Here is a 57,671-nt window from a genome sequence, read left to right on the forward strand (position 1 = left end):
CTTTCCCTCACTCCTTCTCAAAGAAAGCTGTCGCGCACGGCAGCTTTCTTTGATCTTGTTAAGCAACCGCGCGCCGGATCGGGGAAGAGGGGGGATCCACCATCGCCCCGCCCACAGACGCGCACCACGCCGTTGCAAAATAAAAGAAAGCTGCCGCACGGCAGCTTTCTTCCTTCTTACATCCAATGTTCGCCCCAGTCTTGAATGGACTCGATAACCGGCTGGAGATGCCGCCCCTTGTCCGTCAGTTCATATTCGATACGAACCGGCATTTCGGGATAAACGGTCCGTTTTACAATTTCGCTGATTTCCAGTTCCTTCATCCGGTCGGTCAGCATTTTATCGCTCATTTCCGGAATTTGTTCTTTAATCTCTTTGAAACGTTTCGGTCCGCCAAGCAATACCCGGATAATCAAGCCCGTCCACTTCTTGCCAAGCAGTTCAATGGCAGCTTCATATTTTGGGCACATTTTGGAGTAATCCATCACAGTCACCCCGCTTTTATTAACTCTATTTTAACATACGTACTGAAAAAATGTAAGTGATAACGAAATGTCGCCGAAATCGCAACTTTCAGCGGCACTCACTCGTCTCAGGGTGAGACTGGCTTTCGGTTGCAAGCAAAAAACGATCTGACTTCTCAAAAAAACACTTCCGTGTCTTGAAAAAGGTTGGATATAATGGAACAATGAAAGAACAGCCGATTTGAATGGTTGTGCAGACAAGGCCAATTTTTCTCACGGAAGATAGTGAGGTGCAACATGACTGACGATTGGGGTTTTTTTGAGCGCCGTACCGATACCGAGCATATGCGGATTCTCGTGAACAGTGCCTGGAAACAAGAAGGAGCGCCCAAGTTCGGCGATTTGCTGTCGGTGACGATTAACTTGTACCCCATCAAGGATTATAAATCGTCCAAACAAACGGTCATCCGTCAACTGGAACAGATCGAGAACGAGCTGGAGCAGATCATTACCGCAGGTGCGAAAGCGGTTTATGTAGGACGGATCAATACGCCGAGACGTCTTGAATATTATTACTATATTTCATCCGATCATACATTGGAAGGGCTGGACGCGCTGCTTAATAAGCACCGCCTGTACCGTATGCAGCAATACCGAAAGGAAGATTCCGATTGGAGCTTTTACCGGTATTTGCTGCCGAGTGCGCTGGAGGAGCTTTTTATTCATAATGCGCAGATGGTTTACGCTCTGCTTCACCGGGGGGACGATATTAAGCAGCCGCGCAATGTATATCATTGGCTGCTCTTTAAAGGCTCGGAAGAGCGCAAACGGATGCGCGGCCGGTTGGAAGGAATGGGCTACCGGATCGAAGACGGCAAGAGCGGCGAACCGGAGCCCGGTTTTCCCTATCCGCTCGTTATAAGCCGTTTTGAAGATGTGAGGCTTGAAACCGTCAACGGAAGGGTGGACGAACTGTACCAGCTGCTGAATGGAAACGGCGGCAAATACGACGGCTGGGGTTCGGTGATGAAAATGAAGTTCCAGTACCGCTTCAAAAGCAGCTTGAAACGATGGTTCGATACAATAGCAGCTACTTTCAAAACGAAAGATTCATGCTAGCAGCATGGTGAATAACGCGCTACAGCTTAATGACGACAATGCCGGCAAGCAGGCAAAAAAAGGCGGCCCACTGCAGCCTCGTCAGGCGCTCCCGGTAGACGATGATGGAACCGGCTGCGACGACGAGGCTGTTTGTCGCGAAGATAGGGGCCGTCAGATTGGCTTTTCCCATCTCCAAGGCGACAGAATAAATCTGCAGACCGCCGTAGGAAAACAGCCCCACGAGCAGCCCCAGTAACAGCCCGGTACGGAACCGGTCCGCTGGCGCATCCAGAGTGAGCCGGGTAGCAGGTACTGCTTGCGCGTCCCGAGTGAAGCGGGCAGCCGGTACAGCTTGTTCGTCCCGAGTGAAGCGGGTTTCCGATACCGCTTGCGCGTCCCCAACTGGCCGGAGCTCTGATTCCGATCGGGCTGCTGCGGTTTGTGCCGCAGCTTCCTCCTGAGCCGCCGCGCCTAATACCGGATTGGCCGCAGCTCCTGACGTGCGTTCCGCCGCTTCAGGCCGTGCCGATTGAGCCGGCTTGTCCTGCGGCCAAAGCTTGTTTCCGTTTTCCCGCCAAACGGCAACCGCAAACCAGAAGAAGGAGAGGACGTAGCCGATCATCAGCACCGGAGCCCCGGGCATATCGAGCTCCTGGGTGACTTTGAGGCCGCCGTTGCGGAATGTGAACAGAATCACAGCCGCGCCCGCGTATAAAAACCACTTTTTCTCCTTAATGGTCAGCTTCTCTTTGCGCCGGACCGAAATCAGTACGACTGCCGCCAGCAGCAGCAATATTCCCGTCCCTTCGGCCGGGCTGATCGTCTCGCCGTAAAATACGGTGGAAACCGCGATAATAAGCACGATGTTCAAGTTTGTTACCGGGGAAGTGAGACTGGCGGGGCCATAGCGAAGCGCCTGCATAAAGGCGGCGTTGCCCCACAACGATCCGGCTCCGATAATAAGTCCGGCGACCCAGTAACGCCAATCGGCCGCCAGAGGCAGCGATCCGTCCGCAACGGTTTGAATGACGAAGCCGAGCGAGCCGCTGCAATAAAGTCCCAGCAGCATGGCGTCCACGGAACTGCCGCGCATTTGGGACACTTTCATGAACCAGCCCCCAAAGCCGAAGATGAGGGCGCTGGCCGCGGTGATGAACAGCCACATCCGGAGCAGCTCCTTCCCTTATTCATCATTCTGCTCCGTTAAATATTCATGAAGCTTTAGCCTGAATCATCTGTCATTTGTTACACAACGGTAATAATCCTGTGATGCTCCCTTTACATTCAGGGGTTAAGATATAGCCAAGACCCCCTTTTAATATATCCCTTGGGACCTCCTTTTTGCGGGAGGTCCACTTTTTTTATCCCGCATCGTGCGCTACAGCGGCACGACGACAGGCTCCTTGCGGCGGTAAAAGACCCAGTCTTTGAAGCCGATTTCCTTCAGTCTGGCGCGGACTTCCTCCCAGTCGTCACCTACGCGGTGCGGCACATGCGAATCCGATCCGAACGACACTTTGACGCCGTAGAATAGGGCGCGTTCGAGAATGGCGTCGGATGGGTACCAGCCGCCGACCGTTTTCGTTTTGCCCGATGTATTGATTTCAATCGCAACGTTGCTTTCCGCAATAATTTTCAGCGTGCCGTCGATTTGCTCCGCGGCGGGGATGTCCGAGAATTCGGGAAAATAACCCTTCATCGCATCGATGTGTCCCAGCACTTGGAACATGCCGCTTTCCGCCGACTGGCGGATGAGATCGTAGTAGATCGTTTTTTGCTCAACCTTCTCCGTATCGGAGAGCCCCTTCCAGCGGTTCCGGTTAAAGATGCTTTTTCCGCCCGAAAGATGAACCGATCCGATAATATAGTCGAACGGAACGTTCTCATAGGCTTGACGATAAGCGTCGATGTGCTCGGGGAAAAAATCCGACTCCATGCCGAGCAAAACCTCGATCTTGCCCGCATATTTTTGTTTCAGCCGCAGCACTTCCTCCACATAGCCGGCAAAAGCGCTGCGCGCCATCGCGATGCCGGGTTGGGGGTGATCCTCCGGGCTGCCGAAATAAGGGGAATGGTCGGCAATGCCGATGACCTGCAGGCCCGCTTTAATCGCTGCCTGAATATAATCTTCAATGGTTCCATCGGCATGGCCGCAGCGAAAATGGTGGGTATGTAAATCGAATTTCATGTTTTTGTACCTCCGAGGTTGAAAGAATTTGGTGATAGGGGTCGCTGCGCGGCTGACTTGATCTCCCGATCGCTGTTGTCCCCGGAATTTTATTAACGCTATATAAGTTGAGTTAAACTTTTGCACTTGAGCAGTTCGCTTCAATAGCAGATCATTCTTCCGATCGCTGTTGCAGCCAAATTCTTTGATTTTCTCAATCCCAATGGGGTAAGAATTCGGCTGCAAAGGCGACCACTCCGTTTCTCCAGAACGATTCTGCTCTTTCCGCTATCCCTGTCCGTTTCTTTGATTTAACTTCTATAAGCGATAAAAATCCGGTGACAAAGCGTATGCTTAGTCACAAGTCAGCCGCTCCGCTCGCTATCACCACTTTGTCGGCCGTAAGACGGCAACTTTTCATTCGCTTTACTTGTGAAAAGAAGGAAGGGGAGCGGAGCTCGTCTTGCTTGCAGCTGACTCGCCCGCTCGATTACCTTCCGCTTGTGTGACTTCGCTTACGTGCCGCCCCTTACTCGCTGCCGATAAACTGAGTCTCGGGCATCCCTTTGAGATCGCTCAAGAACTGCTGCATGGCCGAGTTGAGGTAGCGGCCGGATTTGTAGACGATGCCGACCGGATGGCTCGTTTCCAGCTCTGTAATTTTGATCATATGCAGCGTGCCGAGCCTTAGTTCATTAAAAATGGATAGCTTGGACACGACCGCCGCGCCGAGATTGAGCTCGACCATCCGCTTCACCTCTTCGCTGCTGGACAGCTCCATGACGATATTGGGCTCGATGCCGTTGCTGCGGCATACGCTTTCCAGAAACCGCCTGCCGAGCGTATCCGGTGACAGCATAATTAGGGGCAAATCCCTTAGCAGCTCAACCGTCGGGCGCTCATGGCCGATAAGCGGGTGTCCCGGAGGGACGACGAGCTCAAAGGTGTCGTAGTAGAGCACCGAAGATTCCAAATTCGGATTGCGTTCCGACAAATACGTAATGCCCAGATCGACGGTACCGTTTTCCACGCTTGTCATCACGAGGGATGAGGGCATGGAATGAATCGTCGTTTTGATCAGCGGGAACTGATTCTGAAAGTAGGACAGCACCCGCGGTAAAATCTGTATCGCGATGGAACTTGTCGTTCCCAATATAATATGCCCTTGAGGGATCTCGTTCAAGTCGGAAAGCTTTTGTTTTAATTCTTCCACGATGCCGAGAATGCGTTCCGCATGCTCCAGGAACACTTGCCCTCGGTCCGTCAGCGTAACGGGCTGGTTGCGGTCGACAAGAACCGTTTTGAATTCATCTTCAAGGCTCTTGATCTGTGCCGAGACGGCAGGCTGGGTCAAATTTAGCAGCTCGCCCGCTTTGCGGAAGCTCATCGTTTTGGAGATCGTCTGAAGCGTTTCAAGCTGGCTGATATTCATGGAACCCCTCCTTCGTTGATAGAAGAAATTTATCAACCGTATAAATGAGTATAAAGAAAAACAACCTTCCGGTAAAGCGAACGCATTAACAAATTCTTGAAAAGGATTGAGCGACCGCGCGTCGAAAAAGTTGAAATAAAAGCCGTCATTTAAAGAAGCGGGCTATCGGCAAATGATTCGCTTCGCTCTGAATAACGGCGGCGAGTTAAGGGGGGCGTTGACTACTGGATGCAAAAGGGATTCGCGGCTGGGTCATGTACGACTTTGCAAATTCGGCTTTTGCCACGACGATGATGGCGGCCGTCATGCCGATCTATTATAAAACGGTGGCGGGCAGCGGGCTTGCGGGAAACACGGCCGAAAACTATTGGGGGTTCACGCAGAGCATCGCAATGCTGCTGGTGGCGGTTATGTCGCCGCTGGCGGGAGCGATTGCCGACGCTTCCGGATCCAAGCTGAAATTTTTAGGTTTTTTCACCGTTCTTGGCGCTGCGGCCAGCGCGCTGATGGCGCTTGTCGGCAATGGCGATTGGCTGCTTGCCTCCGTCTTGGTCGTGCTCGGGACAATCGGGTTTACGACGGGCGGAACGTTCTACGACGCGCTGCTTGCCGACGGCGTACCGGAGGAGAGACGTCATCTCGTCAGCGCTCAAGGCTATGCGATGGGATACATCGGAGGCGGCCTGCTGCTTGCAATTAACATCGCGATGATTGAAGGATGGTCCTTTCTCGGTTTTCAGGACAAAACGTCCGCCACGCAGGCGGCATTCGTGACGGTTGGAGTTTGGTGGCTCCTGTTTTCGCTGCCGATTTTGCGGTGGGTGAAGGAGCAGCCGGTGCCGCATGTTAGCCGCACTCGGACCGTCGCCGTTCGCGAAGGTTTGGCCAGGCTTGTGCGGACCGTTCGCAGTTTGAAGGCTTATCCGGAACTGCTGAAGTATATGGCCGCATTCTGGTTTTTTAACGACGGAATCAGCACCGTCATCGTGATGGCGACGATATACGGCAGCGGCATCGGAATCGGTCAGACGGACCTCATATTGGCGCTGCTGATTACGCAGTTTATCGGGTTCCCGAGCACGCTGCTATTCGGCCGGCTCGCGGTGCGCTTCGGGGCGCGCAGAATGCTGCAGTTTTCCTTGACGCTGTATGTCATCATCGTCATACTGGGCTTCCTGATGACAACGGCGCTTCACTTTTATGCGCTTGCGTTTCTCGTTGGATTGGTGCAGGGTGGAAGCCAGGCGGTGGCGCGCTCGCTGTACGCCGGTCTTCTGCCGCCTGCCCGTACGGCGGAGTTCTTCGGATTTCTCGCGTTGTCGAGCAAGTTTTCTTCCATACTCGGGCCGCTCGTCTTCTCGGTCGTAGGGACGATTACCGGTTCCAGCCGCTGGTCGATCCTGTCATTGATCGCTTTCTTCGTGATCGGCATCATTATTCTGGCTACGGTCGATTTCGCCAAGGGAAGCCGCGAAGCTGCCGGAACAACCTCATAGCATTCGACAGCGCCGGCGGGACGTTTACCCCTTCCGGCGCTTCGATTTGTTTCGTTACCCCCGCCGGAAAATCTCCGGCCCGTTCATGGCGGACAGCTTGCCGCAATTAAATGTTGCGCTCGGGCAAAAAACATGCGTATAATCTAAAATATAAACAAGGGGCAAAATAATTAATAAAACTCAATTTTTTTGTCCTGGACAAAACATTCGGCGGAAGGAAGGATCGAGGGATGCGTAAAAAGTCCGGAATTCGAAATTTGTTGACCCGTTTGCCGATTGCTGCGGCATTATTGCTGCTCGCCGCAGCGGTCAGCGCCTGCGGAAGCAATACGGCCGGTGAGGGCGGCGCCGCAAACGGAGCGAAAGTAAGCGCAGTAGCAACAACCGGAATGATTGCCGATATTGTGCGTGAAGTCGGCGGCGAATACGTGGAGACGGTCGGAATTATGAAAGCGGGGGTCGATCCCCACTTGTACAAAGCGTCCGAAGGCGATATCGGCAAGCTGGACCGGGCGGACATTATTTTTTATAACGGTTTGCACCTGGAAGGGAAAATGCAGGAGATATTGGAGAAGATGGCCCGGGATAAACCGACGGTGGCCGTTTCCCGGGATATTAAGGAAAATGAACTGCGCGCAGGCGATCCTGCGGCCGGCACGCAGCACGATCCCCACATCTGGTTTAACGTGAAGCATTGGATGTCGGCGACGGAGGTGGTGGCAGGCGAACTGTCGAAGCTCGACCCGGAACATGCCGAGGCTTACAATGCGAATGCCGATGCCTATTTACAGCAGCTTCGGGAGCTGGACGATTATGTGCGGAAGACGATCGCTTCGATCCCCGAATCGCAGCGGGTGCTCGTTACGGCTCATGACGCTTTCGGTTACTTCGGCGATGCCTACGGAATTAAAGTGATGGGGCTTCAAGGGATCAGCACCGCTTCGGAGGCGGGTTCCAAAGATGTGACCGAGCTGCGCGACTACCTTGTCGCAAACAAAATTAAAGCGGTATTTATCGAATCCAGCGTGCCGCGCAAGGCGATCGATGCCGTCATTGAGGGCGCGCGGGAGATGGGGCATGAAATTGTAATCGGCGGTCAGCTGTATTCGGATGCGATGGGCGAGGAAGGAACCGAGGAAGGAACTTATATCGGGATGGTCCGATATAATGTCGATACGATTGCGGGTGCATTAAAATAAACGAGGAGGGAAAAAAATGAGCTTTTCACCGCTTGTTGTTCGGGATTTGTCAGCCGCCTATCAGAAGAAGCCGGTGCTGCGCCACGTTTCGTTCGAGGCGCCGGAAGGAAAGCTGATCGGCATCGTCGGACCGAACGGGGCCGGGAAGTCGACGCTGATTAAGGCGTCGCTCGGACTCATTCCACGGCTGACGGGCGAGGTGCTCGTTTACGGCAAGCCGTATAAAGAGCAGCTGCACCGGGTCGGTTATGTCCCGCAGCGCGAATCGGTCGACTGGGATTTTCCGACGAACGCGATTGATGTTGTGACGATGGGAATGTACGGCCGGCTTGGATGGTTCAAGCGTCCGGGCGCGCAGGAGAAGCGGACGGCGATGGAATGTCTGGATAAGGTCGGGATGGCGGACTACGCCGGCCGCCAGATCAGCCAGCTGTCGGGAGGCCAGCAGCAGCGCGTTTTTCTTGCCAGGGCGCTCGCCCAGAACGCGGAGCTCTATTTCATGGATGAGCCGTTCGTCGGCGTCGACGCCGCGACCGAAAAAGCGATTATTACGCTGCTTACCGACTTGAAGAAGCAAGGGAAAACGGTGCTCGTCGTCCATCACGATTTGTCCACCGTAACCGAGTATTTCGACTGGGTTATGCTGCTCAATGTTGAGCTGACGGCTTTCGGTCCGACCGAAGACGTATTTACGAAATCCAACCTGCTGCGCACGTACGGCGGCCGACTGGCCTTATTGGAACGAGAAGAACAGTTCCCGCTCATTTACGGTGAGGGGTGAGCAAAGCGATGACGGATTTCTTTCGTATTTTTACAGATCCGAACGTGCAGTGGATTTTGCTTGGATGCATGCTGCTTGGGCTAAGCAGCGGGGTGATCGGCAGCTTTGCGTATTTGCGGAAGCAGTCGCTGATGGGCGATGCGCTTGCCCATGCCGCGCTGCCGGGCGTCTGTCTCGCCTTTCTGATCACCGGCTCGAAATCGATCGCAGCGTTTATGATCGGAGCCGCCGTCGCCGGCGTTCTCGCCACCGTATCGATCGGGGTGATGACCCGGTATTCACGGATTAAGCAGGATTCGGCGATTGCGGCGGTCCTGTCCGTCTTTTTCGGATTCGGCATTATGCTGCTCACGGAAATCCAGCACAGCGGGGCGGGCAATCAAAGCGGTCTTGATAAATTCCTGTTCGGTCAGGCGGCCGCTATGGTCCTGTCCGACGTCTACGCCATGATCGTCATTTCAGTCGTGCTGATCGGAATGTGCACGCTGTTTTTCAAAGAATTCAAGCTGCTCAGCTTCGACCCCGGATTTGCGCGCGGTCTCGGTCTTCCGGTTAAATGGCTGGACCAGCTGATGATGCTGCTTATCGTAGCCGCCGTAGTGGTCGGCATTCAGGCCGTAGGCGTCGTGCTGATGGCGGCGCTGCTCATTACGCCCGCCGTCACCGCCCGCTATTGGACGGAAAAGCTTGGCGTCATGGTTGTCTTGTCGGGCGTCTTCGGCGCGGTTTCCGGGTTTCTCGGCACCGTGCTCAGCGCTCTGGGCGCCAATCTGCCGACCGGACCGTTAACCGTACTTTGCGCCACCGTTCTGTTCGGCGTCAGCGTGCTTGCCGCTCCCCGCAGGGGAATCGTTCCGAAGCTGCTCATTCGCGCTTCCGCCAGAAGAAGGCTGCTGGACGGGAAGCGAATGCGGGAAGGGAAGGAGAGGGCGATATGAACACCTTTTACATTATTTTAACGGGAATGCTCGTCGCGGGAGCGTGCAGTATGATCGGCTGCTTCCTGGTGCTGCGCAAAATGGCCATGATCGGGGACGCGATCAGCCATGCGGTGCTTCCCGGTATTGTTATCGCCTTCCTGGCAAGCGGATCGAGGGATTCGATCGTCATGATGCTCGGAGCGTCCGTACTCGGTCTGCTGACCGTCTTTCTGATTCAGCTGTTCAAACAGTCCGGCGTTCAAACGGAAGCGTCCATCGGCGTCGTATTTACCGCATTGTTCGCGGTCGGCATTTTGCTGATCAGTATGTACGCCTCCAATATCGATTTGGATCTCGACTGCGTCCTCTACGGGGAAATCGCGTATGTGCCTTGGAACACGGTTACGATTGCGGGCTTCGATATCGGTCCGAAAGCGTTATGGCTGGTCGGTTCGATGTTTGTCATCAATCTGATTACGATCGGAATGCTGTTCAAGCAATTCAAAATTTGTTCGTTTGATCCCGCGCTTGCCGCCGCGGTCGGCATTCCGGTCGCCTTCTTTCATTACTTGCTGATGAGCCTCGTCTCGCTGACGACCGTTGCCTCGTTCGAGAGCGTCGGCGCCATTCTCGTCGTCGGCATGCTTGTCGTTCCACCCCTTACCGCTTACCTGTTGACCGAAAGGCTGTCGGCCATGATTGCGATCAGCGTCATTGCCGGCATGCTGAGCGCGGTCAGCGGCTACTATATTGCGAAGCTGCTTGACGCCTCCATCGCGGCGAGCATGATTACGGCAGCGGGGGGACTGCTGCTGCTGGCGTTTCTGTTCTCGCCGCGGCACGGTGTGATCGGGAAGAAGCTGAGGCAAAAAAGAGCGCTGACGCATACGGCGGCGGAGCATGGATAATGTTCGTTGAAAAAGAGCAATAGCGGCGGATTAGGACTCGAAAATAAAGTCTTAATCCGCCGCTTTTGCGGCTGTTTTGGATAATCTAAAACAAAAACTGAATCAAAAACATATAGACAAGAGTTCCGCTTGCAATTGACAAAAACATATTTCGCTTCCACATATGGAGCAAAGCAACTAGAACAATAGAAATCAGTTCGGGTACTCCATGGTTACCGGATAAAAATCTGACATCTTTGATACTATAAACAACAAGTAACCCTAGTGCCGCGGAGGGCAATACTTTGCCGAGATACCGCACATAAGCTGGTGTGGGTCGGCCTGACGGAAAAACAATAAATGGAATAAATCTTTGAAAGAAAATCTAAGTTGACAATGCCGAAGTTTAAACAGGACCGAACAACCCGATATCAAATTCAAAGCCTGCATCCGCAAAGGACGCAGGCTTTTGTTTTTGTTCACAGCCAGTCTTTTTTCTTAAACAGGTACAACATCCCGGAGCCGAGCAGCAGCATGAACGCGTTCAAGATATAAAAGCCTTGAGCGCTGTGCAGGCCGGGAATGATATCGAAGTTCATCCCGTAAATGCCGGTGATAAGCGTCAGCGGCATGAAGATCGTTGTCAGCGCGGTGAAGATGCGCATGATTTCGTTCGCGCGGTTGGAAAGGCTCGACTGGTACGCCTCGCGCAAGTTCGCCATCAGATCGCGGTACGTGTCGAACGTCTCGGTAATTTTCACGGCGTTTTCATAGATGTCGCTGAAATATTTTTGCAATTGGTCGTCGATGAGCGGCAGAGTCTTCTTGTTGAGCGTGGCGATGACGTCGCGCTGCGGGCCGAGCACTTTTTTCAGCCACAAAATTTCGCTTCGCAGACCGATAATTTCGTTCAGATGCGATTTTTTCGTATGCATCAAAATGTCTTCTTCCAGCCGCTCAATCCTCACTTCGATCCGGTCGCCGACCAGAAAGTAATTGTCCACGACAAGGTCGACCAGGTGGTACAGAAACCGGTCCGGCCGGTTCACTTCCTGCTCCCAGAGGACGGGCTTCAAGCTGCGCAACTCGTTTATTTTCTGCTTGGTCACTGTAATAATAAAGTGGCGTCCGAGAAAGATGTTCAGCGCACGCAGAAAAATTTCCTCGTCGTCGAAGCGGATGCTGTTAATAACGATAAAATAATGGCCTTCATAAACTTCGATCTTCGGACGCTGCTCCTCCTCGCTCAGGCAGTCCTCCACAGCCAGGTCGTGCATGTGAAAGAGCGGCTGCAGCAGCGCAAGATCGTCGATGTCGGCGTCGATCCAGTAGAAGCCGTTAAGCGGCGGGACAAGCGTTTCATTAATATCCTCGACAGGCGTAAAGACGCCGTTCTTTACCATGCGAATTTTCATATACTCTCTCCTCCCTTTCTTGCCGTCATGATGCCTTTAAGACAGCATGATGAACACGCCGGAGCCGCTGCCGGTTCCGGATAGAGGAAGAGTCTCCCGTGAAACTTACAGGAGTCAACGTCCGCGGAAGGCAGTCTCCGACTTATTGTCTGTTGATTGAGCGCATTGCATTCGATCGTTGCCATCGGGCTTCGGTAAGTCGCCTTCCATGAGCGTTAACACTCCCTTATCGTCAAATGTCGGAATAATCCTCGTCTAGTATACTCCTTGCGCCGCAGGTGATACAAGCGGAAAAAGCTTGAGAAGAGGGGCTGTTCGAATACGTGAACGATCAAGTGATCGAGATTATGGCGGTCGCTAAAATTGTGGCGGGAGATGGATGCCGGTGCTTGGAGATGTATGTAGACGCGGCAATCGTATACCGGGTCATCTGTACGGTATTCGAAAAGCAGTTTGCGGCGCTTGAAAACAGGGCGGGCAGGCATAAAAAAATTTTTTTTAATGTGATTCAACATCATTTAAGGTGGTTAACTAGTAATCAGACCCCCCTATAATATATATGGTTTGGGACCTCCGATTGTCGGAGGTCCGCTTTTTTTTGTGCGCGGCGGCGCATCAATTGCCGGTATCCGTGCCTGCGCTCTAGCATAAAGCGAAAATGATTTGAAAATTCGGGATGATGCACGGCGAGAGGAACGGATAGCAGTACCCGATTACAAAGCCGAAAAAGTTCGTTACCGGAAACATGAGGAAGACGTCGGTAAAGGTGAATACGAGCGACCACCTGTTATAACAGTAGCGGGGCAGGATGCGTTCATCCGGCTCTCGTTGAACTCCGGCCCCTATTCCAGCTCCCGCACCCGTTTGGGCGAACAGCATCGCCTGCTGCAGCGATTGGGGGCGCTGCGTTATGAACGTTTGCAGCAGGAACGGGTTGCTTTTGAGCAGATTGTATAAAAAGATCATCTCATAGGGCGGACTGCCGACCGGGCGCGGATACTGGCCGAGAATGCCGGCCAAGGCGGTTGGAGAAAGCTGTGAAGGCAATCCGGGCTGACCCGGCGGCAGCGGAGCTGGAAATCCCGGCGATACGGGCGGCTGAGGGAACGGGAAACCGGGCGTAACCGGTGGCTGCGGCGAAGGGAAGCCGGGCGTGAACGGCGGGAAGCCAGGCTGAAGCGCCCGCTCCGCAGGCGGGACGGACTCCATCTGCGCTTGGTTTTCAATGGTCATTGAACGTGCATCCTTCCTGTTCGGAATCGTTTTGATTTTTCATCGTATGCGGTATTCGCCTATGCGTGCACGTTGCAATAACGTTATTGCAATTTCCTCTTGGACGGAAGGTATAATTAGGGCTATATTGGAAGAATAGAGTGCCACCCTATCGATAGAGAGGAAAAAAGCTATGATTCAGTCCGTATTGGCGACGCTGTTCCAAGTGATCGTTCCGCTTTCCATTCCGGTTACCGCAGGGGCGCTGCTCAAAAAATTCCGGAACCTGGATACGAAGCCGCTCCTGACGTTATACCTTTATTTTTTGAGCCCTGCGATCATTTTGGAAACGTTGACGACAGCAGAGCTCTCGTCCGCAGACATCTACAAGACGATTGCGTTCTGCCTGGTGAATTTAATTGCGCTGTGGGCGGTTGCTGCTGCGCTGGGGCGGCTGCTCCGGCTCCCCGGACCCGAGACTGCGGGCTTGACGCTTGTTTCTACGCTGACGAACAGCGTCAATTACGGACTTCCGCTCGTTCTGCTTGCTTTCGGCCAGTTGGGGCTGGATAAAGCGTCGATTTATGTCATTGCGCAAATGATTATTGTCAATACCGTTGGCGTTTATTTTGCCGCACGCTCGCAATTTTCCGTGCGCAATGCGGTCAAGTCGGTCTTTTCGCTGCCCTCCATCTATGCCGCAATATTGGCGGCAGGGCTGCGCCTGACGGACATTTCGCTGCCAAGCGGCATTGCGCAGGGCGTCTCGATGGTAGCGGGCGCATATGCGCCGGTCGTGCTGGCGATATTGGGAGCCCAGATGGTCAGCGTGAACAATGCCGAGCTGGAACGCCACGTACAGAGAGGATTCTGGACGGGCCTTGCGATCCGGCTGCTGCTGTCGCCGCTTATTTCGTGCCTTATCCTGTTCATTCTGCATATCGACGGCATTTTATATTCGGTGCTGTTTATCCTCGCTTCGATGCCGGTCGCCGTCAATGCGGTCGTGCTGGCCGAGCGTTTCAACGCTTCGCCGAAGCTGCTGTCCAAATGCATATTATGGACGACGCTCGCTTCATTCGCCATTCTCCCCATTCTGATCGCGCTGATGAGTTAGAGCATCCAAGGGAACGGGATTGGAGGAATTAGGCGCTTGACGCGCCCGGCATTATGTTTTAAAGTAGAGGCATCAGTTTTTTATTGACCACTTTTAACTAATTGAATACTAACTTTCTTATCAAGAGCAGGCGGAGGGACTAGCCCGATGAAGCCCGGCAACCGGCGTAATAGCACGGTGCTAATTCTTGCGGAAACGACAACGTTTCTGGGAGATGAGAGAGGCGTTTGTGTTCTGTCCATACGACCCTTTCTCGAGCTGCGGGAAGGGGTTTTTTTATATGCGCCGCCGCCCGGCCTCGTCGACCACGCCCGAACAATTGCACCGATCATAATCTGAAACCAAAGGAGTGAATGACCAATGCCGATTAAAGTACCCGATAACTTGCCGGCCAAAGAAATTTTATCGAATGAAAACATTTTCGTCATGGACGAAAGCATCGCTTATCATCAGGATATCCGCCCGCTCCGGATTGTCATTCTCAACCTGATGCCGACGAAGGAGACGACCGAAACCCAGCTGCTCCGGCTGATCGGCAACACGGCGCTGCAGGTGGAAGTTGTGCTGATGCATCCGCAAACGCACATTTCCAAAAACACGTCGGCCGAACATTTGGAATCGTTTTACAAGACGTTTAATGAAATCGCCCATCTGTACTTCGACGGGATGATTATTACCGGCGCGCCGGTGGAGCAGATGCCGTTTGAGCAGGTCACGTATTGGGAAGAGCTGAAAGAGATTATGGACTGGAGCCGCCGCCACGTGACGTCGACCTTCCATATATGTTGGGCGTCGCAGGCAGGGCTTTACCATCATTACGGCGTTGAGAAATACGATCTTCCGAGAAAAATGTTCGGCGTGTTTCCGCATACGATCGAGAAGCAGAATGTTAATCTGCTGCGCGGATTTGACGAAATGTTTTTCGTGCCCCAATCCCGCCATACGGAAGTGCGGCGCGAGGATATCGAGAAGCACTCGGACCTGGACATTTTGTCCGAATCGCCGATTGCCGGAGTTTATCTCGTCGCCTCGAAGGATGGCAGGCAGATCTTCGTGACGGGCCATTCGGAATACGATCCTCATACGCTTAAATACGAGTACGACCGCGATGTGGCGAAGGGGCTTGACGTTGCCTTGCCGACCAACTATTATCCGAATAACGATCCGAGCCGCCAGCCGCGTTCGACGTGGCGCGCGCATGCGAACCTGCTGTTTTCCAACTGGCTGAACTATTATGTGTACCAGCAGACGCCGTTTGAACTCGGCGCCGGGATCTAGAACGTCCGGGGGAAAGCCCGGGAGCGCTACCTACAACTTTGGGCGGCTGCTGTGCCGCTCATTTGTCTGTATAGCGTTCATTTGTCGCGCGCTGCTGCCGCTTCCGTTATGATAGAGGAAAGCGATTAAACGTACGATGTACCGATCAAGACACTGACAGCCATGTTTGCTTGTCCAGACGATAATAAAGGAGCTAACTGTTCATGAAAATTGAAAGTCAATTGGCGCAAATCGGTTCCATTAAAGAACCCGTTACGGGGGCGGTCAGCTTCCCGATTCATCACGCGACCGCGTTCCGCCATCCGAAGCTGGGCGAAAGCACGGGCTTCGATTACGCCCGTACGAAAAGCCCGACCCGGGCCGTGCTGGAAGAAGCGGCCGCGCAATTGGAATCCGGCGACGCCGGCTTTGCCTGTAGCTCGGGCATGGCGGCGCTGCAAACGATATTCGCCCTGTTCAGCCAAGGCGACCACCTGATCGTCTCGCTCGATCTGTATGGGGGTACATATCGGCTGCTGGAGCGCATTATGTCCCGTTTCGGCGTGAGCGCTTCGTATGTCGATACGAATGATCTCGATGCAGTGGGACAGCTGCTTCAGCCCAATACGAAAGCGGTTCTGATTGAGACGCCGACGAATCCTTTGATGATGGTGACCGATATCGAGCGCGTGGCGGCGTGGGCGAAGGGGCACGGACTGCTTACAATCGTGGACAATACGCTGCTGACGCCGTTTTTCCAGCGGCCGCTTGAGCTGGGAGCGGACATCATTATTCACAGCGCGACAAAATATCTCGGCGGCCATAACGATGTGCTTGCCGGCCTGATCGTGACGAAGGGTAAGGAGCTGTCGGAGCAGATGGCCATCCTGCACAATTCGATCGGGGCGGTGCTGGGGCCGCAGGATTCATGGCTGCTGATGCGCGGCATGAAGACGCTGGCGCTGCGGATGGAGCGCCACCAGTACAATGCGACGAAGATGGCGGAATATTTGCAGGAGCATCCGGCTGTCGAAGAGGTGTTCTATCCGGCGCTTCCGCATCATCCCGGCCATGAGATTCAAAACCGGCAGTCATCCGGTAATACCGGCATTTTCTCCTTCCGTCTGAAGGATCCCCGCTATGTGGGACCGGTTCTGCAGCATGTGAAGCTGATCGCGTTCGCGGAAAGCCTCGGCGGCGTAGAGTCGCTGATGACGTATCCGGCGGTGCAGACGCACGCCGACATCCCCGAGGAAATCCGCAAAGCGGTCGGCGTCGATGACCGGCTGCTGCGCTTCTCCGTCGGGATCGAGCATATCGACGATCTGATCGCGGATTTGGGACAGGCGCTGGAAGCGGCCAAGCTTGAAATCGGGGAGGTGTAACCGCCATGGCGCAAAATAACAACCAGGAGCGGGGCTTTGCGACGAAGCTGCTGCATTTCGGAGCGGAGATCGACGAGCATACGGGCGCGTCGAGCGTACCGGTTTATCAGGCGTCGACGTTCCATCATCATGATATTTTCAATCCGCCGGAATACGACTACAGCCGTTCCGGCAATCCGACGCGGCAGGCGCTGGAAGACGCGATCACTCTGCTGGAAGGCGGTAAGCGCGGCTTTGCGTTCGCTTCCGGCATGGCGGCGATTTCGACGGCGTTTCTGCTGCTGTCGGCGGGCGATCACGTCATCGTTACCGAGGATGTGTACGGCGGCACATACCGTCTGCTCACGACGATTTTGACCCGGCTCGGCATTGAATCGACATTCGTCGACATGACCGACCTGGATGCGGTCAAGGCGGCGCTTAAGAGCAATACGAAGGCGGTTTATATGGAGACCCCTTCCAACCCGACGCTGAAAATTACCGACATCGGCGCTGTTTGCTCGTGGGCGAAAGAGAAGGGACTGCTGACGCTGCTGGATAATACATTCATGACGCCTTATCATCAGCGGCCGATTGAGCATGGCGTCGACGTCGTGCTGCACAGCGCGACGAAATTTCTCGGCGGCCACAGCGACGTGCTGGCCGGACTGGCCGTCACGGCCGACGAGAGCCTCGGCCGCAGGCTGAAACAGCTGCAGAACGGACTCGGCAGCGTGCTGGCGCCGCAGGAATCGTGGCTGCTCATGCGCGGCATGAAGACGCTGCAGGCGCGGATGGAAGCAAGCGAGCGCAGCGCCCGCCGTATGGCGGAGTGGCTGGCCTCCCACCCCGAGGTGGAGCGCGTTTACTACCCGGGGCTTCCCGATCACCCGGGCCGGGATATTCATGAGCGCCAGTCGCTCGGCTACGGCGCCGTCGTCTCGTTCGACGTCGGCAGCGGAGAGCGCGCGAAGGCGCTGATGAGCCGCATTCAACTTCCGCTGGTCGCGGTCAGCCTCGGCGCGGTTGAGAGCATTCTCTCTTACCCGGCGATGATGTCGCACGCGGCGATGCCGCGCGAAGTGCGCTATGAGCGCGGCATTTCCGACGGGCTTGTCCGTTACTCCGTCGGACTGGAAAATATTGAAGATCTGCTGGACGATTTGGATTCCGCCCTGCGCGGGTAACCGCGTATCGCGCTTAATGGAAAAGCTTCCCAACCCGCTTGTTTTAGCGGGGCGGGAGGCTTTTTGCGGTTTCGGTGGTCAACCGCATGTTCTTTAGCGCACTGAAGGCAGGGTGACGCAAAGCCCTTATTCATGGTAGGATAGAGTAATTGATAGGTTCGGAGAACAAGGAGGCAGGCAAAACATGCAAACAGTAGACCGAGTATTGGACAAAGCGCTGCGTGGAGAGCGAATCGGGCTGGAGGACGGCATTACGCTGCTTGAATCCGATGAGATTGAAAAAATGGGTCGTGTCGCCAACGAGCTGATGCTTCGGCGCCATCCCGAGCCAATTGTGACTTTCAACATCGGACGCAATATTAACTATACCAACGTATGTGACGTATACTGCAGATTTTGCGCCTTTTACCGCCCGCCGGGCTCCAAGGAAGGTTATGTGCTCCCGGATGAGACGATTTTGCAAAAAATTCAGGAGACGGTGGACGTCGGCGGAGACGAAATTTTGATGCAGGGCGGGGTTAATCCCGATCTGCCTTTCGGTTATTACCTCGATTTACTGCGCAAAATTAAAGCCCATTTTCCGGGCATTACGATGCATTCCTTCTCGCCGGCCGAGATTCAGAAGATGAAGGAGCTGTCCGGCCTGCCGCTGGAGGAAGTGCTGCGCCAGCTTCACGAAGCGGGTCTCGATTCCCTTCCGGGCGGCGGCGGCGAAATTCTCGACGACCGCACGCGCCGCAAAATCAGCCGCTTGAAGGGCTCCTGGACGGACTGGATGGATACGATGAAGGCCGCCCACAAGAACGGAATGAACACGACGGCGACAATGGTGTACGGCTTCGGTGAATCGATGGAGGAGCGGGCGCTGCACATGATCCGCGTGCGCGACGCGCAGGATGAATGCAAGGCGAACGGCTATCCATCGCCGGGTTTCCTCGCGTTTATTTCATGGCCGTTCCAGCCCGATAATACCAATCTGAAGCGGGAGAAGTCCAAGCCGGAAGAATATTTGAAGATGGTTGCCATTAACCGGATCATGCTGGACAATATCCCGAACCTGCAGGCGTCCTGGGTGACGATGGGGGCGGAAATCGGCAAGCTGGCGCTCTCTTACGGCGTCAACGATTTCGGCAGCACGATGCTGGAGGAGAACGTCGTGTCGGCCGCCGGCACGACGCATAAGGTGAACATCGAGCTGATTTTGCAATATATCCGCGAAGCGGGCAAAATTCCCGCCCAGCGCAATACGCGCTATGAAATTTTGCGCGTCTTTAACGAAGGGGAACACGCCGACCGCGATTTCGTGCTGCAAAACTGATGCCGCCGCGGGAACAACTGTTCCATACGCAGACGACAGAAGCGCCGTCCATCACGGGCGGCGCTTCTTTTTGCCCCTCCAGACAAGATCTCCATTCCCCGCTTTATGATCACACAAGCTGCTCCACTTTCAATTCCGCCACATCCGCATCGACAACGCGGTTTTTGCCGGTTTTTTTAGCCAAATAGAGCGCCTGGTCCGTTCGTTGAAAAAACGGTTCCTTGCCCTCATGAGGGCGGTAGGAGGAAAATCCGGTGCTAACCGTTATGTAACGCTCTCCCAGCACTTCATGGCGGATTTGGGCGATGTCGTGGCGGATTTGCTCCAATGCTTTTAGCGAACGCTCCGGCGTTATTTCCGTAAAAATAACCGCGAACTCCTCGCCGCCGTAACGGGCGACGAAATCGTTCTGCCCCGCCTCAGCCCGCACGATATCGGCAACCGTGCGCAGCACGACATCGCCCGCGCGGTGTCCGTACGTGTCGTTGACCGATTTGAAATTATCGATGTCGATCAGCGCGAGCTGAAGCGGCATTCCGTTCGTATCATGATGCTCGATCAGCTTGTCCAAATATTCATGGAACGTAATATGGTTGTATAGTTCGGTAAGCGCGTCGGTTTTGGCCAATTTATCCATCACAATCGTTTTGACGAGCAGCTCCTGATTCGATTTCGTAATCGTGCGGTAGTAGGAGGTCAGCTCCCGTCCCCGCAGCAGGACGCCCCAGCCGATCAGGCTGTATGAAGCGAACATCATTGTAATCGTCGCAAGGCCCGCTTGCGAGATGTCTTCATGCATATAAGAGTTGAAAAAATAAAGCCCGTATAAAGAAGCCAACGTGCAGCCGAGCGCGAACAGCAGTTTTTTGGTATGAAAATAGAAGATCGACACAATAACGGGACAAAACAGCGCTAACAGCAAGTAATTGATCTCAATATGGACATTGACGATAACGGTCGACAACAGGGCGGAAGCGGCAATCAGCATGTAATCTTTGAACCGGTCCGATAGCAAGCGAAGTCCTGTTTCCGCCAGGAGAAGGACGATGAGCTGGAACAGGGTGGGAAGCGCAATATAATGCATGACAAACTGAGAGGACGGCAAGTACGTTACCGGAAGATACAGCGATTCGAGCAGGATCGTAAGAAGGAGCAGCAGCCAGAACCCGTTCAGCAGCATCCGGTTCCAGCGATTGCGGTTGTAGTCGAGCGAATTTTCCATAATTGCGGTTCACTCCAGCGTTTCGGCTATTTTCGTTAACCAATATACCATGAATGGCACTGTTATCCAATCCCCAAAGGCGGCACTTAGTCGTATATCCTCTCTGCGGGCAACATAAACTTAAAGGAGGAAAGGGGTGAGGGCGCATGGAATTGTTAACCGTTTCTTTAATGTCCGGCTCCTCAGACGAGCTCCTCCGGCTGGCCGGCAGTCTGCAGGAAGCGCTCGGCAATCTTCATCGCCGATTAGGGGGCGTTCCAATCGCCGAGTGGTCGATCCGGCCGGAAGGCTCTGAAATCAGCTGCAAAGCGCTGCTGCCGCAATTTAAACTGGGCGAGCACGGAGAGGCGATTTACGGAGAGTCGGCCGATGTGCTGACCGATTATATTATGGATGTATACGAACCGGTTCTGATCCGCTCCATTATCCGCAAGCAGCTCAGCTGTCAGAACTCCGAAGAGCTTGCCGCCGTCGAAGCCTGCTGCCGGCAGATTCTTTCCGGAACGCACTGGGATCTGTACATAGATGCGGAAAGCGGCGAAGGCCATTCGCCATTCGAAGACATCAAGCGGCGAAAGCACAAAATCGCCGAAGAGCTGAAGCAGTATATGGAAGAAAACCAATACCTCAACCTGCACGGAATCGTCACCTTCAGGCTGCACGCGTATTGGAACGAGCTGCGCGAGGCGGCTGAGTTCGCAATGGAAGAATATATCATGGATAAGCAGTACCGTGACTTTGTAGCGCTGCTGAAATATTTTGTGTCGGCACAAGAAGCCAAGATCGGCCGGGTTCATCTCCTGCATCGCGAAGGGTATGAATTCCAGCTGATGGATGAATACTTTAACCCGCTGGAGACGCGGCCCGGCGAGAGAATCGTCGCTGAAATTGCCGATGTGGAAATGAACATGGAAGATATGATCGTATCGACGCTTCTAAGCGTCGCCCCCGGGCAGGTCGTCATCCATACCCGGCATCCCGAGCTGCAGGTCATCCGCACCATTGAAACCATTTTCGAGAACCGGATATCGGTCTGCATGGGCTGCGCTTCCTGCAAGCAGAGTCTGGAACGCGGATAAGCAGGCGGGCGGACGATCTGTCTATTGACGCCTGCGGCGCGAAAGGGATATAATGAGGCACAAAGCGTTGATAAAAGCATTGACAAAGACATGTGCCTGCTTCATTCGAGCGGACCAGAGAGAGGAACCTAACGGCTGAAAGTTCCTTCCGGGCGATTGCGGGCGTACCCCTTTGTAGCTTCAAGGTTGAACCCGGTCAGATCGGCTGTAAGCCTTGACGGAACGTCACCGTTAGCGGACATTGATGAGAATTGCCGGTCGCTTCATGAGGACCTGAAGGGCAATTGAATTAGGGTGGAACCACGGGTAAACAAGCACTCGTCCCTTCGCGGGATGCGTGCTTTTTTTGTTGTCGCAAAAAAGCGCGCGGACCGCATTCGCTTGAATTATGTACCGTTCAAGAAGGAGGAGACTTGAAATGACGATTCAAATTAAGCTGCCGGATGGTGCCGTCCGGGAATATGAAGCCGGCGCAACGATTGGCGATGTGGCGGGCTCGATCAGCCAAGGGCTGAAGAAAAACGCGATCGCAGGCAAAGTGGACGGGAAAGTGGTGGACGTCTATACGCCGCTTCAGAACGGTGACGCGGTGGAAATCGTGACGCTTGATTCGGCGGACGGACTCGAAGTGTACCGCCACAGCACGGCACACTTGATGGCGCAGGCGATCAAGCGTCTCTACGGCGAAAAAAATGTGAAGCTCGGAATCGGCCCGGTGATCGAGGACGGTTTTTACTACGATATCGATATGGAGCAGTCGCTGACGCCGGACGATTTGCAAAAGATCGAGAAAGAAATGGAACGGATCGTGAAGGAAGACCTGCCGATCCGGCGCCGGGTCGTCAGCCGCGAGGAAGCGCTCGCGATCTTCACCGAGCTGGAAGATCCGCTGAAGCTGGAGCTGATCCGGGACCTGCCGGAAGAGTCGGTCATTACGATGTACGACCAGGGCGAATTTTTCGACCTGTGCCGCGGACCGCATCTGCCGTCGACCGGCCGTATCAAGGCGTTCAAGCTGCTGAGCGTGGCGGGCGCGTACTGGCGCGGCGATTCCAAGAACAAGATGCTGCAGCGCATTTACGGCACCGCTTTTCCGAAGAAGTCGCAGCTGGATGAGCATCTGCACTTCCTGGAAGAAGCGAAGAAGCGCGACCACCGCAAGCTGGGACGCGAGCTGAAGATGTTCACCTTCTCGCGCGAAGTCGGACAAGGCCTCCCGCTGTGGCTGCCGAACGGCGCCAAAGTGCGGCGCACGCTCGAGCGTTACATTGTCGACTTGGAGGAAAGACTCGGCTACCAGCACGTCTATACGCCGGTGCTTGCCAACGTTGAGCTGTATAAAACGAGCGGCCACTGGGAGCACTACAGCGAGGACATGTTCCCGAAGATGGAGCTTGAAGGCGAAGAGCTGGTGCTGCGCCCGATGAACTGCCCGCACCATATGATGGTGTACAAAAGCGACATGCGCAGCTATCGCGATCTGCCGGTCCGCATTGCCGAGATGGGCACGATGCACCGTTACGAGATGTCCGGCGCGCTGACTGGGCTTCACCGCGTGCGCGCGATGACGCTTAATGACGCCCATATTTTTTGCCGTCCGGACCAAATCAAGGAAGAGTTTGCGCGCGTCATCAATCTGATCCGAATGGTTTACGAGGATTTCGGCATTAAGGAATACCGCTTCCGCTTGTCATACCGCGATCCGCAAGATACCGAGAAGTATTTCCCTAATGACGAGATGTGGGAAATGTCGCAGCGGATGCTGCGCGAGGTTGTCGAGGAACTGGGGCTGCCGTTCTTTGAAGCGGAGGGCGAAGCGGCCTTCTACGGTCCGAAGCTTGACGTGCAGATCAAAACGGCTCTCGGCAAGGAAGAGACGCTCTCCACCGCTCAGCTTGATTTCCTGCTGCCGGAACGTTTCGAGCTGGAGTATGTCGGAGACGACGGCAAAAAACACCGTCCGGTCGTCATTCACCGCGGCATTATCAGCACGATGGAACGGATGACCGCATTCCTGCTCGAGAACTTTGCCGGCGCGCTGCCGCTGTGGCTTTCGCCTGTACAGGCGAAAGTCATTCCGGTCTCCACCGCTTACGAAGCTTACGCGCGTCAAGTGGAGGAGCAGCTGCAGGCCGGAGGCGTCCGTGTCGAAAGCGATCTGCGCAACGAGAAGCTCGGCTATAAAATCCGCGAAGCCCAGCTTGAAAAAATTCCGTACATGCTGATCGTCGGAGAAAATGAAATGACTTCGGCAGCGGTATCCGTCCGCAAACGGGGAGAGGGCGACCTCGGAGCGAAGCCGGTTCAAGAGCTGCTGGAGCTGCTTCGGGACGAAATCGCCAGCAAGCGCATCTAACCGTTTGGCTGCTGCACCTCTGCAGATCAGCATGCAGGCGGCCCGCTGGGCGGACTTACCAGCCTGAATAAAGCCTGTGAACGATGGGAAACCTCTCCCATGAGGAGGAGATATCCCATATGTTCACAGGCTTTTTGGCATGCGGGCGGCAATACCGCGCCGTCTGTATGCTTATCGCGCTTGCGCTTCCGCTGGCTGCAGCAGGATGCGCGGCGCCGGGAAATACCGCAGCGCAAACCGGAATGGGCAGAGCGTCCATGATGGCTGCCGCTGCCGTTAAAACAAAGCCGCCGCAGCATAATTGTATCCAATCGGCCGGAACCGATTTCAATAAGCCGAACTGCACCAAACGCGGCAAAATGACGAGCAGGAGCTCCGTAAAAGCTGTCGGCGGACATAAACGAAGAAGCCGCACGATCCGAACGATGAAAGTGACAGCGACCGGTTATACGGCCGGAGTGGAGTCAACCGGCAAAAGACCCGGGCACCCGCTGTACGGAATCACATACTCCGGTGTGAAGGTCAAACGCGCGGAAGTGTCAACGGTAGCGGCCGACACTTCCGTCTTTCCGATCGGTACTCTGCTGTACATTCCCGGATATGGATACGGCATCGTCGCCGACACCGGCTCTGCAATCAAAGGCAAGCGCATCGATTTGTACTTCGATACGATCGGCCAAGTCTACCGCGAATGGGGCAAAAAAACGGTGAATATACAGGTTTTAAAGCTCGGAGAGGGACGGCTCTCCCAAAGCGAATTCAACAAGCTGAACAGAGCCGTGCATGCGGAAAAAGGAATTCCGCAGTTTTATCTGGAATCTTAAGCGGGAAACGGGGAACGGGGAACGGGGAACGGGGCAGTCGATCACAAAAACAACCGAACCGCTCAAAGGTAACACCTTGAACGGGTTCGGTTGTTTAGTTTGTCGGACAGCCCCATCAGCAAGTCCGGCCTGAAACCTTCCTTCGCGCTTGCGGTTATATCGTGAGACCGCTGCCGGTTTTAAACTGCTTGATCATCAGTTGGGTCTGTACGTTTACGACGCCTTCGAGCGGATACAGCTTCTCGTACAGAAACTTTTCCAGTTCGTTCTCATTGCGCAGCAGCACGTGCATATGCAGCGTACTCGATCCCGTCATCTGATAAATATTGATGACATCCATCTCTTCCGACAGCCGCATTCCCACCTGATCGACATAGCGCGGTTCTACTTGCACCTCGAAAAAAGCGGAAACGGTTTTGCCCAGCTTGGCAACATTTACTCTGACCGTAAAATGCTCCAATATCCCATTGTCCAGAAGAGCCTCCACCCGTTTTTGAATGGCGACGCGGGACAAATTAAGCGACTCTCCAATTTTGGCGTAGGGCATACGTCCGTTGTTCAATAGAAGCTGGACAATCTGCTGGTCAATGTCATCTAATTGCGGAAGCTTCATGAAGACGTTCTCCCCCTCGTGCTTGTATGTAATAAAACATAACATAAATTTGATGTGCTGAAAATAGGGAAAGGTAATAAGTTGATCTGAGAAAGTTGACAGAAGTGTGAAAAACATTCCAAAAACGCTTATATCGAAACTGTTTCGGCAAATTATGATTTCGACTCATGTGAAAAAATAGTGCGCGGCCGTTATTTCGCTAGTGTAATATTAACTGACAAAAAAACGCGAATTTTGTCATTTGGGAATAAGTAATGGCGATCGAAGCGAAAAATTATTCTTTTTCAATCGAAATTCGTATGGTAAAATTTAATTACATGAAAGATATATCGCTATCATTGTGAGGCGAATCGTATATGCCCAACCGTATGCAAAATAAATTTGAACAACGCGGCTTCTCTGTGCCGGAGCGAGAGGAAAGAGAGCTGCGCGAGCTTTACGCCCAGATGATTCAAGTCGCTTACAAAAGAGTGAACAATAAATCCGACGTCCACGATGCCGTTCAGGACGCATGGGTCAATATTTTAAGCAAGTGGGGAACGCTGCGGGAACGCGGGAAATTAGCAGCCTGGGCCAAAGCGATAACGGCCAACGTCGCATGCAACATCAACCGCCGCAGCCGCAGAGGCGTAATTGCGACCGAGCAGTGCGCTGAGGCGGAAGCATCCCGGCATTCGGACGTTAAAGCCCAATTAATGCTGGAAATTTCCGAATTGCTCGGCGCGCTCGATCCAACGTCGCGGACACTGCTGCTGTACAAATTTTATTACGGCTTTAAAGATCAGGAGATCGCGGATGCGATGAACGTGCCGATTGGAACGATAAAGGCTCGTATTCACCGGACCCGGGAGAAGCTGAAGGGACGGATGGTTTCATCGGAAGCGGATTGGCCCATGTGAGATTAGCTGCATGGGCTGTCCGCTTTTTGCCGTGCATTTTTTTCTTTCTATATATGATGAATCGATATCCGGAAAGTTACGAAATGATGGTAATTAAAATAAATTGGTTGCAATAAAACACGAATGTAGTAGAATATTTAAATAATGTAAACATGCATCACATGGAGAGACAGGTGAACGAACGTGGGCTATCCGGATGTAAGGGAGGCGGGTCCGAACACCGGCTCCAAGTCAAAAGCGGATATTTATTCATTTTTGGAATCGTATATCGCCAAGAAAGAACAGGAAATTGCCGAAATCGAACAGATCGTGAAGCGGTATGAGAAGCGACGTATGATGGAAGACCAGGCATACCAGTCAATGTCGTCCCTGCGCAGAATGATTGCCGGCAAGAAACCGGACCACCACCTTGCCCTGGAATATATTCATTACGTGAAGAAACCGATGGAGAAGGTTCGCATGCTTAAGCTCGAAGTTGAGAAGGCAAGGGAATCGCTCCTCCATGACAGCTAAAGGAACTCATTTTGTAATAAAATAAAGGCCGTTCCCTACCCGGATTGTCCCGGTTGGGAACGGCCTTTATTAGTAATATCGCTTCAGCGTTCTTTCTTCAAACGGTCCAAATCAATAAAATCCTGATCCTGGCTGTAGGCGGGAACGCCGTGAATGCCGACGTCGAGGCCGATCAGCTCATCGTCTCTTGAAACCCGTACACGTACGAATTTGTTAATCAGCCACATCGCTCCCCAGGTCACTGCAAATCCCCAGACGGAAACGATCGCAAGGCCGAGCGCCTGCACCCCGAGCAAATGCCAGCCGCCTCCATAAAACAAGCCGGCGTACCCATTGCCTGCGTCCGCTGCAAGCTCCGGCCGGGCGAACAAGCCTACGGCGAGCGTCCCGATGCTGCCGCTTACGCCATGCACGGCAAATGCGCCGACAGGGTCGTCAATTTGGCGGTTTTCCAGCATTTCGGTCGCCAGTACCATCAATATGCCGCAAACGGCGCCAATTACAATGGCCGCTTTGTCGGAGACAAACGAGCAGCCGGCCGTAATCCCGACCAGACCTGCCAAAGAGCCGTTGATCACCATTGGCGGATCAGCTTTCTTGTAACGGAACATCGTAAACAGGATGCATGCCGCTCCTCCGGCCGAAGCCGCCAGCATCGTTGTGACGGCGATATGGCCGATGGAGCCGTTCGTGGCGCTGAGGGTACTGCCGGAATTGAAGCCAAACCAGCCGAACCACAGCACAAAGGCGCCGACGGACGCCAGCGGCAGATTGGACGGCGGCACGATGTTCACTTTGCCGTCCGGCGAAAATTTGCCGATGCGGGGACCGATAAAGATGGCGGACGCAAGCGCCGCGAAGCCGCCGAGCGCATGGATGACAGCCGAGCCTGCAAAATCGATCATGCCGAGGGAAGCGATCCATCCTCCGGCAGCCCAGACCCAATGTCCCGCAACCGGGTAAATGAAGCCGGTCATAACAATCGTATAGATGATATAGGCGCGGAAATTGATTCTTTCGGCAACGGCACCCGACACGATCGATATGACCGCGATGACGAACGCGCTTTGAAACAGCCAGTACGTATCGTGGGTAATGTTCAAGCGAATGTGCGACAAGTCCCCGCCCAGCATGAATCCGCTTGTGCCGAGAAGACCGGCCCAATCTTTGCCGTACATGATGGCAAATCCGATCGTATAATACACAAGCGCGCCGAAGGCGATATCGACAAATACTTTCATTATAATGCTGACCGCATTTTTCTGACGGACAAAACCGGCCTCAAGCAGCGCAAATCCGCCTTCCATCAGCAAAATCATCGCAGCGGTCAATACGACCCAAATCGTATCCAAGCCTCTCGACAGATCGGCTAATTGCATTCAAATAATCCTCCCGGTCATTTCGGTATCCGAATTAATGTTGTTGCAAATTCCGGTCCCCATAATAATTTTACGGTGTTAACGATGTCAATGGATAATGTTGCTTTTTGTTAATTTAAGAAAGGTTATTTTTCACAATTGTTAATTCATCTATTCCTCAATTTGAGATGCCGTAAAAATTATCTTTCATGATATGCCCGTATCGGTCTGCAGACGGAGGAAAGGTTCAATCGGATGGCCCTTTTGGAGGTATTGCCCGCTAAGCTATACTACAAATACATAATGGTTTTTGAACATGAATAGGGGTTGGAGATATGAACAATCATTATTTGAACCGTTTGTTCTGGGGCTTAATTGTAATCGCGGTAGGAGCCGCATTTCTAATGCGTCAATCGGGATTCATCCAGTTTGATATCGGGGAGCTGGCGTCGGATTTTTGGCCGCTCGTGCTGATCGTCATCGGACTCAGCGGCATGCTGGGCGGATCCGCCGGCGGCGGGCGGGGATCCTTTATTTGGGCCGCGATCATGATCGTGCTCGGTCTCGTGTTTCTGGGCAATAATCTCGGCTGGATCACTTGGTCGGTTGGAGACGTGATGCAGTTTTCGGGTCCGATCGTGCTCATCTTGATCGGTGTCGGTCTTATTTTCAAGCCCCGCCGCAAGCCAAGCCTTCCATCGCAGGACGATGAGTGGAAATCTTATTCGGCATACAACGAACCGGTGCCGCCCGCTCCGCCATTGCATCCCGACCCGCGTCTGGAACCGTTGAATGTGGATGGCGGCGCTGCAAAGGAAGAGCATTCTCCAGGCCGCACGGATAAGGACGATCATAAGGAGTATGATCACAAAGACGGTTATTCATCTATGGATACCAAGCAGCAGTGGAAAGAGTACCGGCATGCAATGCGGCACGCTAGGAAGCATGCGCACAGGAGCAGACATGGCCATCACGATCGCGTCGAGTGGTGGAATTACGATCCGGCAGCACAAACGCGTTCCGGATTTATCGGCGATCTGCATTTGGGAGAGGACTATTGGGAGCTGAAGCCGATGAACATATCCCATTTTATCGGCGATACGATTATTGATCTGACGAAAGCGCAAATCCCGCACGGAGAAACGAAGCTTGTCATTTCGTCTTTTATCGGGGACGTGAAGGTGTTTCTGCCAAGCGATTATGAGATCGGCGTCCAAGTCATCTCCAGCGCATTTCTAGGCGACGCCAAAATATTGGGGCGCAAAGAAGGCGGCTTGTTCCGCAACATGAACGTCGAAAGTCCGAGCTACAACGATACCGACAAAAAAATCCGGATTGTGTGCAGCACGTTTATCGGCGATGTGCGCGTCACCAAGGTCGGGTAGAATCAAGGATGCGAATGTGATGAAAGAGAAGCGGGCAGCAACTGGAGCTGCAGCAAGTGCAATAACTGCCGGCGGAACATCCGCCGCTGGAATAACTGCCGCCGGAGCAACGGCTAACGGAACTATTTTAAGGGGGAGAAACGTCGTTATGATGGTGCGGATGCTGCGCAGCGGCAAACTGGAGCTGATGTTCTTCTTCGTCATTTCGTCGGTGCTGGCGGCACTGGTATCATATGGGGTATGGCAGTGGCTGGCGCCTAAGGCGGGAAATGGGGAAGTGCATCTGATTGCCGCGATCGTATTCCTGCTTGTCGGTTCGGCCTTCGGCTACTGGATGGCCCAGCGGCAGCAGCGGCGGATCGATGCGCTGCATCTGGCGCTCAAGCAGGCGGCGAACGGCAACTTGGCCGAGCGGATACCGGAAGCGGACGCTTATTCCTTTGCGTCGCTTTACCGGGAATTTAACGAGATGGCGGAATCGCTTGAGAAGCGGCTGCAGGTGATGCAGCGCAAAGGAGAGGGGCAAGTGATGCGCGAAGCGGCCTCTAACGAGGCTGCCGTTCTGGAAGAACGCAAACGGCTGGCCCGCGACCTGCACGATACGGTCAGCCAGCAGCTGTTTGCAATACATATGTCGGCCTCCTCGCTGCCGAAGCTGCTTGAACTGAACCGTGACCGCGCCGGGGATGTGATGGAGCAGCTCATTGTCATGTCCGCCTCCGCGCAAAAACAAATGCGCGGATTTATCGCGAAGCTGCGGCCGCTCGAGCTGGAAGACCGCACGCTGCATGAAGCGCTCGGCCGCTGGTTTCCCGATTATTGCCGTCAAAACGGCCTTCAGGGCGAGCTGGATTGGCGGCTGCTGCACCCGTTGTCGGACGCCAAGGAGCATCAGCTGTTTTTGATTATCCAGGAAGCGATGGCCAATGTCGTCAAACATGCGGGCGCCCGTATCGTTTCCCTATCGTTTTCGGAGACGGAGAGCCAGCTGTTTATGACGCTGCAGGACGACGGGGCGGGATTTCGCGCAGACCAGGTTAAGGCGGGCTCATACGGATTGTCCACGATGCAGGAGAGAGCCCAGAAAATCGGCGGTGACGCCTCGATTCTGAGCAAGCCCGGCGCCGGCACTCGGATTCGGGTGACCATTCCGAAATATGGTGATGAAGGAGAGCGAAACAACAATGACTAGTGTCCATAAAATTATGATTGTCGACGACCATGATATGGTGCGGGCGGGATTGAAAACGTATTTGCTGCTGGAACCGAATTTTGAAGTGATCGCGGAGGCGGGCAGCGGCGAGGAAGCGCTGCGCCTGCTGCAGAAAGGTTTTGAGGGCGGCGCTCCCGATGTCGTGCTGATGGATCTGATGATGCCCGGGATGGACGGCGTCGAGACGACACGGACGCTGCTCGCCCAATATCCCGATTTGAAAATCGTCATGCTGACCAGTTTTTTGGAGGATGAAAAGGTGCTTGCGGCTGTGGAGGCGGGCGCGGTCAGTTATGTGCTCAAGACCGTGTCGGCCGAAGAGCTTGTCTACGCCTTAAGCGGCGCGGTGAAAGGAATGCCGGTGATGACCGCCGATGTGTCCCAGGCACTCACCAGAGGTTTGCGCCAGCGTACCGCGCAAGGGAAGGAAGAAGGGCTTACGGAGCGGGAGAAGGAAGTTCTGCTGCTCATCGCCGAAGGGCATTCCAACAAGGAAATTGCGGAAGAGCTCCATATCAGCGTCAAAACGGTAAAAACCCATGTCAGCAACCTGCTGATGAAGTGCGAACTGGAGGATCGCACCCAGCTTGCCGTGTATGCCCATCGCAAAGGCTGGGCGAAAAACGTGTAACGCCCTCATTTCTTTCATCACGAAGTAGAGTTCGGCGGCAATGATACTAGTTTTAATATCTTCCAATTTCTTAAATATAGAGCAGTTATTTTACCTTTGCAGCTGGAGCAAAGGTTTTTTATTTTGGTTTAAATGATTTTTAAGTTTGTTTTAAGGTAGATTGTGCATGATAGTAACAGCAAGAGCGACAACAACGTTAAGCCGGCTCGTTGCGATGAACAACAGACGGATGGATACAAGAGAGGAGAAACAACGATGGACGATCAAAACAAAAAAAATCCGTATGACGATTTCTTCAGCGAATCTGGAGATTCGGATAAGCGGCACCGGGCCGAGGACGATAATGCCGGACCTGCAGACAGAGGTTCGGACGAGGAACAAAAGCAATCCTACTATTATTCGTACGGTCCGTTTAAATCCGGTTCCCAGCAGCGGCCAAGCGACGGCTACCGTTCGGAAGGCAAGCCGGCGGGTGATCACGATTACCCGGAAGATTCCCGGTACAATGAGCGCGTTCACGCCGGCAGCAAGGACGTATTGGTGACTCCGCCCCGTCAAGTCCGGCCGTTTGCGCCGACACAGCAGGTGAACCGGGACGGCTGGAAAATGAATGAGAGAAAAGGATCTCCGTTTCGTGCGATGTTTGCTTCGTTTCTTGTCGGTGTCCTGCTCGTCGGCTCGCTGATGTTCGCTTCCGACAAGTTCAACTGGTTTACCGGCAATGAAGCGCTGTCGGCATCCGCAGGCACCACCGGAACGAATGTGACGACTTCGGGCAAAGCATCAACTGCAGCCGATACGGTTCGTCCGAACAACATTGCGCAAATATCGGAAAAATCCAGTCCGGCCGTTGTGCTGATTGAAACCTATGTGAAGCAATCGAGAAACGGCGGCGGCAACAGCATGTTCAACGATCCGTTCTTCCAGCAGTTCTTCGGCGATCAATACGGGTCGAACGAAGGCAACGGCGGCAATGGCAGCAATGGCGGCAATGGCGGGAATGGCAACAACGGCGGCCAGCTGCAGGAGCTTGGAATCGGTTCCGGATTTTTCTTTGAATCGGACGGTTACATTTTGACCAATCAGCACGTTGTCGCCGGTTCGGATGAAATTAGAGTCAAGGTTCAAGGCTATGACAAAGCGTTTACGGCGAAGCTGATGGGTACCGCCAAAGATCTCGACCTTGCGGTTCTGAAAGTGGAGAACACGGGCGGCAAGCCTTTCCCGACCCTTCCGCTGGGCGACTCCGATGCGAGCGTCATCGGTGACTGGGTCGTGGCAATCGGCAACCCGAACGGATTTGACCATACGGTAACGGTAGGCGTCGTCAGCGCGAAAGGCCGTCAAATTTCGATTCCGGACGAAGAAGACGGGACGACCCGCAACTACACGAATTTGCTGCAAACGGACGCTTCGATCAATCCGGGCAACTCCGGCGGTCCTCTCATTAATATGAACGGCGAAGTGGTAGGGATTAATACGGCGATCAGTTCTTCTTCTCAAGGCATCGGCTTTGCGATCCCGACGACTACCATTAAAGAAGTTGTCGATAGGCTGAAAAATAACGAGAATGTGACGACTCCTAGGCCGTTTATCGGAGCGGAGCTGAGAGACATCACCGATGCAATGGCACAGCAGCTTGGCCTGAGCAGCACGGATGGTTCGATCGTTTCCAACGTGCAATACAAAACGCCGGCCTATGACGCGGATTTGCGTCAATACGACGTCATTACCGGCTTGGACGGCACCAAGATCAGCACGAAAGAAGCGCTCATTGAAGCCATCCAGAAAAAATCTGTCGGCGATAAAGTGACCTTGAACATTATCCGCAACGGCAAAGCGATGGATCTGACGGTTACAATCGGCAACCGGAACGACTATAGCATGCAATAACAGTTGATACCGTCGGCGCCGCTTCCCGTTAGTGAACGGCCCGGCTTCGACAAAGCGCAAGGCAGGCATTGTCCGCTTGCGCTTTTTGTTATGAACCGATAGAGTGGGGGAAAAAGGAATCGCTCCGCGGGCAGGTTTGATCTTTCGACTGCTGATGCAGCCGGATTCACATAGTTTGGTGAAAGAGGGAGCCGTTGCGCGGACTAATTATTCTTCCGATCGCTGTCGCTTCTCCAGAACAATTAGTCCACTCCACTCTCTTTCACCCGGTGAAGAAAGCCCTGCTTCTCCAGATTCAAACCTGCCCGCTCCGCTTTCCTTTTTCGGAGGGGAGCAGAGTTAGGCTGCGCAGGGAGACTCGCTTGCCGCCTGAACCAAGAGCTGAAATTATACGTGCCCGAGGTCCGGGGCCAGCAGATGGACCATATGGCCGCTATTTCCTGCTATGAGAGCTATTTCGCAACATTCGCGGACAGAGGAGCCGTTATTCATGCGCGGATAAGCCAATTTGTGAGGATTCATAGCCATTAAACGGATCATATGTCCGCTTACAGGCAAAAAGAGTGATTAGAGGGACATAGCGGATTCTGTGTCCGTTTGCGTTGCCTCCATACAGCTGAGTTCAGTCCAGCACTTATTTTAAGTTTCAAACCAAATTAATAGATGAATTTACGGATGGTAATAGGGGGATAAAAATGATGAGACAGCAAATTATTGTCGTCGACGACGATGAAAAAATAACGTCGCTGCTGCGCAGAAGTTTGGCATTTGAAGGCTATGAGGTGACGACGGCGAACAACGGATCCGAAGGACTGAAGCTGATGCTGATGTCCGAACCCGATCTGCTCGTGCTCGATGTGATGATGCCCCAGATCGACGGCTGGGAAGTGTGCCGCAGAGTTCGCGAAGGCGGCAGCTCGGTTCCGATCCTGATGCTGACGGCGAAGGATGACGTTCGGGACCGGGTACGGGGGCTTGATCTTGGAGCGGACGATTATTTGGTCAAGCCGTTTGCGCTGGAGGAGCTGCTCGCCCGCGTGCGCGCCCTGCTCAGGCGCAAGCCGGACAAGCTTGAAGAGAACGGAAACCGGCTGCTGTACGAAGATCTGCTGCTCGATATCGATTCCAGGGAAGCGATCCGGGCGGGGCGCCGAATTGACTTGACGGCCAAGGAATTCGATCTGCTGCATCTGTTTATGCAAAATCCGCGGCGCGTGCTGACACGGGACTCCATTATGGATAAAATTTGGGGCTTCGACTACAGCGGCGAGTCCAACGTGCTGGAGGTATACATTGCCATGCTTCGACAAAAAACGGAAGAGGGCGGGGAGAAGCGGCTCATTCAAACGGTGCGCGGCACCGGTTATGTGCTGCGCGGAGAAGGAGGCTGACCGATGCCTATCCGCTATAAGCTGACCCTTTGGTATTCCTGCATCCTGACGGCCGTTCTGATCATTATCGGAATCGCCGTATACGCCTTTCTCAGCTATAGTACGGTGAAAGATATCAAGGGGCGGATCAACGGGGCCACGGCGCTGATTGCGCAGCAATTTTCACAAAGCAGCGTTTTTGATCCGGACAGCCTGATCATTAACCCGGATTCATTACAGAACACCGACATCTATACACAGATTATCGATTATCGCCGGATTAACACAACGGGGGTCTCCAGCACTCTCCCGGGCAATTTGAGGTTTCCATTTCCGAATACGGCCGAGAAAGCCGTGAATGCGGGAAGCGGATACGTCAAGGTTAACTTGCAAGGGTACCCGTTCTATATTTACCAGGCACCGGTATATGTGGAAGGCACCAAACAGGTCATCGGCTACTTGCAGGTCGGCGTCATTACAAGCAAGGAAGACAAGCTGCTGAACAACCTGAAGACGATTCTCATTTTTTCTTCGCTGATCGGACTTGTCATCGCCTTTACGATCGGTCTTCTTATGGCCCGGCAGTCGCTGAGGCCGATCGAAGTCGTCATCGATGCAGCCAAGCAGATCGAGAAGGGATCGGACTTAAGCGTGCGCATCAGCCACGAGGGGCCAAACGACGAGCTTGGCCGGCTGACCGATACGCTCAACGGCATGCTCGGCCGTCTGGAGACGGCCTACAATGAGCTCGATGAAGCTTATGAGGCGCAGCGCCGATTCGTCTCCGACGCATCGCACGAACTGCGGACGCCGCTGACGACGATCCGGGGCAATATTGAGCTGCTGCAGCGCATGTGGCTGCCGGCTCTGCAGGCCAGCAACGACGATCCCGCCGTGCATTTCTCCCCCGAAGATATCGAGCGTGCCGCCTTGTCCCGGGAAGCGATGGGGGATATATCGGATGAAGCGAAGCGGATGAGCCGTCTGGTCAACGATCTGCTTGCTTTGGCGCGCGCCGATGCCGGTTACGTGATGGAAAAAGAACCGGTCGAGCTGCTGCCGCTTGTGGAAGAAGTGGCGCGCCGCGCCAGTCATCTCCCGCGCAAAGCGGAATGGCGCGTTGGCGATCTGTCCGTGCTCGAAAATGTGGGGGTGAACGGTCATCCCGATTTTTTGCGCCAGCTGCTGTTTATTTTTATCGAGAACGGGTTCAAATACACGACCGCCGGTTACGTCGAGCTGCAGGCCGTCAGCAGGGACCGTCAGGCGGGCATCATTATACGCGATACGGGAATCGGCATGAAGTCCGAGCAAGTGCCGAATATTTTTGAGCGGTTCTACCGGGCGGATGAATCGAGGGGCAGGACGGGAGGAACCGGGCTCGGCCTATCGATCGCCAAATGGATTATCGACGAGCACAAAGGTTCCGTGGAGGTCAGAACCCAGGAAGGAATGGGAACGACATTCACGATTTGGCTTCCCATTGCCTTTTCTCTGCATTATGATTCGGGTATAATGGAAGAACAAAGTCGGAACTTGGAGAAATAGCCGGCTTTAGAAAGCGGGTATTTATCGATGGAAGTGGTAAAAATAGCACCGCGCGGGTATTGTTACGGTGTTGTCGATGCAATGGTGCTTGCCTTGCAGACGGCCCGTAATTTGGATTTGCCGCGTCCGATTTATATTTTGGGCATGATTGTTCATAACGCTCACGTCACCGATGCCTTCGAAGAAGAAGGGGTCATTACGCTCGACGGCGAGAACCGTCTGGAGATTTTGGAGAAAATTGACTGCGGCACCGTTATTTTTACCGCTCACGGCGTTTCGCCGGAAGTGCGGCGCCGCGCCCGCGACAAAGGGCTGACGATCGTCGACGCCACTTGTCCCGACGTCACGAAGACGCATGACCTTATTCGCGAGAAGACCGCGGAAGGGTATGAGATCATTTATATCGGCAAGAAAGGCCACCCCGAACCGGAAGGGGCGATCGGCGTTGCCCCGGAGCACGTTCATCTGATTGAGAAGGAAGACGAAATAGCCCAACTTTTTTTGCAGAGCGATCGTATACTGATTACAAATCAAACGACGATGTCGCAGTGGGATATCCGCCACTTGATCAACCGGGTGCTGGAGAAATATCCGAAAGCGGAAATTCATAACGAAATCTGCTTGGCTACGCAAGTCCGGCAGGAGGCCGTCGCGGGACAGGCCGGCGAAGCCGATGTGTGCATCGTAGTCGGCGATCCGCGGAGCAACAATTCCAACCGTCTTGCACAGGTTTCGGAGGAAATTGCAGGCGTCAAAGCATACCGCATCTCGGATATTTCCGAGCTGAACCGGGAATGGCTGGCAGGGGCGCAGCGCGTTGCGGTAACGGCCGGCGCTTCGACGCCGACTCCATTGACACGGGAAGTTATCGCGTATTTGGAACAGTACGATCACGACAACCCGGACACTTGGGAAATAAAACGGACCGTCGATATGAATAAGCTTTTGCCGAACGTAAAGGTTAAGTCAGTTAAATAAAGAGGGATGGAGCATGGCTTTCACGAAATCGAAATCTGCGCCGGAGCGGGTGAGGAGATGGTCCAGGTATAAATTTGTGCAGCTGCTGCGGGCGCCGGGCGGACCTTCAAAGGTGGCGCTTGGCTTTGCGATCGGCATTTGCGTCGAAATGTTCACTCTTCCCACCTACGGGCTAGCTTTTTTTCTCATTTTTCCGCTTGTTTATTTGACCCGGGCGAGCTTAGCCGGCGCTCTTGTCGGCTTTGTACTCGGAAAAATCATTTATCTGCCGATGGCGGTGCTCAATCAGAAAATGGGAGGTTATATATTGCCCTCCCACATCCGATTCGAGATCCCTTTTATTTCGAATTGGCTAAATGAATTGCTGCTTGTGAACTTGAAGCTGATCGTCGGGGGAGTAATCAACGGCATTATACTCGGAACGTTGTTTTATTTTCCGGTACGGATGATGATTGCTTTTTTTGCGAACAAGCGAAAAGAAAAACGCAAAAAGAACCGTTCCGCAGTGAAGGTGAAGCCGTTAACGGAACGCCCGTGAACCGATTTTTTCCCTGCCGGCAAACGGAGAAAAATCATCCTTGACGAGGATGATTTTTTCTTGTATAGTTGCTTTAGTCATTAAAAGCATAAAAGCCACAAAGCACAAAAGCGAACAAGCGTTGAAGTGCTAAGTATAATTAACTTAACTTTCAAGGAGAGTGCCATAGATGATCGTCATTACGAAACCTAACATTACCGAGGAACGGATTCAGGAAATTGTAGCCCATATTGAGCGGGCAAACGTGCAGGCGCATGTATCGCGCGGCACAGACCGTACCGTTATCGGCATTATCGGCAAGGCGGAGCCGACGCTTGCCGAGCATTTGCGCCAAATGAAAGGCGTCGACAACGTCGTGAAAATCTCCAAGTCCTACAAGCTTGCGAGCCGCGACTTTCATCCGGACGACACTGTAATTGAAATTAACGGAGTCAAAATCGGCGGCGAGCATATGGTCGTCATGGGCGGACCGTGCGCCGTTGAATCGCCGCAGCAGATCGACGAAATCGCGCGCCTCGTGAAGGCTGCCGGCGGACAAGTACTGCGCGGCGGCGCATTCAAGCCGCGTACAGGCCCATACAGCTTCCAAGGCGTCGGCGTCGAAGGGCTGATTATGATGGCGGAGGCGGGGAAAAAGCACGGCCTGCTGACCATTACCGAAGTTATGACGCCCGAGTACGTCGACGTGTGCGCGGAATACGCCGATATTTTACAGGTCGGAACCCGCAATATGCAAAACTTCGATTTGCTGCGCAAGCTCGGCACGATCCGCAAGCCCGTTCTGCTCAAGCGCGGCTTCAGCGCTACCTATGACGAATTTTTGAACGCGGCGGAATACATTTTGGCCGGCGGCAATCCGAACGTCATGCTGTGCGAGCGCGGCATCCGCACATTCGAGACGTACACGCGCAACACGCTTGATCTGTCGGCGATACCGGTTCTCCAGCAGCTCAGCCATCTGCCGGTCATCTCCGATCCGAGCCACGGAACAGGCCGTCGCGAGCTGGTGGAGCCGATGGCCAAAGCATCGGTGGCCGCCGGCGCCAACGGTCTCATTATCGAGATGCATACCGATCCCGACAATTCGATGACCGGAGACGGGGTTCAGTCTCTGTTCCCCGATCAGTTCGCGGGCCTGCTTAAAGATTTGGAGAAGCTGGCAGCCCTCGTCGGCAAAAAGTTCGATACGGCCAAAGAATCGGCCGAAGCATTTGCCGTTTGGCAAAAATAAAATCCCTCATTTCGAAGAACGAATAAAACTGAATAAATATGAACATTATAGAAATGTCATGCAGGAGCGTTCGTTTCTACCAATGTTCGGAATTCATCCGCAATTTCTCCTTTTACTTGAGAAGTTGCGGATTTTTTCAGCGCTGGGCTCCAAAATGTGAAAATTGTATAAAACCTGTAAACATAGTTAACACTTGCACAAAAAATATCTAACATAAGTATTGACGGTGCAGGCGCTCCGATTTATAATAGCCTCATAGTTTGCCGTAAAAGTTGAACAATATCAATTCCAGACAACGTAAATGTTCGGAAATGGAGGAAATTTCAGATGTCAGTTCAAAGCGTATTGGACAAAATTAAAGAAAATAACATCCAGTTTGTCGATTTCCGTTTCGTCGATCTTTCCGGTCGTGCTCATCACATCACTCTCCCTGCAACAGAGGTGGATGGAGATACGTTCGTAAACGGCGTAGCGTTTGACGGTTCCTCGATCCCGGGCTTCCGCGGCATTGAAGAATCCGATATGGTAATGATGCCTGACACGGAGTCGGTATTTGTCGATCCTTTCACGGATCACCCGACATTGAACGTAATGTGTAACATCCACACTCCTGACGGCGAACGCTATGAGCGCGATCCGCGCAGCATCGCTCAAAAAGCCGAAGAGTTTCTGCAACAATCCGGTGTCGGTACGGCTGCATTCTTCGCTCCGGAATCCGAATTCTTCGTTTTTGACGACGTTCGCTACGAAAGCTCCATGAACACTTCCTTCTACACGGTTGATTCCGAGGAAGCGGCGTGGAACACGAACCGCAAAGAAGAAGGCGGCAACCTTGGCTTCAAAGTAGGCGTAAAAGGCGGCTACGTCCCGGTTGCACCGATCGACTCGCAGCAAGACATCCGCAGCGAAATGGTCCGTCTGATGCAAGAAACGGGATTGCGCGTAGAGCGTCATCACCACGAAGTTGCAACGGCAGGCCAAGCGGAAATCAACTTCCGTTTCGATACGCTGACCAAAACGGCTGATAACCTCCTGTTGTATAAATATATCGTTCATAACACAGCCCGCCAATATGGCAAAGTGGCTACGTTCATGCCTAAACCGCTGTTCGGCGATAACGGAAGCGGCATGCACGTTCACCAATCGATCTTCAACGGCGATTCCCCGCTGTTTTACGAGAAGGGCGCTTACGCGAACCTGAGCGAAACGGCTCTGAACTACATCGGCGGTATTCTGCACCACGCGCCGGCTCTGATCGCGCTGACGAATCCGTCCACGAACTCGTTCAAACGTCTTGTTCCGGGTTACGAAGCACCGGTTAACCTCGTGTTCTCGAAAGGTAACCGTTCTGCAGCTGTCCGTATTCCGGTTGCAGCTGTAACGCCGAAAGGCTGCCGCATCGAGTTCCGTACGCCGGACTCCACGGCTAACCCGTACCTCGCATTCGCAGCTATGCTGCTTGCAGGTCTGGACGGCATCAAGCGCAAGCTGGATCCTTCCGCTCTTGGCTACGGTCCGTTTGACAAAAACATCTACGAGCTGTCTGACGAAGAGAAGAAAGAAATCCGCAGCGTACCGGGTTCGCTCGACGAAGCTCTTGACGCTCTGGAAGCCGACTACGAGTTCCTCACTGAAGGCGGCGTATTCACGAAGGACTTCATTGAAAACTATGTAGCGTTCAAACGCCAAGAAGCAAAAGCAGTATCCATCCGCGTTCATCCGCATGAATACGGTCTGTACTTCGACTGCTAATCGCTTAACGGAAGCTGCACCTTCCAGCAGACTTATCTGCTTGAAGGTGCAGTTTTTTTGTGCGTATGCCTTTCATAATTGACATCGTTTGTAAGGTTATGTGGCGGATTCGCGTTATTCGTGGCTTCCCTGGAAAGACGAGCGGTGAATGATTTCGTACATCGGAACTTGGCCGAGACGGCTGCGGTACAAGACGGCTTCGCTAGCGGTCCAGATCAGCTGCGGATGTTCATTGGCGAGGGAAGAAGAATCGAACGGTGCGGTGCCTTCGTATTTGCGGGCGAGCGTAAGATGAGGGCGATACGGACGCCGTTCGGCTTCATAGCCGATATGGAGCAGCAGCGTGCCGCCCAGACGCTCGTGCAGCGCACGCAGCTCGGGAGGCATTTCCGTTAGACCGAGCCACAGCACGGAAGGCTTCTTTGGCGGGCCGAACACGCCAAGCCCCGATAATGTAATCCGGAACGGTTTCGCCCAGCGAGAAGCTTCGTCGAGCGCTTCACAGACGGCGGGAAGGTTGTTTTCCGGCGTTTCTCCGACAAAATGAAGCGTAAGATGCCAATCTTCGGGGTGGGCCCAGCGGGAGAAGCTCAGTTTGCGCCAACCGTGCAGCTGCGCGCCAAGCGCTTGCCGAATGTTATCGGAAACGGCGATAGCGGTAAACAAACGAAAGCTATTGTTCACAAAAGCGACCTCCATTTACATTCTTATGACTTGAAGCATCCCCTCAAAATTGCTATCATAACCATATTATATTCGTAAAAAGGACAGGAGTGGAGACGGTGACTCACCGCGCATATAATTTCAATGCCGGCCCGGCTGCTTTACCGATTGAGGTGCTGCAGCAGGCCCAGGAACAATTTGTCGAATTCGGCGGTTCGGGTATGTCCATCATGGAAATGTCGCACCGCGGTGCGATTTACGAAGGGGTGCACAATGAAACCCAAGCGCTGATGCGGGAGCTGTTCGCAATTCCGGGCAACTACCAAATCCTGTTTTTGCAGGGGGGCGCAAGCACTCAATTCGCCATGATTCCGCTCAACCTGCTCAGCGCAGGCAAGACGGGAGCTTATGTCATGACCGGCAGCTGGGCGAAAAAAGCGCTGCAGGAAGCGAAGCTGGTCGGTGAAACGGCTGTGGCCGCCTCGTCCGAGAGCGTTGCCTATAACCGCATTCCGGATCTATCGGAAATTAGCGTGCCGGACAATGCAGCGTATTTGCACATTACATCCAACGAAACGATTGAAGGAACGCAGTTTGCCGCATATCCCGATACGGGCAGCGTTCCGCTGATCGGCGATTTGTCCAGCGACATTATGTGCCGGACAGTCGATGTCAATCAATTCGGCATCATTTATGCCGGCGCCCAGAAAAATTTGGGTCCGTCAGGGGTGACCATTGTTATTGCGCGTGAGGATCTGGTAGCCGAAAGCCCGAAATCGGTGCCTACGATGCTGCGTTACGATACGCATGCGAAATCGAACTCGCTTTATAACACGCCTCCTTCGTTTTCCATTTACATGGTGAATCTGGTGCTGAAATGGATTGCTTCCAAAGGCGGAGTTGCGGCGCTGGAGCAGTATAACCGCGACAAAACGAAGCTGATTTACAATGCCATCGACGAAAGCGGCGGTTTCTATCGCGGTTTTGCGGATCCGGCCAGCCGTTCCCTGATGAATATTACGTTCCGCCTGCAATCCGAAGAACTGGAGAAACAGTTCGCGAAGGAATCCGAACAGCATGGATTTGTCGGTTTGAAAGGGCACCGGAGCGTCGGAGGCTTGAGGGCATCGACCTATAATGCCGTTCCGCTTGAAAGCTGTAAAGCATTGGCCGACTTTATGCAGGAGTTTCAGCGCAAAAACGGTTAAGCGTTTAATGGTTTAAAGATTAAGACGGCTACAGCCGTTACTGCTAGTCCGCATGAGAACGCCCTTTCCGGCAAAGCGGCCGGAAAGGGCGTTCTCATGTCATTACAGCGCCGAGTGAATGGCGGGTGCGATAAGCTTGTAGCCGACGCCGCGAACGGTTTGAATGTATTCGGGCATGCGCGGATTTCGTTCGATTTTGTCGCGTACATGACTGATGTGTACATCCACGATTCTCGTATCGCCGAGAAAGTGGTAGTCCCAAACGCCATGCAACAGCTGCTGGCGGGACAGAACGCGGTTCTGGTGACGGCACAGAAACAGCAGCAGTTCATATTCTTTCGGTGTCAGCTCGATCGGCTGCCCGTTTACCTTCACTTCCCGCTGTGACGGAAGCAGAGTCAGACGGCCGATTTCCAAGGCGGCATCCTCTTCGGGCGAAGCACCCGGAAGCTCCCGGGCACGGCGCAGAACGGCGCCGATCCGGGATATGAGCTCCTGCGGGCTGAACGGCTTGGTCATGTAATCGTCGGCCCCGTTATCCAGGCCGGCAATCCGGTCGGTTACTTCATGCATGGCGGTCAGCATGACAATCGGGACGGCGTTAGCCTGCTTGCGCAGCTCCCGGCACACTTGAATACCGTCCATTCCGGGCAGCATAAGGTCCAGTACGATTAAATCCGGCCGGAAGGACCGGAGCATTTGAAATACGGCTTCGCCGTCATGAACACAGCTGACTTCATATCCGGCAAGTTTGAGGTTGTACTCGATCAGCCTTGAGATGGAAGGCTCGTCATCAACGACAAGCACCTTTTTGCTCATAGGACAACTCTCCTTATCTTCGGGTAGTATACAGCCATTATGGCACGGAAAGTTTAGGGCGGAATGAAGCGGATGTTAACGGGATGTAAAATGCAACAATAAATCGTGTATAATGGACAGGTTGAGAGGTGAGCGACGGGTATGGCTTTTCATATTGTGCTGGTTGAACCTGAGATTCCGGCCAATACCGGCAATATTGCACGAACGTGCGCGGCTACTGGTGCGCATCTTCATTTGGTGCGGCCCCTCGGGTTTCGCACGGATGACAAGACGCTGAAGAGAGCCGGACTTGACTATTGGTATGCCGTTCAGGTTCATTACTACGATTCGTTTCAGGAATTGGCGGACAAGCATCCGGAAGGACGCTTTTTTTTCGCCAGTACGCGGGCAAGCAAGACGTATTGCGATATGAATTACCGGGACGGCGATTTTTTTGTGTTTGGGAAAGAAACGAAGGGACTTCCGCAGGAGCTGCTGGACCGGTATCCCGAAACGTGTATCCGCATGCCGATGACCGATAAGGTGCGGTCGCTCAACTTATCCAATTCCGCCGCCATTGTGTTGTATGAAGCTTTGAGGCAATCCGATTTTGCCGGCATGCAATAAGGGTGAATTCAGCGGGAAGAAATTTCTAAAAAGAAGTAAAAATGGGAAGGAAACACAGCGGATCCATCGAATGTTATGGAGCAAAGGTTTCCTGGCAACGGACATGAAATGAGACAGAGGAGGAAATTCGATGAAACCGGCAGGTGTTGTACGGAAGGTTGACCAGTTAGGCCGCATTGTGCTGCCGAAATCGCTGCGCAAAAGGTATCAGATGAATGAAGGGGATCCGGTTGAAATATTGGTGCAGGGCGATCATATTATACTGGAGCGTTATCGTCCAAGATGCGTATTTTGCAGCTCGATGGAAGAGGTTCACGAGTTTAAAGAGCGTTACGTATGTGCGGAATGTATGATCGATATGGGTTATCTTCAGCGCTGATGCAATCTGCATTGGACCCAAAGAAGAAGCTTCCGGATACCTGTTTAAACGCGGGATATTCCGAAAGCTTCTTTTTGTTTGCACTGCGGGGATCTTACCTGTCGGCTTGTGTCATCTCGGTTCGGATTCACAGCCCTTTCGTCTTGTCGTCGTTGTACGAAGACGTTAAGATAGCGGTCAGAAACAACACCAAGACGACGAGGACAATGAGGAATTTAATCGTCATCCGCGGCACCTCCCGATCATTTCCTTCATTATAACGAAAAGAATGGAAAAAGAAAACGGTTTCTTTGGACTGCCGCCTTGCAGCGCTGCAGATAGCACCGGGAGAAGGCGCGTTAAAGTCTACTGCTGCCGCCGGTACTGGTTTGGCGCAAAACCGGTCTGTTTTTTGAACACCTTGCTAAAATATTTCTCGTCCGAATAGCCGACCTGGGCCGCCACATCGGTCACTTTCAACTGCGGGTTACCGAGAAGTTTTTTCGCTTTGTCCACCCGCAGCTGCTCGACATGCTCCGAGAGCGTATGACCGGTTTCCTGCTTAAACCGCCGGGAAATATGCTCGCGGCTTACATAAAAACGGGCCGACAGCTGCTGCAAAGACAAATCCTCCTTCAGATGCTCCTCGATATATCTCGTCATCTCCGCAATCATGTTCCGCTGCTGGCGCGCGCGGCCGATTACGGATTCGATCAAGGCGGCAATCGTTTCTTTCCATGCGCTTTCGGTTTCATTCAACAGCAGCTTCCCGTTATCGTCGAAGTAGAAGGGAAGAGGCGGAGCCGGCTGATCCGCAAGCTCTCTGGCATCCTCTTCTTCAAGCGCCGCTTCAAACCAGCGTGTCCGAAGCAGGCCGAATTCCCGTTCCCAGAGCCTCAGCTGCGCCGGGGTCACCGCAGTCATCGTCTGAACGCGCCCAAACCAATTCTCGACGGCGGCGCGGGCGTCTGTCGCATTGCGCAGCTGAAGCGCCATCCGCACAGGAGCCTCGAGATCGGTCAGATGCCGAAATTGTGCGGAATCTTTCCTGGCGTTTGGGGCCGAGCGGACCCGCTCTTTCGGAGCCAATAAATTGCGCTGCAAGAGCGCTTCCCGGGCTGTTTCCACCGATTGCGCAAGACCGGCGGGAAACGGCGACCGGATTCCGATCCCGGCATGGACGAGAGCCTTCAGAGCGGTAAATACCGCTTCGGTCAGCTGCTGAACCCGGGGCAAGAGAAGGTCTAATCCATTCCAGAACAAAATGACGGCTTCATCGTCCGCCGCTGCCGGCCGGAAGGCATAGCCCGCTCTCCATTTGGTGCGGACAAGGTCGTTCAGTACATTAATGACGGCAAACAGCAGCAGCTCCTTATCGCCGCCGAATTTGCGGACTATGGTGTTGTGGATGGGGAATAGGCTGATAATGACCGCTTGCCCTTCGCCGGACTGCGGAAAATCGGCGAATTCCTGCCGGATTTTTTGCGCCGTCCCGTCGGTGCCGCCGGTTTGAATCAGCTGGTCGAACAGATGATTCCAATAGACAGGCTTATACTGGTTCAGCGCAATCCCGCGCTCCACCTGGCTGCGCTTCTCGTTCTCCTCCTCGCGCAGCCCTGCCAATGCTTTGGCGACCGCTTCGCCAAGCTGATCCGGATCAATCGGTTTTAAAATATAGTCGAGTCCGCCGTATTTCATCGCTTGCCGGACATAGTCGAAGTCGTTATAGCCGCTGATCGCAATGATGCGGGTACGAGGATAGCGGCTTCGCGTCCATTCCATAAACTGGATCCCGTTTGTGATCGGCATGTACATGTCGGTCAGCACAAGCTGAGGCTGATGCTGCTCCATCAGCAGCTTGGCCGCTTCTCCATTGTCGGCCTCCAAAATATCGTTTACCCCGAGCTCCTGCCACGGAACGAGCAGTTTTACCGCTTCCCGGGCGTGCTGCTCATCGTCTACAATTAAAATTTTCACAACCGTTCCCCTCCTGTCACATGCGGGATATGCAGCGTTACGGTCAATCCTCCCGCTTCACCCGGTTCGAGTGTGATCCCGGCCCGGTCTCCGAAATAGAGCAGCATGCGGGCATAAACATTGGCAAGTCCGATATGATCGGAAATCGCAGCGGTTAAGAAAGCATCGGATTGACGGCTGAGCCGTGCCTCGATTTGCTCCCTTTTGTCCGGAGACATACCGGGACCGTTGTCGATGATGCGGATGCGCACGAATCCATCCTGCAGCTCTGTTTCAATATCGACGGCCAACTCGCCTCCGATCGGGTCAAAAGCGTGCTTGAATACGTTCTCAACGATCGGCTGAACGATCATTTTCGGGACAAGGATTTGTTCCGTTGCCGGCTGCACCTCGATTTGATATGTCAGTTTGCTGCCGAAACGCTGCTTCTGCAGCTCGAGATAAGCCGATGTGTGGCTGATTTCCTGGGAAATAGCGACAAACTCTTCAGCCGTATTCATGGAATAGCGCATCATTTTGCCCAGCAGCATAATCAGCTTGTATACATCCGCTACGCCGTGCTGAAGCGCCGCCGTACCGATCGATTGCAAAGCATTATAAAGAAAATGGGGGTGAACCTGTGCTTGCAGCGCTTTCAGCTGATTCGTTTTGTTTGCCAGCTCCATCTTATATTCCCGCAGTACTAAATTGTTAATTGTTTCCATCATGATCCGGAACCGGCGGGCAAGCTGTCCGATTTCATCCTCGCGCTGCAGCCGGATATCGGTATCAAGCTCACCGGATTGAATGCGGTTGACATAACCGGTTAATACTTTGACCGGCTTCGTAATCCAGAACGAGACGATAAGGGCGGCGGCGATAATGAGCAGCAGCGAGATGCCGAGCACGATGCTGTTTACTTCGGTTACCTGCTGCGTGCCGGCCTGCAGCACTTGTTCAGGGATCACTTTAACCATCGTCCAGTTCATATCGTTGTCGGTCAATCGATCGTAGACGTAAACCCCTTGAAACGAACTGCCGCTCACCGACTGATAGTACCCTTGACCGTTCGCCGCCGCCAGCTGAAGCACATGGCGCGCCCAAGGGTCAGTGAGCCGTTTGCCGCGTTGATCCGGCTGCGGTCCGTACACGACCGTCCCGTCGCCGGACAGCAAATACAGCTGCTCCTGCTCGCGGTCGTACAGCTCATTGCAAATCGCATCAATGATATCGGGCGTTACATCGATCGCCAAGGTGCCGATAATGCGGTCGCCGGGAATTTGCAGAATGGACCGGTGAAACGAAATGACCTGCACCGGCGAATAACGGGGCGGCTTGTCGATCCCGTAGCTTCCGCTCTCGTGGGCGGGTTCCACCCGGTACGCCGTTCCTTCCGGAAGTGCCGCGCCATTGCCGGGCGTAAGCTGGTCATCCTTCTTGTACAGCCCGCGCGTGAACAAATAGCCGCGTTCAGCGCTATTGGAGTGCAGATACACCTGATAGATCTCTTTAATGGAACGACCCATCGATTGCAGACTGCGGTAAACTTCCTCCTCGGACAAATAATCCGTTTTGCCCTGCTCCAAGATCCGGTAAAGCGTGTCGGTATTTTTCGTATCGTTATAAGGAAGCAAGGAAATTTGGTTAAACTGGTCCAAATAATTGGCCATATTTATTTTGCCTTGAATCAGCAGCTTCGCATTTTGGCGAACGGCGCCCTCGGTGACGATGTTGGAGGTGCGCAGGTTTGTAATGATGATGGAAGCCAGCATCGGAACGGCGATGGAGATTAGCAGGAAGACCGCCAGCTTCGTACGTATGCTACGCTTCAGCCATTTCACGTTCAAAGGCCGTTTCACCTCGTTTCCGGAACTAAAGCCTGTTTTTATGAAACCGCTTTAATTAGTATTTGTATCTGCTATTATAAGGAGAAGAGCGGCAAAGATCAATATATTCCACCTTTCTGGTCATGATCATCAGTGTGCGATTTTGTCGAACGGAATTATACTGAATACATAAAAAGAGCGCTTACATTACTCGAAACAGCTGCAAAAACAGCCTTTTTTTCAGCATTTGAGGCAAAAGGAGAGATCAGGAATGAAAAGACAGGGATGGTCGGCGCAGTGGATTCAACAGCTTGTTTTTACCGGGCCGGCAACAGCGGCATTTGCCCTTATTGTGGCCCTCCCATTTTTTATGGGGATGTACTATTCGTTTACCGACTGGAACGGTGTTGCCGATACCGCGAAATTTGTCGGAATAGACAATTTCATTACGGTGTTTAAAGATGCGGGCTTCCGCAATTCGTTTATCTTCACCTTTAAATTTACTATTGTCGCCGTCATTATTTCCAATCTGGTCGGCTTTTTGCTGGCGCTGCTTCTGACCCAGCCGGTCAAATCGCGCAATGTGCTGCGCACGCTGTTCTTTATGCCGAACGTCATCGGCGGCCTGCTGCTCGGCTTTATATGGCAGTTTATTTTCATCAAAGGCTTCGCGGCAATCGGTGAAAAAACGGGCTGGTCGCTGTTCAACCTCCCATGGCTGGGCGACGAACCGACCGCATTTTGGGGCGTCATTATCGTAACGGTATGGAGTACGGCGGGCTACTTGATGGTCATTTACATTTCGGCGCTCATCAACGTGCCCCGGGAGCTGATCGAAGCGGCGTCGATCGACGGTGCAACCTCTTGGCAAAGATTGCGTCACATTACCGTCCCGCTTATTATGCCGGCCGTAACGATCTCGCTCTTTCTGGCGCTGTCGTGGTCGTTCAAAGCGTTCGATGTCATTTTGTCGCTGACCAAAGGCGGACCTTACAATTCAACCCAGTCGGTAGCGCTGAACATTTATTTGGAAGCGTTTCAAAATAACCGCTACGGACTTGGAACGGCAAAAGCGTTTCTGTTCTTCCTGATCGTGGCGCTGCTGACAACATTGCAAGTATGGATCACCAAACGCAGGGAGGTGCAGATATAATGGAAACAAGCCGTTATAAAGCAGGTACGCTGGTCGTCGAAATAGTCGCCGTATTGATCGCCCTGCTGTTCCTCATTCCGTTTTACTTTTTGCTCAGCAACTCGTTGAAAAATTTTGCGGATATTTTGCTGGATTCTGCCGCGCTGCCGAAAGCGATTAACTGGCAAAACTATGCGCGGGCATGGAATATTATGGACTTCCCGAAAGCGTTTCTCAATTCGTTCCTGATTACAATCTCAAGCATTGTCGGCTTGGCCGTCTTCAGCTCCATGACCGCTTACCGGATGGTAAGACGCCCGACCCGTTATAACCGCACGTTGTTTCTCATCTTCGTCGCGGCGATGGTCATTCCGTTCCAATCGATCATGATCCCGCTTGTCAAAGTGGCTAATTGGTTTTCGCTGATCAATAGCTTGCCCGGATTGTGGGTATGCTACATGGGCTTTGGGGCATCGCTGACGATTTTCCTCTACCACGGTTTCATCAAATCGATTCCGCTGGAGGTCGAGGAATCCGCTGTCGTAGACGGATGCTCTCCATACGGAGTATTTTGGCGGATCGTATTCCCGCTGCTCAAACCGATGACGGCGACGATTGTTATTTTGAACAGCCTGTGGATTTGGAACGACTTCCTGCTGCCGCAGCTGATGCTCGGCAAAGCGGAGCTGCGCACCATCCCGCTGTCGACGTTCTCGTTCTTCGGCCAGTATACGAAACAGTGGGATCTGGCGCTTGCCGGTCTCGTGATGGGGGTAACGCCGATCGTCATTTTCTTCCTTACGCTGCAGCGCCACATTATTTCCGGCATTACGGCGGGTTCGGTCAAAGGATAACATAAATCAATATTTTCTACCTTTTTGTTCAACATTGTCGGTGTTAGCGCTTTCAAATTCATTCTATACTCAAGTTGTACAGCGCTTACAAACACGATTTAAGGGTAAAAGAACATGGCTGCACCAAAAAAGAGGAGGGTTTTCAGATGAAAAAAGGATGGCTGCTGCTGCTGACGGCAATGCTCGCTACAGGCGCTTTGGCAGGATGCGGAGGCGGAAATAACGGCGGGACAGCGAATGAAACCGGTACGAATACGACAAATACGACCAATTCGACAAGCTCCGGATCGAATTCCGGATCGGGCAAGCCGGTTACGATTAAAATATTCCAGTTCAAGGTTGAAATTGCGGAAGCGATGAACCGTTTGAAAGCGGAATACGAGAAAGAGCATCCGAACGTCAAGCTGGAAATTGAGACGGTTGGCGGCGGCGCGGATTACGGCGCGGCTTTGAAAGCGAAGTTCGCCGCAGGCGACGAACCGGACATTTTCAACAACGGCGGCAATCAGGAGCTCATCACGTGGGAAAGCAAGCTGGAGGATCTGTCCGACCAGCCTTGGGTGAAGGACGTTATTGAATCGGCAAAAGAGCCGATCAGCAAAGACGGCAAAATGTACGGCATGCCGATCGGAATCGAAGGCTACGGATTTTTGTACAATAAGGATCTGTTCGCCAAAGCAGGCATTACGACACCGCCCAAAACGTTCTCCGAGCTGGAAGCGGCGGCGCAGAAGCTGCAGGATGCGGGAATTACGCCTTTCTCGAACGGCTACCAGGAATGGTGGGTGCTTGGCCTGCATAACTTCAACGTCGCGCTGGCCAACCAGGATGACCCTGTAGCGTTCGCGAAATCGCTCAGCGACGGTACCGGCAAAATCGAAGGCAACAAAGTGTTCGACGACTGGGCGAAGCTGCTTGATTTGACGCTGAAATACAGCAACAAAAATCCGCTGACGACGGACTACAACACACAGGTGACGCTGTTCGCCAGCGGCAAAACGGCGATGATGCAGCAAGGGAACTGGACGCAGGTGCAAATTGACGGCATTAGTCCGAACCTGAATATCGGCGTGCTGCCGATGCCGATCAATGACGATGCGAAAAGCGGAAACATTTTGGTCGGCGTTCCGAACAACTGGGTTATCAACAATAACTCGAAAGTGAAACAGGAAGCGAAAGATTTTCTGAATTGGCTCGTCACCTCGGATGCTGGCAAGAAATATATCGTCAATGACTTCAAGTTTATTCCGGCGTTAAGCACGATCGAAGTAAGCGATCCGAAAGTGCTCGGCCCGATCGCGAACGATATTATGGCCTACAGCAAAGAAAACAAAACGCTCGGCTGGTACTTCATGCGCATGCCGGAAGGTCTGGGACAGGAAGTCGGCGCGGACATCCAGGCATATATCGCCAAAAAGATGACCAAAGAGCAAATGCTGCAGGACATCCAGAGCAAGTGGACCAGCATGAGCAGCAAATAACCGCAAGATAGCCATCTAAACGCCTTAATTAGAATGTTGAACAACAGTCGCTTTATCTGCCTTGACAAAGGGCTGCAGCGCTTATAAGCTTCACCTAAACGAACCGGTCAGGGGACGCCCTTGACCGGTTCGTTTAGGTGAAGTACGATCACCTGCTCCTTTAGCAGATTTGAAATTCTTACGAACTCAGCTGCCGCTATTTGAACGAAATGAAGCACATTAAAAATGTAACGGACCGAGGGGAATCTATTTACCGAAAAAGACCGTACTTTCGTCTGTTTATCTGCCCATTGCGACTCTGGGGTTCGTTACAGTAGAGATATGGACATTTTACTGCAAATAACGGCGGTGAAGTCCGCAAGGGATCGCCACGAGTGGTATATATCTGTACCTGCGGCTATACGGAGCATCGTGATGTTCACGGCAGCAAAGGGATATTGTCCAAACATCTCCATGGAGATATAAGGTACCTGGGCAAAACCAAAAAGATCAAGTATCTACGGATCGCGTAAAGCGAGAAGTAGTAGAAGGTGAGTTCCCACCCACTTGCAAAAGTGTTGCTTACTGAACCAATCCACCGGGATTCTCCGCTGCATGCAGCGAAAGACGGCAGCAAACCTGCTGTTTTGCAGAGACCTGTAGGAATGGCTAGTAAGAAACTCCTGCCTCTTAGCGAAGCGCAGGCAGGGGAGGTTAAGCGTAGGCAGGGGAGGTTCATCAGCCCGGAATATGTCCGGTTGCCGAAGCGGCCCAATGAGCGTAAAATGAAACTAATCTATGGCGGCGTAAGAAGCAGTCAAAATTTATGGGGGGCTTGGCATCAATGGATTACCGATTTGCGGGCAGAGTGGAGCAGCTTCAATCGTCCGTTGTCCGGGACATATTGAAACTGACGCAGGGCAATGAAATTATATCGTTTGCGGGGGGACTTCCGGCCGAAGAGCTGTTTCCGACCGAAGCGATCCGGCAGGCCGCGGACCGCGTGTTCGAATCGGGCAGGTCTGCGCTGCAATACGGGCTGACGGAAGGGTATTTGCCGCTGCGCGAGCAGCTTAGCGCCCGTATGGCCGCGAAGGGGATGCAGGCAGATCCTGGTGAAATCATTTTGACGACCGGATCGCAGCAGGCCATCGATCTCGCGGCGCGTGTATTGACCGAGCCCGGCGATGTTGTCCTGGTGGAAAATCCGACCTATTTGGCGTCGCTCCAAATTTTCAGTCTGGCTGGGCTTCGTCCCGTTCCGGCGCAAAGCGATGCCGAGGGCATTGATCTGGAAGACGCGGAGCGGATTATTCGTCAGGAACGTCCGAAGCTCGTGTACATCGTGCCGACGTTCGGAAATCCGACCGGACGGGTATGGAGTGAGCAGCGCCGGCGCGGACTGCTGGAGCTGTGCCGCAAATACGGCGTGCTTATTATTGAAGACGATCCATACGGCGAAATCAAATTCGACGAGAAAGCACATTTTCCGACAATCGCCTCGCTGGAAGGAAAAACGCAGGACAGTCATGTTATTTATACCAGCTCGTTTTCCAAAATCGCCGCACCCGCTTTGCGCACGGGATGGGCGGTCGCCGACCGGCGCATAATCAGCATGATGGCCAAAGCCAAGCAGGCTTCCGACCTGCATTCCAGCTCGCTCGATCAGCAGACGCTGTACCAACTGCTGCGCGGCTTCGATTTGGACGCGCATATCCGTACCATTTCCGATGCTTACGGCAGCCGGATGAGGGAAATGCAGGCGCTGCTGCTGAAGCAGGCTTGGAGCGGCGTGTCCTGGGTGGAACCTCAGGGCGGCATGTTCCTGTGGCTGGAGCTGCCGGACGGGCTGGATGCCGAGGCACTGCTGCGCTGCTCCGTGAAGAAGGGGGTCGCCTTCGTACCGGGCAGCCCGTTCTATGCAGCCGAACCGCAGCGCAACCGGGCGCGCCTGAACTTTACCCATTGCGGCGGAGAACGGATGGCGGCCGGCATCGAGCGGCTGTCAGAAGCGCTGGGCGAATTTATGGCGCGGACGTAAAGTGTGGTGAAATGAACGGCGCTGCGCGGATGAATTATTCTTCCCATCGCTGTTGCAGCCGGATTCTTTGAATGAATACTAACCTTGATAAGGTTAGAATCCGTTTGCAAAGGCGAACGCTAGCGCTTCTCCAGAACAATTCATCCGCTTCGCTTGCCATTTTTCAGCACACTGATTTCAAATAGAAAGCCGCTGGGCGGGCCTGCTCCGCGAAGATCGATTTCAGCACACTTTGAAAAATAGGAAATTGGAACGGCTCTTCTCGTCAGGATTGAGAAGAGCCGTTTTGCGGGAAGGCTGGAGGCATACATATGGACAAGAAGTTCATCCGGGAAACGAGAGCGTTCAAGACATCGCGGGTATTCCCGACGGATTGCAACAACCACAACACCCTTTTTGGCGGCAAGCTGATGTCTTACATTGACGATATTGCCTCCATATCGGCTGCCAAATTGTGCCGCAGCAGCACGGTTACGGCATCGACAGATTCCGTCGATTTTCTGCATCCGATCGAGCCGACCGACTCGGTCTCGCTGGAATCGTTTGTGACCTGGACGGGACACAGCTCGATGGAAGTGTTTATCAAGGTCATTAAGGAAAACCTGAAAACCGGAGAAAGAACGATCGCAGCCACTTCCTTTCAAACGTTTGTCGCCCTCGACGAGCATTCCGGCGGCAAGATCGCCGTTCCCGGCGTCATTCCGGAGACGGAGGAAGAGAAGAAGCTGCACGAAACGGCTCCGGTGCGGGCGGAAATGCGTCGTCACCGCAGGGAGGAAAGCAAGAAATTTGCCGGCTTCCTGACGATGGACTATCCTTGGGATTAGCTACACGCCGATTTATTTCTTTATACACGAAACGGTTGTTTGCCGAATGAGACGGCAGCAGCCGTTTCTGCTTTTGTAAGGGTAAGGTCCATTTTCAGCATCTTTTGTCCACTCTCCCATAGGCTCAGGAAATCATTTCGGTCATCTGCTCCAATATCTCGGTCATCTGCTCCAACATCCCAGGATGCCCCGCCGGTCAATTAAGTGACGTTTCCCGGAAGGAAGCAGATGATGGCCGCTCCTGTGATTTTGAGGCACGAATTCAGAAGTAGATTGTCTTCCTGAGTTAATGGGAGAGTGGAGAAAAGAACTCGAAAGACATACAGGTTCAGGGGAAGACGGGCACGGGAAGACTGGTACGGGGAAGACGGGCACCGGGAAGACTGGTACGGGGGAGGCCTCGCGGTTATGTTGTTCAGAAAATGTTTACAGAAGCATGTTGAACAATGCCACGGAATTGATATAATGTAGCTGACTCATACGTACAACTTTAATGAAATGGTGGGGATACGATTTGAGGGCACTCATTATTATTGATTATACGAACGATTTTGTAGACGGCAAACTTCCGGTGGGCAAGCCTGCCATCGAAATCGAAGAGCGAATCGCCGAATTGACGAAGGAATTTGTGAGCAGCGGCGACTGGGTCGTCATGGCGGTGGACGTTCACGAAGAAAATGATCCGTTTCATCCGGAATCCAAATTGTTTCCGCCTCATAACGTCCGGGGAACGGAAGGCAGGAATTTGTACGGCAAGCTGGGAGAATTGTACGAAAGGAACAAGCCGTCGATCCATTGGATGGACAAGACGAGGTACAGCGCTTTTTGCGGTACGGATCTTGAGCTTCAGCTGCGCATGAGAGGTATCGACGAACTTCATCTGGTCGGCGTATGCACCGATATATGTGTTCTGCATACGAGTGTGGACGCCTACAATAAAGGCTTTCGTCTAATTATTCACGAAGACGCCGTAGCCAGCTTTAATGAGGAAGGGCACCGCTGGGCTTTAGGCCATTTCGAACATACTTTGGGGGCGACCGTATTGAAAAAAGCACCCCGGCATTAACGGAAGTTGGCGATATTTTTTCAAGTTCCGGGTGCATTTGAGGAGGCCTGCATGCTTAACCGAAATGACAGTGTACCGCTCTATGTCCAGCTCCAGAATATGATTCGGGACAACATCTTAAGCGGGAGATACAAGCAGGGGGAAACGATTCCGTCCGAAACCCAAATGATGAACATGTACGATGTAACAAGAACGACGATCCGCAAGGCGATATCGAACCTTGTCAACGAAGGCCTGCTGATGCAAATTCACGGTAAAGGAACGCTCGTTTGCCTGCGGGAAATGAAGCAAAACATTTGGAATTTCAGCGGATTTACCGATTCGATTCGTAAAAAAAATGAAACGCCTGTTTCCCATGTTCTTGAAAAACAAATCGTTGTTGAAAATAAAACCCGGTTCTTGAAACTGGTTCGGTTAAGAGGGATGAAACGGGAAACGAACACGTTGTGGCTGACGATCGATACGTCATATATTCCATTATCGCTATTTCCCGGAATCGACCGGTACGATTTCGCCGAGCAGTCGCTGTACAATGTTATGAACCGGCAGTACAACAAGATTCCGCAAAAAGCGACATTGGGAATATATCCGATTATAGGGGACAGCAGAACGAAGCAACTGTTCGGATATGAGGCAGATATCCCGCTTATTATGGCGAAAGGAGAGGTTTTTGACGAGAAAGGGGTCGAAACCGAGAAAGTAGAAGTTATTTACGGGCCGAATGTCGAGTTTAAGGTGGCCACCTACGTTTAAGCCGATGGATAGCCGTACAGCAGCGCGCGGGAAGCTAAAGCTTTAATCAGCGTTTTGTTAAGCTTTTGCCCGAACCCAATTTTCGACAATTTCTGCATATTGGCTCAGAGCGGCTTCCCCTTCCGGGGCCAGCCGGTACAAGCCGCGTTCCACCTTCTCGAACCAGCCGTAATAGTTGTGGCGCATCATTTCTCCGGTCCGCTTGTAGCCGATATGAGCCGACGCTTTGGCCGGAGAAAGGGGGCCATACGTATGCAGCGCCCAGGCGCACCTCAGCGCCTTCTCGCGGTAGGCGGTCATCCGGCTGCCGGCGCCTTTGCCTCCGCTGCCGCCGACGTTATAATCGCCGCTGCGCTCCTTAAACTCCATCAGCAGCCGCCGCTGCCTTGCAGGCCGCCGGCCCCGCAGCGGCATGTCGCCCGGCTCGCACAGCACCTCAACGACAGGGGCCTTCGTTTTATAAAAGGTAACGGTCATCAGCCCCAGTCCGAGCATCCGGCACAGCTCCGCCAAATCCCCGAAACGCTGGTTGTGCGCGCCCGCTTTTTTCCGGTTGCGCTCGACGGCCAGCACCACCTTGTCGGCGATCCGCAGCCGCTCCACGCCCTGCAGCAGCAGCGCGAGGTTGAACGTCTTTTTCATCTCGGCAATAATCGTCTCGTTTCCGTCCGGCGATACCGCGACAAGGTCGCAGTGCAGCACCTCGCTGCGGACGGTATAGCCTCGCTGCTCGAAGTAGCTTTTTACCGGTCCGTACAGCTCCGTTTCTTTCGCTATCGCCATCTGGTATCCGACCCTTCCTGCGCGGGAAAAGCGCTTTATTATACGCGTGTTCGTATCCGTTCGCATTTACTTTGTTCATTATAGGGTTTCCCTGAAGTCTTGTCCACCGATCCCGGGTCGCGAAGAGCGGCTGCGCAAACGTCAGCCTTGCCGTCTAAAATTTCCGTCAATTTCCGGGCAGTCCGAGCATAGGATTTAATACTTCGAATATGTTGACATTCGATGGGCGGATGTAGAGAAAATCCGATAAGGATGAGGGAGCAAGGGAAGATCGGAAGCGATGGGAGGAGGCACAGCATGGACATTTTCAAGCGGATAGCGGAGTACAGAACCGAGAGCGAGAAATTGGAATGGATAGGGACGTTCAAACAATACATTGAGTTGCTGAGAGAAAATCCTGCCCCGGCCATGACCGCGCACGCAAGAGTGTATGAGATGATAAAGTCGTACGGGGTCGAAGAGGTGAACGGGGAAAAGAAATACCGGTTCTTTGACCAGGAAATTTACGGGCTGGACCGGTCGGTGGAGAAACTGGTCGAGGAGTACTTTCATTCCGCCGCCCGCCGGCTCGATGTGCGCAAACGCATTTTGCTGTTGAT

General features: G+C 53.3%; 52 protein-coding genes and 1 riboswitch (1 of these 53 running past the window's edge). Of the genes, 37 read left to right on the plus strand and 15 right to left on the minus strand.

Translation table 11 applies throughout. From position 1 onward, the window contains the following. Window positions 1–176 precede the first annotated feature (176 nt). Complete coding sequence (locus VN24_RS16165) at window positions 177–485, minus strand: winged helix-turn-helix transcriptional regulator (RefSeq protein WP_045671233.1); 309 nt, start codon at window positions 483–485, stop codon at window positions 177–179. Window positions 486–761: 276 nt separating this feature from the next. Between VN24_RS16165 and VN24_RS16170 the strand changes: the two genes are divergently transcribed. Further along, window positions 762–1,583, plus strand: a complete 822-nt coding sequence (locus tag VN24_RS16170) for a DUF695 domain-containing protein (protein WP_045671234.1) — start codon at window positions 762–764, stop codon at window positions 1,581–1,583. Between the two features lie 19 nt (window positions 1,584–1,602). Here VN24_RS16170 and VN24_RS26415 read toward each other — a convergent pair whose 3' ends face one another. The 3 genes from VN24_RS26415 to VN24_RS16185 all read right to left on the minus strand — a co-directional run bounded on the left by VN24_RS26415 (window position 1,603) and on the right by VN24_RS16185 (window position 5,164). Beyond that, a complete protein-coding gene (locus tag VN24_RS26415) occupies window positions 1,603–2,730 on the minus strand; it encodes an EamA family transporter (protein ID WP_052702996.1) in 1,128 nt (375 codons plus the stop codon). A gap of 213 nt (window positions 2,731–2,943) precedes the next feature. After that, entirely contained in the window at window positions 2,944–3,753 is an 810-nt protein-coding gene (locus VN24_RS16180) for a histidinol-phosphatase (protein ID WP_045671235.1), read from the minus strand. 508 nt (window positions 3,754–4,261) lie between these two features. Then, a complete protein-coding gene (locus VN24_RS16185) occupies window positions 4,262–5,164 on the minus strand; it encodes a LysR family transcriptional regulator (protein ID WP_045671236.1) in 903 nt (300 codons plus the stop codon). 254 nt (window positions 5,165–5,418) lie between these two features. Between VN24_RS16185 and VN24_RS16190 the strand changes: the two genes are divergently transcribed. From VN24_RS16190 to VN24_RS16210, 5 genes are all read left to right on the plus strand, one after another. Next, entirely contained in the window at window positions 5,419–6,660 is a 1,242-nt protein-coding gene (locus VN24_RS16190) for an MFS transporter (protein WP_082083798.1), read from the plus strand. Window positions 6,661–6,890: 230 nt separating this feature from the next. Beyond that, window positions 6,891–7,859 (plus strand): metal ABC transporter solute-binding protein, Zn/Mn family, encoded by a 969-nt coding sequence (locus tag VN24_RS16195; RefSeq protein WP_045671238.1) that lies wholly within the window; start codon window positions 6,891–6,893, stop codon window positions 7,857–7,859. Between the two features lie 16 nt (window positions 7,860–7,875). Then, on the plus strand, window positions 7,876–8,640 hold the full coding sequence (locus tag VN24_RS16200; protein ID WP_045671239.1) for a metal ABC transporter ATP-binding protein: 765 nt from the start codon (window positions 7,876–7,878) through the stop codon (window positions 8,638–8,640). An 8-nt stretch (window positions 8,641–8,648) separates the two neighbouring features. Next, window positions 8,649–9,578, plus strand: a complete 930-nt coding sequence (locus VN24_RS16205; RefSeq protein ID WP_045671240.1) for a metal ABC transporter permease — start codon at window positions 8,649–8,651, stop codon at window positions 9,576–9,578. Beyond that, window positions 9,575–10,468 (plus strand): metal ABC transporter permease, encoded by an 894-nt coding sequence (locus VN24_RS16210; RefSeq protein ID WP_045671241.1) that lies wholly within the window; start codon window positions 9,575–9,577, stop codon window positions 10,466–10,468. Before VN24_RS16205 ends, VN24_RS16210 begins: the two co-directional genes overlap by 4 nt. An 85-nt stretch (window positions 10,469–10,553) precedes the next feature. Here the strand turns inward: VN24_RS16210 and VN24_RS26970 are convergent, their stop codons facing one another. The 3 genes from VN24_RS26970 to VN24_RS16225 form a co-directional block, all read right to left on the minus strand. Beyond that, the gene (locus tag VN24_RS26970; protein ID WP_082083799.1) at window positions 10,554–10,832 is read right to left on the minus strand and encodes a branched-chain amino acid transporter permease; all 279 of its coding nucleotides are present in this window, start codon (window positions 10,830–10,832) and stop codon (window positions 10,554–10,556) included. A gap of 94 nt (window positions 10,833–10,926) precedes the next feature. After that, on the minus strand, window positions 10,927–11,862 hold the full coding sequence (corA, locus tag VN24_RS16215) for a magnesium/cobalt transporter CorA (protein WP_045671242.1): 936 nt from the start codon (window positions 11,860–11,862) through the stop codon (window positions 10,927–10,929). Window positions 11,863–12,504: 642 nt separating this feature from the next. Next, the gene (locus tag VN24_RS16225; protein WP_045671244.1) at window positions 12,505–13,095 is read right to left on the minus strand and encodes a hypothetical protein; all 591 of its coding nucleotides are present in this window, start codon (window positions 13,093–13,095) and stop codon (window positions 12,505–12,507) included. A gap of 172 nt (window positions 13,096–13,267) precedes the next feature. Between VN24_RS16225 and VN24_RS16230 the strand changes: the two genes are divergently transcribed. From VN24_RS16230 to mqnC, 5 genes are all read left to right on the plus strand, one after another. After that, window positions 13,268–14,191: an AEC family transporter gene (locus VN24_RS16230; RefSeq protein WP_045671245.1), complete on the plus strand. Its 924-nt coding sequence runs from the start codon at window positions 13,268–13,270 to the stop codon at window positions 14,189–14,191. 114 nt (window positions 14,192–14,305) lie between these two features. Further along, a riboswitch (SAM riboswitch) is annotated at window positions 14,306–14,412 on the plus strand. 139 nt (window positions 14,413–14,551) lie between these two features. Next, a complete protein-coding gene (metA, locus tag VN24_RS16240) occupies window positions 14,552–15,469 on the plus strand; it encodes a homoserine O-acetyltransferase MetA (RefSeq protein ID WP_045671247.1) in 918 nt (305 codons plus the stop codon). A gap of 203 nt (window positions 15,470–15,672) precedes the next feature. Beyond that, entirely contained in the window at window positions 15,673–16,833 is a 1,161-nt protein-coding gene (locus VN24_RS16245; RefSeq protein WP_045671248.1) for a PLP-dependent transferase, read from the plus strand. A gap of 5 nt (window positions 16,834–16,838) precedes the next feature. Next, window positions 16,839–17,999 (plus strand): aminotransferase class I/II-fold pyridoxal phosphate-dependent enzyme, encoded by a 1,161-nt coding sequence (locus VN24_RS16250; protein ID WP_045671249.1) that lies wholly within the window; start codon window positions 16,839–16,841, stop codon window positions 17,997–17,999. A gap of 184 nt (window positions 18,000–18,183) precedes the next feature. Then, on the plus strand, window positions 18,184–19,317 hold the full coding sequence (gene mqnC, locus VN24_RS16255) for a cyclic dehypoxanthinyl futalosine synthase (RefSeq protein ID WP_045671250.1): 1,134 nt from the start codon (window positions 18,184–18,186) through the stop codon (window positions 19,315–19,317). Between the two features lie 109 nt (window positions 19,318–19,426). Here the strand turns inward: mqnC and VN24_RS16260 are convergent, their stop codons facing one another. Further along, window positions 19,427–20,539, minus strand: coding sequence for a GGDEF domain-containing protein (locus VN24_RS16260; RefSeq protein WP_045671251.1), 1,113 nt, complete (start codon window positions 20,537–20,539; stop codon window positions 19,427–19,429). 146 nt (window positions 20,540–20,685) lie between these two features. Here VN24_RS16260 and VN24_RS16265 point away from each other — a divergent pair, with 146 nt between their 5' ends. The 3 genes from VN24_RS16265 (at window position 20,686) to VN24_RS26975 (ending at window position 24,798) form a co-directional block, all read left to right on the plus strand. Beyond that, window positions 20,686–21,618, plus strand: coding sequence for a putative sporulation protein YtxC (locus VN24_RS16265; RefSeq protein ID WP_045671252.1), 933 nt, complete (start codon window positions 20,686–20,688; stop codon window positions 21,616–21,618). A gap of 418 nt (window positions 21,619–22,036) precedes the next feature. After that, window positions 22,037–23,974, plus strand: a complete 1,938-nt coding sequence (thrS, locus tag VN24_RS16270; RefSeq protein ID WP_045671253.1) for a threonine--tRNA ligase — start codon at window positions 22,037–22,039, stop codon at window positions 23,972–23,974. Between the two features lie 119 nt (window positions 23,975–24,093). Continuing rightward, the gene (locus VN24_RS26975) at window positions 24,094–24,798 is read left to right on the plus strand and encodes a 3D domain-containing protein (protein WP_274520381.1); all 705 of its coding nucleotides are present in this window, start codon (window positions 24,094–24,096) and stop codon (window positions 24,796–24,798) included. 154 nt (window positions 24,799–24,952) lie between these two features. On the opposite strand, the gene VN24_RS16280 is transcribed toward VN24_RS26975, so the two are convergent. Further along, the gene (locus VN24_RS16280; RefSeq protein ID WP_045671254.1) at window positions 24,953–25,411 is read right to left on the minus strand and encodes an Lrp/AsnC family transcriptional regulator; all 459 of its coding nucleotides are present in this window, start codon (window positions 25,409–25,411) and stop codon (window positions 24,953–24,955) included. A gap of 356 nt (window positions 25,412–25,767) precedes the next feature. Between VN24_RS16280 and VN24_RS16285 the strand changes: the two genes are divergently transcribed. Together VN24_RS16285 and VN24_RS16290 are read left to right on the plus strand one after the other, a co-directional pair. Next, the gene (locus VN24_RS16285) at window positions 25,768–26,310 is read left to right on the plus strand and encodes an RNA polymerase sigma factor (RefSeq protein WP_238590711.1); all 543 of its coding nucleotides are present in this window, start codon (window positions 25,768–25,770) and stop codon (window positions 26,308–26,310) included. 183 nt (window positions 26,311–26,493) lie between these two features. Beyond that, a complete protein-coding gene (locus VN24_RS16290) occupies window positions 26,494–26,823 on the plus strand; it encodes a hypothetical protein (RefSeq protein WP_045671255.1) in 330 nt (109 codons plus the stop codon). Window positions 26,824–26,906: 83 nt separating this feature from the next. Here VN24_RS16290 and VN24_RS16295 read toward each other — a convergent pair whose 3' ends face one another. Next, window positions 26,907–28,202 (minus strand): ammonium transporter, encoded by a 1,296-nt coding sequence (locus VN24_RS16295; protein WP_045671256.1) that lies wholly within the window; start codon window positions 28,200–28,202, stop codon window positions 26,907–26,909. A 314-nt stretch (window positions 28,203–28,516) separates the two neighbouring features. On the opposite strand from VN24_RS16295, the gene liaF reads away from it, so the two are divergent. From liaF to glnA, 10 genes are all read left to right on the plus strand, one after another. Beyond that, the gene (gene liaF, locus VN24_RS16300; RefSeq protein ID WP_045671257.1) at window positions 28,517–29,566 is read left to right on the plus strand and encodes a cell wall-active antibiotics response protein LiaF; all 1,050 of its coding nucleotides are present in this window, start codon (window positions 28,517–28,519) and stop codon (window positions 29,564–29,566) included. A gap of 148 nt (window positions 29,567–29,714) precedes the next feature. Further along, window positions 29,715–30,758: a sensor histidine kinase gene (locus tag VN24_RS16305; RefSeq protein WP_045671258.1), complete on the plus strand. Its 1,044-nt coding sequence runs from the start codon at window positions 29,715–29,717 to the stop codon at window positions 30,756–30,758. Further along, window positions 30,751–31,410, plus strand: a complete 660-nt coding sequence (locus VN24_RS16310) for a response regulator (protein WP_045671259.1) — start codon at window positions 30,751–30,753, stop codon at window positions 31,408–31,410. The genes VN24_RS16305 and VN24_RS16310 overlap by 8 nt, the downstream gene beginning before the upstream one ends. A gap of 255 nt (window positions 31,411–31,665) precedes the next feature. Continuing rightward, the gene (locus tag VN24_RS16315) at window positions 31,666–33,303 is read left to right on the plus strand and encodes a S1C family serine protease (RefSeq protein ID WP_045671260.1); all 1,638 of its coding nucleotides are present in this window, start codon (window positions 31,666–31,668) and stop codon (window positions 33,301–33,303) included. A gap of 698 nt (window positions 33,304–34,001) precedes the next feature. Continuing rightward, window positions 34,002–34,694 carry a response regulator transcription factor gene (locus tag VN24_RS16320; RefSeq protein WP_045671261.1) on the plus strand — a complete coding sequence of 231 codons (693 nt, stop codon included), beginning with the start codon at window positions 34,002–34,004 and terminating at the stop codon, window positions 34,692–34,694. 3 nt (window positions 34,695–34,697) lie between these two features. Continuing rightward, the gene (locus VN24_RS16325; RefSeq protein ID WP_045671262.1) at window positions 34,698–36,221 is read left to right on the plus strand and encodes a sensor histidine kinase; all 1,524 of its coding nucleotides are present in this window, start codon (window positions 34,698–34,700) and stop codon (window positions 36,219–36,221) included. A 27-nt stretch (window positions 36,222–36,248) separates the two neighbouring features. Then, complete coding sequence (locus VN24_RS16330; RefSeq protein WP_045671263.1) at window positions 36,249–37,199, plus strand: 4-hydroxy-3-methylbut-2-enyl diphosphate reductase; 951 nt, start codon at window positions 36,249–36,251, stop codon at window positions 37,197–37,199. Window positions 37,200–37,212: 13 nt separating this feature from the next. Next, complete coding sequence (locus VN24_RS16335) at window positions 37,213–37,737, plus strand: DUF2062 domain-containing protein (protein WP_045671264.1); 525 nt, start codon at window positions 37,213–37,215, stop codon at window positions 37,735–37,737. Between the two features lie 169 nt (window positions 37,738–37,906). Further along, entirely contained in the window at window positions 37,907–38,968 is a 1,062-nt protein-coding gene (aroF, locus tag VN24_RS16340) for a 3-deoxy-7-phosphoheptulonate synthase (protein ID WP_045671265.1), read from the plus strand. 327 nt (window positions 38,969–39,295) lie between these two features. Then, window positions 39,296–40,720, plus strand: coding sequence for a type I glutamate--ammonia ligase (gene glnA, locus VN24_RS16345; RefSeq protein ID WP_045671266.1), 1,425 nt, complete (start codon window positions 39,296–39,298; stop codon window positions 40,718–40,720). Between the two features lie 114 nt (window positions 40,721–40,834). Here the strand turns inward: glnA and thpR are convergent, their stop codons facing one another. Further along, the gene (thpR, locus tag VN24_RS16350) at window positions 40,835–41,404 is read right to left on the minus strand and encodes an RNA 2',3'-cyclic phosphodiesterase (protein ID WP_052702997.1); all 570 of its coding nucleotides are present in this window, start codon (window positions 41,402–41,404) and stop codon (window positions 40,835–40,837) included. A gap of 98 nt (window positions 41,405–41,502) precedes the next feature. Here thpR and serC point away from each other — a divergent pair, with 98 nt between their 5' ends. Continuing rightward, window positions 41,503–42,591, plus strand: a complete 1,089-nt coding sequence (gene serC / locus VN24_RS16355) for a 3-phosphoserine/phosphohydroxythreonine transaminase (protein WP_045671267.1) — start codon at window positions 41,503–41,505, stop codon at window positions 42,589–42,591. A gap of 102 nt (window positions 42,592–42,693) precedes the next feature. Here the strand turns inward: serC and VN24_RS16360 are convergent, their stop codons facing one another. Continuing rightward, window positions 42,694–43,410: a response regulator transcription factor gene (locus VN24_RS16360; protein WP_045671268.1), complete on the minus strand. Its 717-nt coding sequence runs from the start codon at window positions 43,408–43,410 to the stop codon at window positions 42,694–42,696. A gap of 141 nt (window positions 43,411–43,551) precedes the next feature. Between VN24_RS16360 and trmL the strand changes: the two genes are divergently transcribed. Next, complete coding sequence (gene trmL, locus VN24_RS16365) at window positions 43,552–44,016, plus strand: tRNA (uridine(34)/cytosine(34)/5-carboxymethylaminomethyluridine(34)-2'-O)-methyltransferase TrmL (RefSeq protein ID WP_045671269.1); 465 nt, start codon at window positions 43,552–43,554, stop codon at window positions 44,014–44,016. Between the two features lie 130 nt (window positions 44,017–44,146). Continuing rightward, window positions 44,147–44,395, plus strand: coding sequence for an AbrB/MazE/SpoVT family DNA-binding domain-containing protein (locus VN24_RS16370; RefSeq protein WP_045671270.1), 249 nt, complete (start codon window positions 44,147–44,149; stop codon window positions 44,393–44,395). Between the two features lie 345 nt (window positions 44,396–44,740). On the opposite strand, the gene VN24_RS16375 is transcribed toward VN24_RS16370, so the two are convergent. Together VN24_RS16375 and VN24_RS16380 are read right to left on the minus strand one after the other, a co-directional pair. After that, on the minus strand, window positions 44,741–46,351 hold the full coding sequence (locus tag VN24_RS16375) for a response regulator (RefSeq protein ID WP_045671271.1): 1,611 nt from the start codon (window positions 46,349–46,351) through the stop codon (window positions 44,741–44,743). Then, a complete protein-coding gene (locus tag VN24_RS16380; protein WP_238590934.1) occupies window positions 46,348–48,171 on the minus strand; it encodes a cache domain-containing sensor histidine kinase in 1,824 nt (607 codons plus the stop codon). Before VN24_RS16380 ends, VN24_RS16375 begins: the two co-directional genes overlap by 4 nt. Before the next feature lie 256 nt (window positions 48,172–48,427). On the opposite strand from VN24_RS16380, the gene VN24_RS16385 reads away from it, so the two are divergent. From VN24_RS16385 to VN24_RS16420, 7 genes are all read left to right on the plus strand, one after another. Then, entirely contained in the window at window positions 48,428–49,309 is an 882-nt protein-coding gene (locus tag VN24_RS16385) for a carbohydrate ABC transporter permease (protein WP_045671272.1), read from the plus strand. After that, a complete protein-coding gene (locus VN24_RS16390) occupies window positions 49,309–50,142 on the plus strand; it encodes a carbohydrate ABC transporter permease (protein WP_045671273.1) in 834 nt (277 codons plus the stop codon). The genes VN24_RS16385 and VN24_RS16390 overlap by 1 nt, the downstream gene beginning before the upstream one ends. Before the next feature lie 146 nt (window positions 50,143–50,288). Beyond that, a complete protein-coding gene (locus VN24_RS16395; protein WP_045671274.1) occupies window positions 50,289–51,623 on the plus strand; it encodes an ABC transporter substrate-binding protein in 1,335 nt (444 codons plus the stop codon). A gap of 823 nt (window positions 51,624–52,446) precedes the next feature. Beyond that, entirely contained in the window at window positions 52,447–53,643 is a 1,197-nt protein-coding gene (locus tag VN24_RS16400) for an aminotransferase-like domain-containing protein (RefSeq protein WP_045671275.1), read from the plus strand. Window positions 53,644–53,954: 311 nt separating this feature from the next. Next, window positions 53,955–54,470 (plus strand): acyl-CoA thioesterase, encoded by a 516-nt coding sequence (locus tag VN24_RS16405; RefSeq protein ID WP_045671276.1) that lies wholly within the window; start codon window positions 53,955–53,957, stop codon window positions 54,468–54,470. 514 nt (window positions 54,471–54,984) lie between these two features. Next, entirely contained in the window at window positions 54,985–55,536 is a 552-nt protein-coding gene (locus tag VN24_RS16415; protein WP_045671278.1) for a cysteine hydrolase family protein, read from the plus strand. Window positions 55,537–55,587: 51 nt separating this feature from the next. Next, window positions 55,588–56,289: a GntR family transcriptional regulator gene (locus tag VN24_RS16420; RefSeq protein ID WP_045671279.1), complete on the plus strand. Its 702-nt coding sequence runs from the start codon at window positions 55,588–55,590 to the stop codon at window positions 56,287–56,289. A gap of 57 nt (window positions 56,290–56,346) precedes the next feature. Here the strand turns inward: VN24_RS16420 and VN24_RS16425 are convergent, their stop codons facing one another. After that, window positions 56,347–57,072, minus strand: a complete 726-nt coding sequence (locus VN24_RS16425) for a DUF2161 family putative PD-(D/E)XK-type phosphodiesterase (protein WP_045671280.1) — start codon at window positions 57,070–57,072, stop codon at window positions 56,347–56,349. A gap of 297 nt (window positions 57,073–57,369) precedes the next feature. Here VN24_RS16425 and VN24_RS16430 point away from each other — a divergent pair, with 297 nt between their 5' ends. Beyond that, window positions 57,370–57,671: the 5' portion of a PrkA family serine protein kinase gene (locus VN24_RS16430; RefSeq protein WP_045671281.1), read on the plus strand. The gene runs 1,594 nt beyond the window's last position; the window shows 302 of its 1,896 coding nt (coding positions 1–302); the start codon lies at window positions 57,370–57,372; the stop codon falls past the right edge of the window.

This window comes from Paenibacillus beijingensis (assembly GCF_000961095.1).
GTDB lineage: Bacteria > Bacillota > Bacilli > Paenibacillales > Paenibacillaceae > Paenibacillus_O > Paenibacillus_O beijingensis.

Coding starts and splice junctions, on each gene's coding strand:
- VN24_RS16165 (WP_045671233.1), bottom strand. CDS start 485: ATGGATTACTCCAAAATGTGCCCAAAATATGAAGCTGCCATTGAACTG.
- VN24_RS16170 (WP_045671234.1), top strand. CDS start 762: ATGACTGACGATTGGGGTTTTTTTGAGCGCCGTACCGATACCGAGCAT.
- VN24_RS26415 (WP_052702996.1), bottom strand. CDS start 2,730: ATGTGGCTGTTCATCACCGCGGCCAGCGCCCTCATCTTCGGCTTTGGG.
- VN24_RS16180 (WP_045671235.1), bottom strand. CDS start 3,753: ATGAAATTCGATTTACATACCCACCATTTTCGCTGCGGCCATGCCGAT.
- VN24_RS16185 (WP_045671236.1), bottom strand. CDS start 5,164: ATGAATATCAGCCAGCTTGAAACGCTTCAGACGATCTCCAAAACGATG.
- VN24_RS16190 (WP_082083798.1), top strand. CDS start 5,419: ATGTACGACTTTGCAAATTCGGCTTTTGCCACGACGATGATGGCGGCC.
- VN24_RS16195 (WP_045671238.1), top strand. CDS start 6,891: ATGCGTAAAAAGTCCGGAATTCGAAATTTGTTGACCCGTTTGCCGATT.
- VN24_RS16200 (WP_045671239.1), top strand. CDS start 7,876: ATGAGCTTTTCACCGCTTGTTGTTCGGGATTTGTCAGCCGCCTATCAG.
- VN24_RS16205 (WP_045671240.1), top strand. CDS start 8,649: ATGACGGATTTCTTTCGTATTTTTACAGATCCGAACGTGCAGTGGATT.
- VN24_RS16210 (WP_045671241.1), top strand. CDS start 9,575: ATGAACACCTTTTACATTATTTTAACGGGAATGCTCGTCGCGGGAGCG.
- corA (WP_045671242.1), bottom strand. CDS start 11,862: ATGAAAATTCGCATGGTAAAGAACGGCGTCTTTACGCCTGTCGAGGAT.
- VN24_RS16225 (WP_045671244.1), bottom strand. CDS start 13,095: ATGACCATTGAAAACCAAGCGCAGATGGAGTCCGTCCCGCCTGCGGAG.
- VN24_RS16230 (WP_045671245.1), top strand. CDS start 13,268: ATGATTCAGTCCGTATTGGCGACGCTGTTCCAAGTGATCGTTCCGCTT.
- metA (WP_045671247.1), top strand. CDS start 14,552: ATGCCGATTAAAGTACCCGATAACTTGCCGGCCAAAGAAATTTTATCG.
- VN24_RS16245 (WP_045671248.1), top strand. CDS start 15,673: ATGAAAATTGAAAGTCAATTGGCGCAAATCGGTTCCATTAAAGAACCC.
- VN24_RS16250 (WP_045671249.1), top strand. CDS start 16,839: ATGGCGCAAAATAACAACCAGGAGCGGGGCTTTGCGACGAAGCTGCTG.
- mqnC (WP_045671250.1), top strand. CDS start 18,184: ATGCAAACAGTAGACCGAGTATTGGACAAAGCGCTGCGTGGAGAGCGA.
- VN24_RS16260 (WP_045671251.1), bottom strand. CDS start 20,539: ATGGAAAATTCGCTCGACTACAACCGCAATCGCTGGAACCGGATGCTG.
- VN24_RS16265 (WP_045671252.1), top strand. CDS start 20,686: ATGGAATTGTTAACCGTTTCTTTAATGTCCGGCTCCTCAGACGAGCTC.
- thrS (WP_045671253.1), top strand. CDS start 22,037: ATGACGATTCAAATTAAGCTGCCGGATGGTGCCGTCCGGGAATATGAA.
- VN24_RS26975 (WP_274520381.1), top strand. CDS start 24,094: ATGTTCACAGGCTTTTTGGCATGCGGGCGGCAATACCGCGCCGTCTGT.
- VN24_RS16280 (WP_045671254.1), bottom strand. CDS start 25,411: ATGAAGCTTCCGCAATTAGATGACATTGACCAGCAGATTGTCCAGCTT.
- VN24_RS16285 (WP_238590711.1), top strand. CDS start 25,768: ATGCCCAACCGTATGCAAAATAAATTTGAACAACGCGGCTTCTCTGTG.
- VN24_RS16295 (WP_045671256.1), bottom strand. CDS start 28,202: ATGCAATTAGCCGATCTGTCGAGAGGCTTGGATACGATTTGGGTCGTA.
- liaF (WP_045671257.1), top strand. CDS start 28,517: ATGAACAATCATTATTTGAACCGTTTGTTCTGGGGCTTAATTGTAATC.
- VN24_RS16305 (WP_045671258.1), top strand. CDS start 29,715: ATGATGGTGCGGATGCTGCGCAGCGGCAAACTGGAGCTGATGTTCTTC.
- VN24_RS16310 (WP_045671259.1), top strand. CDS start 30,751: ATGACTAGTGTCCATAAAATTATGATTGTCGACGACCATGATATGGTG.
- VN24_RS16315 (WP_045671260.1), top strand. CDS start 31,666: ATGGACGATCAAAACAAAAAAAATCCGTATGACGATTTCTTCAGCGAA.
- VN24_RS16320 (WP_045671261.1), top strand. CDS start 34,002: ATGAGACAGCAAATTATTGTCGTCGACGACGATGAAAAAATAACGTCG.
- VN24_RS16325 (WP_045671262.1), top strand. CDS start 34,698: ATGCCTATCCGCTATAAGCTGACCCTTTGGTATTCCTGCATCCTGACG.
- VN24_RS16330 (WP_045671263.1), top strand. CDS start 36,249: ATGGAAGTGGTAAAAATAGCACCGCGCGGGTATTGTTACGGTGTTGTC.
- VN24_RS16335 (WP_045671264.1), top strand. CDS start 37,213: ATGGCTTTCACGAAATCGAAATCTGCGCCGGAGCGGGTGAGGAGATGG.
- aroF (WP_045671265.1), top strand. CDS start 37,907: ATGATCGTCATTACGAAACCTAACATTACCGAGGAACGGATTCAGGAA.
- glnA (WP_045671266.1), top strand. CDS start 39,296: ATGTCAGTTCAAAGCGTATTGGACAAAATTAAAGAAAATAACATCCAG.
- VN24_RS16360 (WP_045671268.1), bottom strand. CDS start 43,410: ATGAGCAAAAAGGTGCTTGTCGTTGATGACGAGCCTTCCATCTCAAGG.
- trmL (WP_045671269.1), top strand. CDS start 43,552: ATGGCTTTTCATATTGTGCTGGTTGAACCTGAGATTCCGGCCAATACC.
- VN24_RS16370 (WP_045671270.1), top strand. CDS start 44,147: ATGAAACCGGCAGGTGTTGTACGGAAGGTTGACCAGTTAGGCCGCATT.
- VN24_RS16385 (WP_045671272.1), top strand. CDS start 48,428: ATGAAAAGACAGGGATGGTCGGCGCAGTGGATTCAACAGCTTGTTTTT.
- VN24_RS16390 (WP_045671273.1), top strand. CDS start 49,309: ATGGAAACAAGCCGTTATAAAGCAGGTACGCTGGTCGTCGAAATAGTC.
- VN24_RS16395 (WP_045671274.1), top strand. CDS start 50,289: ATGAAAAAAGGATGGCTGCTGCTGCTGACGGCAATGCTCGCTACAGGC.
- VN24_RS16400 (WP_045671275.1), top strand. CDS start 52,447: ATGGATTACCGATTTGCGGGCAGAGTGGAGCAGCTTCAATCGTCCGTT.
- VN24_RS16405 (WP_045671276.1), top strand. CDS start 53,955: ATGGACAAGAAGTTCATCCGGGAAACGAGAGCGTTCAAGACATCGCGG.
- VN24_RS16420 (WP_045671279.1), top strand. CDS start 55,588: ATGCTTAACCGAAATGACAGTGTACCGCTCTATGTCCAGCTCCAGAAT.
- VN24_RS16425 (WP_045671280.1), bottom strand. CDS start 57,072: ATGGCGATAGCGAAAGAAACGGAGCTGTACGGACCGGTAAAAAGCTAC.